Raw genomic sequence first — 44,844 nt, 5'->3', positions numbered from 1 at the left:
CCCCAAAAGTAACCAAAAGGGCTCTTGCCCCACCACTCGGCACCTCGCTCGGGCTCGGTGTGCCCTCACTCCGGCTTTGGACCGTGGGCCGCCGCGATGGGCCATCCTTGGCCCAGCGCGGCTAACCCGGCGTCCTGCCGGGTTACCCACGCTCCAAAGCCTGCGTTCGGCCAGCGTGGTTTAACGGGGCGCCTAGGATCAAGATCAAAAGCAGATCAAGAACACAGCGGCCTACAGGCCGGCTTGAGTGGTGTGAAGCAAAGGCAACATCAAAATCTAAAGCGGGCACGGTCCAACTGTAGGAGCTGGCTTGCCTGCGATAGCATCGCCTCGGTGTACCTGAGAGACCGAGTTGTCTGCATCGCAGGCAAGCCAGCTCCCACAGAAAAGCAGGGCTGCATCAGTTTCAGATTTGGTTTTCCCTGTGTGCCTTGGCAGTCTCAGCTGCTCTGGCTTCTACCACTCAAGCCGGCCTGTAGGCCGCTGTGCTCTTGCTTTTGATCTTGATCTGACTGCCCCAATAAGCCCGAGGCCGAACGCAGGGATTGAGGAGCGGGTAAACCGGCAGGACGCCGGTTTAGCCGCGACGGGGCAGGGACGCCCCGTCGCGGCGGCCCGCGGAGCAATGCCGGAGTGAGGGAACACCGAGCCTTAGCGAGGTGCCGACAGGCGGGGCAGAGCCCTTTGCTTACTTTGGGGCTTTTCCAAAGTGAGTCGCTGTAAGAGCGAAACCCTAATCAGCCGTTACCGAAGAAATGGATATGTACCCAAAACAGAACAGCTGGCGCAGTAATTGCCTCCCCCCCCACCCCGAGCCCCAAAAAAAGGAACACCCCGCCATGCAACTACGCGCCTTGCGCTATTTCCACGAGGTCGCCCGCTGCGCTTCGTTGCGTAAAGCGGCGGAGCGTCTATACGTCACCCCAACCGCCGTCAGCCGCCAGATCGAACACCTCGAACACTTCTTCGGCGCCGCCCTGATTGAACGCGGCCCCCGCGGCATCCGCCTCACCGCCGAGGGCGAATGCCTCGCCGAACAAGTCACCTCAACCCTGCGCGGCCTCGACCAGGTGCGCGAAGTCATCGCCAGCCGCCAAAGCCAGGTGGCCGGTAACATCAGCATCCATGTGTCAGAAAGTATCGTTTCCACCGTACTCGCACCGGTACTCGCCACGTTCTACCGCGCCCACCCCAAGGTCACCTTCAACATCGTGATCGCCAGCGCCTCCGCCACCCTCGACGCATTGTGCAGCGGCGAAGCCGACCTGGGCCTGGCGTTCTACCTGCAAGAGCGCGCCGACGTCGAAGTCACCGCCCACTGCCAGTTATGGCACCGGGTGCTGGTCAGCGCCGAACACCCCTTCGCCCAGCGCGACAGCATCGAATTGAGCGAACTGGAAGGCCAGCCCCTGGCGATTCCCGACTCGGCTTACGGCGTGCGCCAGGCCCTGGAAGTGGCCGCGAAAAAACGCGGTGTGACCCTCGAACCGGTGTTCACCACCAGCTCCCTGGAAGTGCAGAAGAGCCTGGCCCGGCAACGGGCAGCCGTGTTGATTTTGCCCCAGGTAGAGGCAGACGTGCGTGACCTGGGTGACGGCCTGGTAGCCGTGCCGATCGCCGATGAAGACCTCGGGCGCATCCGCATCGACCTGTGTGTGTACCGCAACCGCCCCCGCTCGGTGGCGGTGCTCAAGTGCCAGGAGATGCTGGCGGGGGCGATGCAGCGCTGTTCGTTGAACTGAGCCTCAGAAGATATTGATCGGTACATTGGCGACGAGGCGGAACTCGTCGTAGCTGCCGTCAATCTGCCCGCCGCTGGCGCGGTGGTTGTAGACGATGGTGCGCAGTACGCTGTTCTTGAGCGGCCCCGACTGGATCACGTAGGCCAGCATCAAGCCGTTTTCGTTGTGCTTGGCGCCGTCCAGGCTGCGCACGTTGTAGCCGGTGTTGTGGCCGTTGCGGTCGCCGTCGTAGTGGGTGCCGTCGATGTCCCAGCCCTTGGCGTGCCACAGGCTGGCGGTGAGGCCGGGCACGCCGTAGGCGGCGAAGTCCAGGTCGTAGCGCAGTTGCCAGGACTTTTCGTTGGGGCCGTTGTAGTCCGAGTACAGCGAGTTGGCCATGTAGTTGCCGGTGGACTCCCACACGTAGTCGAAGTATTCGTTGCCGAACACCTGCTGCCAGGCCAGGGTCAGGCTGTGGGCCAGGTGCGTGGCGGTGAAGGCCAGGCTGGCGGCGTTGTTGTCGATGTAGCCGAGGTTTTTGTCCCCCGAGTCGCTGGTGTGGTAGTAGTTGAAGGCGGTCTTCAAGGCGATGTCGCTTTTGTCGCCGATGCGGTGGGTCAGGCCGACGTAGGTCTGGTCCCACATGTCTTCGAAGCGCGACGCGTAGACGCTGGCTTCCAGTCCGTAACCCGGCTTGACCGTGGCCCCCAGGTAGCTGATGCGTGAGCCGGTGTAGGCGCGGTTGCCGAAGGTGGTGGTGAGTTTTTCGGCGCCGGTGCCGGTGCGTGGGATCGCCCGTTCGAAGCTGCCGCCCTGCACCGACAGCCAGTCGAATTCGTTGCTGAAAAGGCCCACACCCTGGAAGCTGGAGGGCAGGGCGCGGTTGTCTTTGTAGCGCAGGATCGGGTTGTCGGTCATCAGCCGGCCGGCCTTGATCTCGGTGCTCGACAGGCGAAAACGCACGTCGCCCACCCCCAGGCGGCTCCAGGTGGGAATCGCGTCGCCGTCGCCATCCACCAGCACCCGGTCGCCGCCATTGGCCACCTTGCCGTGGCCGCGCTCCAGGTTGACCGCGCTGAAGATTCCCGCGTCCACGCCCACGCCAATCAGGCCCTGGGTGTAGCCGGAGCTGTACTTGAGCATGCTGGTCTGGACCCAGGTTTCCCGCACGCGGGTAGGTTCGATACCGCCGGCTTTCTTGATGCTCAGGTGAGTGGTGCGCTTAGTGTGCTGGTTGGAGTAGTAGTGACGCAGGTTCAGGTCCAGGGTGCTGCCTTCGAGGAAGCCCGGTGCGCTGGCTTGAGCGTTGTCCTGAGCGAAAACCTGGGTGCTGGACGCCAGAGTGACGGCCAGCAAAAGACGTGGATACATGGTAAATCCCCATACAAATCAGACGTAAGGCGACCGTCCCGGCAGGCCCTTGGGCGCTGCCGGTCGGTGGCGAAAAGACGCGGGACAGTGGGAAAAAGGTGTTCAGCGAACCGGGGCTTCTGTGAGCCGGGTTTCGCGGGCCGGGCTGCCGGGCAGCGGCGGGCGGGTTTCCTTGGCGAACCAGGCGGCGGTGAGGCACACCAGGTTGGCGACCAGCAGGTACCAGACCGGCGACATCGGGTCACCGGTGGTGCCGATCAGCCAGGTGATGATGATCTGCGCGGTGCCGCCAAACGCCGCCACACCGAAGGCGTAGACGATGGAGAAGCCGGTGGAGCGCACGGATTTCGGGAAGCTTTCCACCAGCAGCACGATCAGTGCCGCGCCACTCATGCCGTGCAGGCCCGAGAGTACGGCCAGGGTCAGCAGGAAGGTCGCAGGGCTTGGGTGCTCGGTCATCAGTTGCAGGGCCGGGAACAGGATTAACAGCAACACCACCCGGGGTGTCATCAGGATCGTCCGGCGCCCGAAGCGGTCGCAGAGCATGCCGCCAGCCACTGCGCACACGGCCATGGCAGCGCCCGCCACCAGGGTCGAGAGCATGGAGATGCTGGTGGGCAGCTTCAGCTCGGTGAGGGCGAAGGTGGTCATGTAGTTGAGGAAGTATTGGGTGATGGTGCTGCCGGAAAGAATCAGCAACCCCAGCACCAGTGCGCGCCGGTGTTTGCCGCAGACTTCCCGCACCAGGTCGCCGGTGCTGGTCTGCTCGCCATGGCCGTGGAAGGTTTCGGCAAGGTTGCGGCGGATGTATATGCCGATCGGCAACACCAGCAGGCCGAACACGAACGGTACGCGCCAGCCCCAGCTGTTGAGGTCTTCCGGGGACATGACTTTGGTCAGGGTGAAGCCCACCAGCCCGGCCACCATGGCGGCCACGCCCTGGGCAACCACTTGCCAGCAGGCATAGGTGCCGCGTTTGTGCGGTGGCGCAGCTTCGAGGATGTAGGTGGTAGCGGGGCCGGCCTCACCGCCCCAGGCCAGGCCCTGAATCATGCGGGTGACCACCAGCAGGATCGGCGCGGCGATGCCGATGGTCTCGTAGCCGGGCAATATCGCGATGCTGCCGGTGCCCACGGCCATCATCACCAGGGTCAACAGCATCGCCGGTTTGCGCCCGACGCGGTCGGCGTAGGCGCCGATCAGTACTGCGCCCAGGGGCCGGACGATAAAGCCGATACCGAAGGCCGTGACCGACAGCATCAAGCTGACGAAGGCGCTGTCGGACGGGAAGAACGTGTGGCCGATCATCACCGCAAAGGTTGCGTACACACCAAAGTCGAAAAACTCCACGGCGTTGCCCAGGACCACGGCGAAGATGCTCTTTTTGCCGGCGTCCGGAGACGGTGTTTCGGGTGCGTGATCAGGATCGGTTCGTGTCAATTGCTCAGTGTGCATACCAGCCCCTCGATTTTAGTTATAGGTCGTCCGAGCTCCCGGCCGGTGAGGCCCGGAGCTGGCGTGTGGGTGGGCAGTTCTTACAGCGTCAAAGTCAGGAAGGATTCGGCCAGTGGTGGATTGCGCCACGCCAGCTCTCGTAGGTTTTAGCGATTTGCAGCAGCCATTGATCAGCGAAGCGCGGGGCGATCATCTGCAGGCCGATGGGCATGCCATCGGCGGCGAAACCGCAGTTGATCGACAGCGCCGGTTGTTCGCCCATGTTCCAGGGCACGGTGAACACGATGTGCTCGAACGGCAATTGCGGGTCGTTGCTCGGTGACGGCCACTCGGCCGGGAAGGCGTTGACCTGGTTGGTGGGGGAGAGCACCAGGTCGAGTTCGTTGAACACCTGCGCGGCGCGGCGGCGCATTTCGAAGGTCTGGTTGAAGCCCTTCACGGCCTGTACGCCACTGATCTCGGCACCCGGCGCGGCCCAGTCGCGGATGTAGGGCAAGACCTTGTCGAACTGCTCGCTGCTCAGGGCCGATAAGTCGCCCCACTGGCGAGCGCGCCAGAAGTGGTCGAGGCCGTCGAGTTGGTTGCGGTCCATGATCGGCGGGATCAGCGTGACCTTCGCGCCATGGGCTTCGAACAATCGCGCTGCCTGCTCCACGGCTTCACATACGAAGCCTTCCGGCTGCATGCCCACTCCGGGCTCAAGCATCAGGCCGACGCGCAGGCCTTTGACAGACAGCGGCTGGTTGCTCCACGCAGTGGTGAGCGGGGGCAGGCTGGTGGCGTCGCGGGCATCGGGGCGGGCCAGGTGTTGCATCAGCAGCACGCAGTCGTCGACGGTACGGGTCATGGGGCCGGCGGCGCGGCCGGTGTAGTACGGGTCGATGGGGATGCGCCCCAGGGTCGGCTTGAACCCCACCAGGCCACACCAGGCGGCGGGCAGGCGCACCGAGCCGCCGATGTCGGTGCCCACGTGCAGCGGGCCATAGCCGGCGGCGGCCGCAGCGGCCGCACCGGAGCTGGAGCCGCCGGTGTTGTTGGCGGTATTCCACGGGTTGCGGGTGATGCCATGGAAGCTCGACAGACCGGAAGACAGCATGCCGAAATCCGGGTTGGTGGTCTTGGCCAGAATGATCGCGCCCGCTTCACGCATGCGGGCGGCGGGCGGTGCGTCCTTGAGGGCCGGGGTCAGGCGGGTGGCGGCGCTGCCAAGGGGAATGGGCACGCCTTCGGTGGCGATCAATTCCTTGAGGGTCACCGGCACGCCGTCGAGGGCGCCGTTGGGTTGGCCCTTGTTCCAGCGTTCGGTGGAGGCCTGGGCCTGCTGGCGCACCTGCTGCGGGTCGAAGGCGTAGAGCGCGTTGATCTGCGGCTCCCAGCGGTCGATATGGGCCAGGAGCTGGTCGTAATAGTCGATGGGCGCGAGTTGCCGGCTGGCGAATTGCGCCAGCAGTTCGGCGGCCGTAAGGGTGTGCAGGTCAGTCATCGAACGCTTCCTTGGGATGGGCCGGGTGGCTCATGGCGGGTTGCAGTAGGCATGACTATATAAACCCGGGTGTGGCGCGGCCATCACAATCGATGCAGTTCAGTGTTGCGTTTTTGTGTGCACTGACAGCGTGCCGCTAGTGGTCGTAAAGCGCCAACAGCACGGTGACGTTGTCCCGCCCGGAGTACTCCACGCTCAGGTCCAGCAGGCGTTCGCAGGCGGTTTGCAGGGTGTGGCGGGTGGCAGCGGCAAGGACCTGGGCGATTTCCTGATGGGGCACGCAGCCGTGCAGGCCGTCACTGCAGAGCATCAGCAGGTCGCCTGGCAGCACCGGCTGTACGCGTATCTGCGGTTCGACCCGTGCCGCCGGCCCGATGGCCTGCAACAGCAAGTTGCGCGCCGGCAGGCGGTCGACCTTGCCGGCCTCCAGCGCCTGCTGGTACCAGGTCTGGTCCCGGGTCAACAGCGCCAACTCGCCGTCGCGGTAACGGTACAGTCGGCTGTCGCCGACATGGAAGACCAGCAGCGGGCCTGGGTGGTGCGGGCGCCACAGGCCGGTCAGGGTGGTGCCCATGCCGTTGCCTTCGCTCATCTGCCGGGCGACGTTGCGGGCGTACACCTGGGCATTGACCTGGTCGATGGCGTCGTGCAGCACGCTCACGGCGTGCATTGCCGGGTCGGACCAAGTGGCATCGGGGTCGCTGGAGTAGGCCGGTGCGTCGGTTCCGTGGGCGTTGAGATGCTCCCGCAGGCAGGTCAGGGCCATTGCACTGGCCAGGGCGCCGGCTTCGTGGCCGCCCATGCCGTCGGCCACCGCCAGCAGTTGCAGGTCGGTATCCAGCAGAAAGTTGTCTTCGTTGCTCTCGCGTACCGGGCCGACGTCGCTCAGGCCGCAGGCAATCGCCGTGGCGAGGCGGTGCGGGCCAGCGGGGCTGAGGCTGGAGTCGGTCATGGGGTGGGCTCAAAGCTGTGGAGGAAGGCGAGGCGGTGGGCCTCGTTCTCGATGTGTTCGGCCAGGCGTTGCAGGAACGCCTGGCGCAGGGACGTGGTGCGTGCGGCACGGCTGACGACGATGCGTGCGATGGGGCCGATCAGCACGGCCAGGCGCCGTTCGGCCATTTCGCTGAAGGCCGGATCGATCCCGGGTTCGAGGGCGTGGGTGGGGTCGCGGATCAGCGTCACCACCGTCGGTTCGCTGACCGGTGCCGGGGCCGCTGTGGGTGGGTTCAAGCGCTGGAACAGCGACTGGCTGGCGCTGGCAAACTGTTCACGGCCGCGTTCCGAGGGAATGTGCGGCAACAGCGCGGCGCATACCGCTTCGAAATCTTGCGAGGCGTTCAGGCTCTTGCGCACCAGAAAGCGCGCCAGTGGGCCGATCTGGTGGGACAGCAGCGACTCCAATTCCGGCATCACCGCGAGTTTCCACGGGGTGAGGGTTTCCAAAGGCTCGGTGGCCGCCGTCGCCGTGGTCGGCGGGGTGTGCACGCCGAGGCTCTGGTTGGGGCGCATGAGCACGGTGCGATCGTCGTCGATCTCGGCGTTGATCCAGGTGCCGGTGGTGGTGCTGCCGATCAAGGCTTGCAGGTCATCGAGAAAGGCCTGGGCCGAGGGGTAGCGTTCACTCGGGCGCTTGGCCAGGGCGCGTGCGATCACGCTGTCCAGCGCCGGGTCGAGGGCCAGGTTGAGGCTCGACGGTGCCACCGGTGTCTGGTTGAGGATCTGCTGCATGACCATGGTGGCCGAGCCGGAAAACGGTCGCTCGCCGGTCAACAGTTGATAGAGCACGATGCCGGCGGAGAAGACGTCCGAGCGCCCGTCGATCAGTTCGCCGCAGAATTGCTCCGGCGACATGTAGCTGGGAGTGCCGATCATCGAGCCGGTCTGGGTCAGGGTCGATGAGTCCAGGCGGGCCACGCCGAAGTCGGTGACCTTGACCTGATCGTCGGCGGTAATCAGCAGGTTGGCCGGCTTGATGTCGCGGTGCACCACGCCCTTGGAGTGCGCGTATTCCAGGGCCAGCAGCAATTGGCGCATCCAGCCCAGGCTGTGGCTCAGCTCGCGCGGTGTTTGTGCGGCCAGCACGGTGTTGAGCGGTGTGCCTTCGACAAATTCCATGGCGATGTAGGCCGAGCCCTCGTCTTCGCCGTAGTCGTAGACCGCGACGATATTGGGGTGCATCAGCCGGCCCGCTGCCTGCGCTTCGTTCTTGAAACGGCTGACCAGCTCGGCGTGGTGGCTGTCGCCGAACAGCTCTTTGCGGATGGTCTTGAGCGCTACGGTGCGGGCGATGTGCGGGTCGAATGCCTTGTACACCGTGCCCATGGCCCCTTTGCCGAGCACGCTGTCGATGCGGTATTTGCCGAGTTGTTCAAGCATGGCGGTGCACCTACTCCTCAAGCATTTTCATGGCGCTGGCCAGGCTGGTGCGCATGCGCCCGAAGGATTGGCCCAGGCGTGCCAGTTCATCGTTGCCGCTTACGTCTATCGGCGGCACGTCGGTTTCACCCAGGCTGACCCGATCGGCCAGGGCCGACATCTGCCGCAGGCGCCGGGTGACAAACAGGTGCACCGCCACGTTCAAGGCCACCAGCAGCACCGCGAAAATCCCCAGCATCGACAGCATGTAGCTGTGGAGCATGCTGTTGGCCCGCTGCAACGGCAGGGCCAGCGGCACCGAGACCAGTTGTGCGCCGATGGTGTCGTTGAGTTTCCAGCCAAAGCCGTTCACCGCACCGTAGATGTCGACCATGGTTTTGGGCGCCGCGTCCGGGGTGCTGTGGCAGGCCAGGCAGGCACCGTCCTTGATCTGGATCGGTCGCGCGATGTACAGCGACGGGCCGTCCTTGTCGGTGCGCTCGCCCACCAGTTCATCGGTGGTGGGCTGGTTGCGCAGGTTGTTGATCAGGCTTTTTTCCCAGTCGTCGGCCAGGTCCCGGGGGTTGGTGGGGTTGAGGGTGGCTTCCTTGTAGGCGTAGTCCGGGTAGGACTTGAGCAATTCCTGCAGGTGCGAGATGGCGGCGAAGTCGGGCACCGACTGGGGCAGGAATTGGAATTTCAGGCGGTTTTCCAGCAGCGGCACGATTTGCTCGGCGGTGTAGGTGCTCGCAGCGGTGGCCGAGCGCATCAGCAGGCGCGCGGTTTCCAGGGTTTCCCGGCGTGCGCTTTGTTGCAGCATGTAGTGGGTGGCGACGCTGGTGGCAATGAAACCGACCACGAAGACGGCGAGGAACACCACGTTGAATTTTACCGCGAGCGACAATTTCATAAGGCCCCTTGGGTGCAGGCAAGGTTGAACGACGGGCAGGCCGTTAATGAGGGTTTTTCCGGCGCTCCAGGCGCAGCAGTTCGATCTCCCACTCCAGCACGCCGCCGCGGTTGGTCTTCACGGCCTGGCGAAAGGCCGGGTCTGTGAGGCGCGGGGCGAAACGGCTGGCGAGCATTTGCTGGCTGAGGTTCAGCGGGCTGACGACCCAGGGCGCGATGTCTTCGTAGGTGACGTCGCGTTCCTTTTTCAGCGCGGGGGCGGCAGGGATTTTTTTACCCAGCGCCACCAACGGATCAAGGAAGGGCCGGGGCAGGGCGTCGACAAACGCCTGTTCCGGGCGGGCGGTGGTTTTCAGGGGGGCGTCACCGGCGCGTTGGGCAAAGTCTTCGTGGTTCAGGGTGAGGGTGCGGCCGGCCTTGCCGTGGTTGTCCAGTTCGGTGACAGGCTGGCGGCCGTCTTCGACGAACATTTCGCTCTGGCGTGGCCCGACATGAATCACACTGGCGCTGTTGGTCACGTTGAACGCCAGACCACCGGCGTTGACTGCGAGGCTGGCATGGGCGCTTGCAGCCACTGGTTGCAGCTTCAACCAGCCGCTGAGCAGATTGATTTGTGCGGCCTTGCTGTTGGTGGCGATCAGGATTCGTGTGTCGGGCCCCAGGGCGACGATGGCCGGTGCCAGCCCTTCGATCTGGATGCCGGTGCCGCCGGTTTGCAGAATGTCGCCGCCTTGCAGGCGCGTGCCGGCGCCGATGGTGTAAAGGGTGGTGGCACGGATCAGGTGCAGGGGTTTTTCCGCAAAGGAAATCACCGCGATAGTGGCCGGGGCCGCAAGCACGTGCGGCAGCTGAAACAGCCCGGCGAGCAATAGGAGTATCGAAAGTTTCTTCACGTGGGCGCCAGTCATCGAGCGAGTCGGGGTTGCGTGCGCAAGGCATCGCAGGGCCGCAGGCTACCCGTTGCGGGGCCTGGGCAATAAGGCAATTTTGCGTATGGATCCGGCGCAATCCGATTGAGCAAAATCATGGAATAAAGCGCCGAGGGAGGGTGTTCTTCTCATGGTTTCGCGTGATTCAGGCAGCCGCTTTTTGCTGGCGCGAGACCGATGACTTTCCTCTCGTCAGGAGCACCTATGACCACCCAGTGCATGAACGCCTTTTCCTCCACCAAGCTCTTCCTGCAACAGAACTTCATGACCGCCAAGCGCATTCCTTCGGGATTGATCGCGGGCATCAACGTGTTCGACGTGAACGACCACAAAGCCGGCGGCTACCGCCTGGCCACCCTGGATAAACCCGGTGAGTACGGCAAGATCGAACGGCCGCTGATGGGCCATTGGGTGCCCCAGGGCAGTTTTTGCGATATCCCCGCCAACCCGGGCGCCACGGGCTACGTGTTCACTCCGGATTTCAGTGGCTGTTCGATCCTGATCGACCATATCGACGACACCACCTACCGGGTGTTCCACGTGCAGGGCGGCAGCGATTACCTGAACAAGGAATACCTCAGCCGCTTCGACGGCCACGGGCTGGGCTTCGCCACGGCGATGACCTTTGATGACTATGGCGAGGACGCCTATCCCCGGGGCTTTGCGTTCATGAAGTTCGAAGAAGGCCGCTGGTGGATTTATTTCCAGCGCCAGAACGGCGTGGGGCTGAATTTTGCCTATGGCAAATTCCAAATGAACGGCGCGCAAACCGTACGCGGTGGCGGGCGCATCCCGGTGCCTAACCTCAAGCGCGAGTCGCCGCGCCATGGCGTGGTGCACAGCGGCAAGGCCCTGCCGATGCCGGCCAGCCGGCTGACCGAACTCAAGGTTGAAGTCTGGTAGTGCCCCGGTTGAAAAATAATCGGGAATAAAAACTGATGGCTGATTGTTCATCCTGCAGACGCTGACAATTGACCCTCGACGGACTTCAAGATGATTGCACTGACGTTTCTTAAAACTCTCCCTGGCAGGCGCGTGATGAGCAGCACCGACCCTGATGTTGTGGCACGCCGTAATCGCCTGGCGCTGCTGGCGTTGCAAGTGATCGGCATGGTCGTGTTGATCGCCTGTGCCATCGATGCCCAAAGGGCGCAGGCGCAGGACCTGCCCGACCCGTTGAGCGGTGACGCGAAGACGATCCTGATGACCGTGCGGGCCGAAGGTGTGCAGATCTACAACTGCGCTAAGGACGGCAACGGCCAGTTGACCTGGCAGTTTCGCGAGCCGCTGGCGACGCTGATGATCAATGGCAAGACGGTGGGCCGGCACTTTGCGGGGCCGACCTGGCAGCTGGATGATCGCAGCGCCGTGGTCGGCAAAGTGGCTGCCCAGGCGCCGGGGGCAACGGGGCGGGATATTTCGCTGTTGCGCCTGGATGTGGTGAGCCATCAAGGCGTTGGCGGGCTGTCACCGGTGGTGGCGGTGCAACGGCTGCACACCGAAGGTGGCGTATTCAGCGGCCGTTGTGAGCACGACGGCGATTTGCACGTAGAGCCTTACCGCGCCGACTACCGTTTTCTCGGCCAGTAATCATTACTGCGTCACCCCGGGCCGCTCGGCTCGGTCGTAACACCCTCTGAACGTTTTCTTGCCTCGCGCCGGTAGCCATCGGTGTGCGGCGAAGCTGTGCCTGCAATTCAACCAATAATGATAGGAGCTTTACATGATCACTCGTTTACTCGCTGTCGCGGCGGTTTCCCTTGTTGCCTCGACGTGTGCCCAGGCGGCTGAAAGCGGTGCCACTGACTGGACCGGTTTCTACGGTGGCTTGAACGCCGGTGTTGGCTTCGGGGGTGACGGCGACGTCAATACCCAAGGCCAGGCGGCACCGAATATTGCCAATATCAACGGTGGCGCGCGTCCGGGTCGGGTGAACCTGGACCGTAACGGCTTCGTCGGTGGTGCGCAGATTGGCTACAACTACCAGTTCGGCCAATGGGTGGCGGGCGTCGAGGCCGATATCTCCCACACCGACCTGCAAGACAGCCGCAACATCGGCACCTCGCAACTGAATACGCACCTGGCGCTGAACAACAAGTTTGAGTCGAAGATCAAATACCTCGGCACCCTGCGCGGTCGCCTGGGTTACGCCTTTGACCATACGTTGATCTACGGCACCGCGGGCCTGGCGTATGGCGAAACCAGCCAGAGCGTGGATATGTTTGGCCCTACCGGCAATACCCAGTTCAGCGGTGATCAAAGTCACTTCAAGATGGGCTACACAGTGGGCGCAGGTATCGAACAGGCGATCACGCAAAACCTGTCGATCAAGACCGAATACCTGTACTACGACCTGGGCGAAGACAAGCTGAACGTGGCAGTGATTCCGGGCAGCGGTGGGGCGGGCACGGGTTATGACTCGAAATTCAAGAATGACGGGCAGATGCTGCGGGTGGGGTTGAACTGGAAGTTTGATTGATCGGTAGCAAGGCCTCAGGCGCAGGCGCCTGAGGCTGTTTTCGGGCGTGGCGAATGCCTGTGATAGACGCGGCTTGGCCGGGGTTTTGGTTTTTTGCGGGATTGGAAAGACACCCATGTTGCTGGGTCAAAGCGGGAAGCTGACACCACCGCTTCCTGAAGCAGCATGATGGAAACAGCGTCAGACTCATCCGGGTATTCGGTATCGAGGATGATCTCCAGAGTGTCTTTGTCTCGGTAGCCGCTGCAGGTCGGAATCAGGCTGAAGGCGTGATCTATACCTTCGGACTCATTTGGTTCGCAAATAGATGAAACAACACCCACATAAACGTTCCGATCGTTCAGCGTGAACATGCATTGAGAACCGCGCGCTATGGATTCTCTGAGCAGTGTTCTGAGGGGGCGGCCAGTTAGAAGCTCCAGCATCAATTGCTGGTTCAGCTCTTCCTCTGAAGCAAGTTGCAGCCGTTGACGACGCCAACGAACAAATAGTCGAGCCCAGAAGTACGGAATAATCATGGCTGTCAGACCGACCTGGAGCAAAAAGACCCAGAGGCCATGATTTCTATCGGTGGCGATGTCCAGCTCTACCAGCAGATTGCCCAGATAGGCGCTGTAATCAATGGGGATGGTGTGGCCTGCCAGTTGCAGTGGCTGTTTGGACAGGCAAAGAATCAATGTGGTCAGTACGAACGACAGTATCAGGCAGGTCCAGCCCAATCGCGCGACCTGTAAATAGAGTAACTGGCCCTCAAAGCGGTGAAGGCGGCAGTAATGGCCAGGGTGTTTCAGGCACACCAAATAGCCACTCACCAGTAACGGCAGTATCAGCAGTAGTCCCATGGGTTATTTAAATATCAGTTCACGTACCTTGCGCTTGTGTTCCTTGAACTCGGGCGAGTTGGTGATTTCCGAAGGGTCGACCGAAATACCCCACTCACCCACAATCCTCATGGTTTTGTATCGCTTGATAGCCCGGATATTTTCCAGATCTTCTTCAGTGGGTTTCTTGAACCACGCAAATGACTCAAACATGACCGGTGCCCTCGAAAAGTAGTAACCGGTTTTATAGCAAGAGTCGTTTTAGCAGACTACTGATGGCTCCCATCCAGAAGTCTCCATGTATCGTAGGAAACGTCCTCAGTTGCTCCAGCGGCCTAAAACGTCGGCGGCGTAATCACCCAAATCACCACCGCATCCACCTTCCCGGGGTTGCCATACCGATGGGGCTCACTGCTGGGGAAGCTGAAACTGTCCCCTTCATCCAGCTGAAAATGCCGCTCACCCACCCATAGCTCGAATTTCCCGCTCAACACATAACCCGCTTCTTCGCCCTCATGGCTATAACTCTGCTGGCTATAGGTCCCCGGCGGAAAGCGCGAATGGAGCATTTCCAGCTGGTGATTGGGCAGGGGTGTCAGCAACTGGTCGACGATGCCATCTTCATAGTGAATGCTCTGGCGATTGTTTTTGCGCACCACAAAGCCTTCGTCCTCCGCGGCCGGCGTGGTCTCGCTGGCAAAAAACCACTGGATCGTCACGCCCAGGCTGCGGGCGATATTGAACAGCGCCGGGATCGACGGGTAGGCGAGGTTGCGTTCCAGCTGGCTGATGTAGCCGGCGGTCAATTCGCTCCTCTGTGCCAATTCGGTGAGCGTCATGCCCCGGGCCTTGCGCAAGCCCCGGATGCGGGTGCCGAGAAACAGCTGTGGCGGTTGGTCGTTCAAATGTCCCACGCTACCTTCAATCCTTCATAAATCGCCTCTTCGGCGGTACGCGGCGCCAGGCAGTCGCCGATACGCGTGAACGCCACCTGGCCTTGCAGTTCTGCGCCCAGAGTGTCCACTGGCTGATGGCCCTGGCACAACACCAGGGTGTCGATATTTTCCAGCAACATCGGCTCGCCGCTGGCGGTGTGTTGCAGGTAGACGGTGGTGTCGTCGCAGCCGTACAAACGGGCGTAAGGGATGATCGGAATGCCCAGCCGATGCAGTTCACCGGCCAGTTGATCACGTACGTACAACGGGAGGTTTTCCCCGCAATGGGTGCCGTTCACTGCCAGTTGCACCTGATGGCCGGCGCGGGTCAGGCGTTCGGCGATGCCCGGGCCAATCCAGTCGCAACGCCAATCCACCACCACCACCGAACGGCCAAGCGGAACCTCATCGCGTAGCACTTGCCAGGCGTCCACCATCTGTAATTCGCCGCCGCGTTCGAAGGCCGGCCAGTAGGGCTCGGCGCCAGTGGCGATGATTACCTGGTCGGGCTGTTCGCGCGCCACCAACGCGCGGTCGACGCGGGTATTGCGCACCACGCGGACCCCGGCCAGTTCCATCTCGCGCTGCAAGTTGGTACTGGCGCCGCCGAACTCGCTGCGACGTGGCAGCAATTGCGCGAGCAGTACCTGGCCGCCCAGCTGGGCGCTGGCTTCATACAAGGTCACCGCATGCCCGCGTTGCGCCGCCACCGCGGCTGCCTTCATTCCCGCCGGGCCGCCACCGACCACCATGATCCGCTTGCGTCGCAGTGCCGGTTGCAACTGGCCAAACTGCAATTCGCGGCCGGTCTCGGGGTGCTGGATGCAGGAGATCGGCAAACCCTTGTGGAAGTGGCCGATACACGCCTGATTGCAGGCGATGCACGCCCGTACATCTTCGGCATGGCCGCTTGAGGTCTTGGCTGGCATTCGGGGGTCGCAGATCAGCGCGCGGGTCATGCCGCACACGTCGGCCTGGCCCCGTTGCAGCATCAGTTCAGCCTCCTGGGGCTGGTTGATGCGCCCGGTGACGAACAGCGGAATCGACAGGCTGGCCTTGAACGTCGCCGCCTCTGTCGCCAGGTACGCAGGGGCAATGGCCATGGGCGGCACGATGTGGATCGCGCCGCCAAGGGAGGCCGAGGTGCCGGCGACGATGTGCACGTAATCCAGCGCTGACTGAAGGCGTTGCACGGCCGCCAGGGAGTCCTCTTCGGTCAGGCCTTCGGGGTCGCGCTCATCAGCGGAAATGCGCAGGCCGATGATGAAATGCTCGTCGGTTGCGGACCGTACTGCGGCGATGATTTCCCGCAGGAAGCGCAGGCGTTGTTCCAGCTCGCCGTTGTAGCCGTCGGTGCGACGGTTCACTCGCGGGTTGAGAAACTGCGCCGGCAGATAACCATGGCTGGCGACCACCTCCACACCATCAATCCCGGCCTGATACAGGCGCTTCGCCGCCGCGCCGTAGCCCGCGACGATCTCGTCGATCATCGCCTGGTCAAGGGCCCGGGGCATCACCCGAAACCGCTCGTTTGGCACTCCGGAAGCCGAGTAGGCCACCGCCAGCAAGCCGTCAGCCGACTCCATGATTTCCCGCCCCGGATGGAAAATCTGCGACAGCACCACGGTGCCGTGGGCATGGCAGGTCTCGGCCAGTTGGCGGTAGCCGTCGATGCAGCTGTCATCGGTGGCCATCAGCACATGGGAGGTGTAGCGGGCGCTGTCGTGCACCCCGGCGACCTGCAACACAATCAGCCCCACGCCGCCCTCGGCGCGGGCCCGGTGGTAGGCGATCAGCTGTTCGTTGACCCGGTTGTCGGTGGGCATCGAGGTGTCGTGCCCGCTGGACATGATGCGGTTTTTCAGGCGTTTGCCGCGCAGTACCAACGGTTCAAAAAGATGCGGAAAGGCATGGGGCGACATGGTGCGGATACTCCAGGCACTGTTGTTATTATTTTTCTATAGGAGGTCAGCCTCAGTAAAAAATCAACTTGTTTTTTTACTGATGACTGGATTAGCGTCAGCCCCATCACCCACCCGCCTGGAGAATAAAAATGACTGGCGCCACCGAACAACACCTGCGTGAAGAGCTTGCCGCCTGCTACCGGCTGATCGCGCACTTTCGCATGAGCGATTTGATCTTCACCCATATCTCGGTGCGCATTCCGGGGCCCGAACACCACTTTTTGATCAACCCCTATGGGCTGATGTTCGAGGAGATCACCGCCTCCAGCCTGGTAAAAATCGGCCTGGACGGGCGCGCGGTCGAGGCGTCGGCCCATGGCGTCAACCCGGCGGGGTTTGTGATCCACAGCGCCATTCACGGGGCTCGCGAAGACGCCCAGTGCGTGCTGCACACCCACACCCGCGCCGGCTGTGCAGTGGCGGCACTGGAATGCGGGCTGTTGCCGGTGAACCAGATTTCCATGGAGTTCTACGGCAAGGTCGCCTATCACGACTACGAAGGCGTGGCGCTGGACATGGACGAGCAACAACGCCTGGTTCGCGACCTCGGTGACAAGCCGGTGTTGATGCTGCGCAACCACGGCCTGTTGACGGTGGGGGAGACGGTCAGCCAGGCGTTCCTGCGCATGTATTACCTGGAAAAGGCCTGCGATATCCAGATCGCCGCCCAGGCCTGCGGCAAGCTGATCCTGCCGCCTGCGGCTGTGTGCGAACACACCGAGCGCCAGTTCAATGACCCGGGCCGGCCACTGGAAGAGGGTGAGCTGGCGGACCTGGATGCCATGCAGCTGGCATGGGCGGCATTGCTGCGGTTGCTGGATCGGGTGTCGCCGGGGTTCCGGGAGTGAGGTAGAGTCGTCCAGCCGACTCAACCCAAGGACACCGCCTCATGACCCAGGAATCCCGTTTCTCCCGCATGGAACCGGAGTTGCGCAAGGCCAATCTGGTCCAGGCGACATTGGCCTGCCTCAAGCGCGACGGCTTCCAGGGCGCGTCGATCCGCAAGATCAGCGCCGAAGCCGGGGTGTCGGTGGGGCTGATCAGCCATCACTACTCGGGCAAGGATGAGCTGGTGGCCGAGGCCTATCGGTCGATTACCCGGCAGGTGATGGATCTGCTGCGTGATGCCATGGCCAAGGCACCGCCCAGCCCGCGGGAGCGGCTCTCGGCGTTCTTTCGCGGCTCGTTTTCCCCTGAATTGCTGGACCCGCAACTGCTGGATGCCTGGCTGGTGTTCTGGGGCGCGGTCAAGACCGCCCCGGCGATCAATCAGGCCCACGAACACTCCTATGGCGAGTACCGCACCATCATGCGTTCGGCCCTGGTGGACATGGCTGCTGAAGAAGCCTGGGAGCGTTTCGACGCGGATTTGGCAGCGATTGCCTTGAGCGCCTTGCTCGATGGTTTGTGGCTGGAATCGGGGCTCAACCCCGGTACGTTCACCCCGGAGCAGGGCATCCAGATCTGCGAAGCGTGGGTCGATGGCTTGCAGGCTGGCGGCCGCCAGCGCTTCCGGATCAAACCCTGAACTGACGAATTCTCGCCGGCTGGACGCAATGTTCAGGCCGGCATTCCCCCTCGAAAAATATTTGCAGTTACCCGATTGCCTCCTTGCTGAACACTCGTTTAGTATCGCCCCATGTCGCACCCCTCAAGCCAATTAAAATAATTCGAGGATTCCATGACTACCGATCCGTCCGTGCTCACTCAAGTGCAAGCAGGCGTTGCCTGGATCACCCTCAATCGCGGCGCCCAGCGCAATGCCCTGGACATCCCGACCCTCAAGCACCTGCAGGCGTTGCTGGACGGTTTCAACAGCGACCCGGCCGTGCGCGTGGTGGTGCTGACCGCCAGCGGTCGCAGCTTCTGCGCCGGTGCCGACCTCGCTGAGTGGGCCGACGCCGAAGCCCGTGGCGCCCTCGAAACCTACGGCTGGACCGAAACCGCCCACGCCCTGATGACCCGCCTGCACACCCTCGATAAACCCACCATCGCCGCCATCAACGGCACGGCGGTCGGCGCCGGCATGGACCTGACCCTGTGCTGCGACCTGCGTGTGGCCGCGCAATCGGCGCGCTTCAAGGCCGGCTACACCAGCATGGCCTACTCGCCGGACGCCGGTGCCAGCTGGCACCTGCCACGCTTGATCGGCAGCGAACAGGCCAAGCGCTTGCTGTTCCTCGACGAACTGTGGAGCGCCGACCGTGCCCTGGCCGCCGGCCTGGTGGGTGAAGTCGTCGCCGATGAGCAATTGCACGCCCACGTCACCGACCTGGCCACGCGCCTCGCCAACGGCCCGACGTTCGCCTTTGCCCAAACCAAAACCCTTATCCGCGAAGGCGCCGGGCGCAGCCTGGCCGAGCAGCTCCAGGCTGAACTCGCCGCCGGTTTGCTCTGCGGGCGCAGTGCCGACGGCGCTGAAGCCCTGCGTGCCTCGATGGAGAAGCGCCCAGCGAATTTCTCCGGCAAATAGTCCCTCCTCAAAACACCCTCGAACGATCGACAGGTAGCGCCATGAATTTCCAGCCCAGCCAAGAACAAGACATGTTGGTGGACGCGGTACGCAGTTTTGTTGCCAAGGAGTTGTTGCCCCACGAGGAGGCGGTGGACCGTGCCGATGAAGTCTCGCCGGAACTTGCCGCGCAGATTCGTGACAAGGCCATCGCGGCCGGTTTCTATGCGTTTAACATGCCGGAAGAGGTCGGCGGTGGCGGCCTGGATTACCTGTCCCAGGCGTTGATCGAGCGGGAGTTGTCGAAGGTCTCCTGGGCACTGCATGTGTTTGTTGCCCGGCCGTCGAAAATCCTCATGGCCTGCACCGGTGCGCAGATTGGCGAGTACCTGTTGCCGTGTGTGCAGGGCAAGAAGATCGACTGTTTTGCCCTGACCGAACCGGGCGCCGGTTCCGACGCCAACGCGATCAAGACCCGCGCCGTGCGCAGCGGCGATGACTTTGTGCTGAACGGCAGCAAACACTTCATCAGCCACGCCGGCCACGCGGATTTCGCCATCGTGTTTGCCGTCACCGACACCTACGAACACAACGGCCGCCCGCGCAACGCCGTGACCTCCTTCCTGGTGGACCGCGGCACGCCGGGCATGACCATTCGCCGGGGCCCGAAGTGCGTCAGCAACCGTGGCTACCACACCTATGAAATGTTCTTCGACGACTGCCGCGTACCGGCCTCCAAAGTCCTCGGCGAAGTCGGCAAGGGCTGGGAAGTGGCCAACGCCTGGCTGACCGCAGGCCGGGTGATGGTGGCTGCCAACTGCGTCGGCCAGGCCCAGCGTGCGCTGGACGTTTCCCTGCAATGGGCGGCAGACCGCAAACAGTTCGGCCAGCCCATCGGCACCTATCAAGGCATCTCGTTCAAGCTCGCCGACATGGCCACGCAAATCCGCGCGGCCGAGCTGCTGACCCTGAACACCGCCTGGAAGATGGATCAGGGCACCATGACCGATGGCGAAGCCGGCATGGCCAAGCTGTTTGCCAGTGAGGTACTGGGCAAGGTCGCCGACGAGGCCGTGCAGATTTACGGTGGCATGGGCTTGATGGACGAAGGCCCGGTGGAGCGCATTTGGCGCAACGCGCGGATCGAGCGGATCTGGGAAGGCACTTCGGAAATCCAGCGCCACATTATTGCCCGCGAGCTGTTGCGGCCGCTGTTGCGCTGATCGGGTGGGAGAACGCTTATGTCCCAGGCTATTCGCGACAATCTCAAGCGCCTGCTGGCGCCCCGTCACCTGGCGTTCGTGGGTGGGCGCAGCATGGCCCGCGCCCTCAAGCGCTGCGCCGAAGGTGGTTTTGACGGCCAGATGTGGCTGGTCAACCCGCAACATGACAGCCTCGATGGCATTCCCTGCGTGCGCCGTGTGGCCGATTTGCCGTGTGGCCCGGACGCGGTGTTCATCGCCACCAATCGCGAGCTGACGTTGACCTGTGTCGCCGAACTGGCGGCCATCGGCACCGGTGGCGCCATCTGCTACGCCTCCGGGTTTGCCGAAACCGGCGCCGAGGGCCAGGCCTTGCAGCAACAACTGCTCAAGGCGGCGGGCGAGATGGCACTGCTCGGCCCCAATTGCTACGGCTTGCTGGATTACCTGCACAGCTCCGCACTGTGGCCGGTGGCCCATGGCGGCAAACCGGTAGAGAAGGGCGTTGCGGTGCTGACCCAGAGCGGCAACTTTGCCTACAACCTCTCCATGAGCGACCGTTCGCTGCCCGTGGCCTATATGGCGTCGGTGGGCAACCAGGCGCAATTGGGTGTCGCCGAGTTAATGGATGTGCTGCTGGATGAGCCGCGTGTGACGGCCATCGGCTTGCACCTGGAAGGCTTGAAGAATGTGCCTGGCTTCGCCCGCGCAGCTCACAAGGCGCTGGAAAAAGGCATTCCGATCATCGCCCTGAAAACCGGCGTGTCGCAGATCGGCGCGGAGCTGGCCCTGAGTCATACCAGTTCGTTGTCGGGCTCCGATGCGCTCTACGACAGCCTGTTTGCGCGCCTGGGTGTGATCCGGGTGAGCGGGCCGGTAAGTTTTGTCGAAACCCTGAAAGCGGCGGCCTGCGGCAATTTGCCGGCGGGCAACAGCCTGATCGCCCTGGCCTGCTCCGGTGGCGATGCCGGGTTGATTGCCGACTACGCCGAACGCAACGACCTGAGCCTGCCGAAACTCGATGAAGGCCAGCGTTCGGAGCTGGCGCAGGTACTGCCCAGTTACGCCAACCTGGTCAACCCGCTGGATTTCACCACGGCCATCTGGGGCAACCGCGACGCCCTCAACAGCATGCTCGACACGGCACTGCGCACCGACGCGGATGCGGCGATGCTGGTGCTCGACTATCCGGCGGAATATACCGGTGAACGCAAGGAATGCGACCTGTTGCTGGAGCTGTTTTGCAGCGCGCTGGCCCGTCACGGCAAGACCGGGTTTGTCACCTCGGCATTCCCCGAATTGCTGCCGGCCCACGCTCGCGAGCGCCTGCATGCCCAGGGTGTTGCGGCGTTGCAAGGCGTGGAAGACGCGCTGGCGGCCTGGGGCCGGATTGCCGACTACCAGAACAATCGTCGGGCGCTCCTGGCGCGGGGTGAGTCGATACTGGTCCCTCTGTGTCCTCAGGCGCTTGAAGCACACGGGCAGTCGCTTAACGAGTGGGATTCGAAACAGGCTTTACGTGCGTTCGGGCTGAGCACGCCGGCAGGTATCTTGAGTACACCGGAGCGAGCTATTGCCGATGCCGGCGTGCTGGGTTACCCCTTGGTGCTCAAGGCAGTCAGCGCCGACCTGCCGCATAAAACCGAAGCCGGCGCGGTGGCGCTCAACCTGCGCGACGGCCTCGCCTTGAGCGCCGCGCTAATCCAGATGCGCGAGCAAATCGCGGCCTATGCGCCGGACGTACCCTTCGATCACCTGCTGCTGGAATCCATGGCCACGCCACCATTGGCCGAACTGATTGTGGGTATCAAGCGCGAGAACGACTTCGGCCTGGCGCTGGTGATCGGCGCGGGTGGCATTCTCGTGGAATTGCTCAAGGACAGCCGCAGCCTGTTGCTGCCGACCACCGACGATGCGATCCGCAATGCCTTGCTCAGCCTGCGCAGCGCTGCATTGCTGCAAGGCTTTCGCGGGCGCGAAGTGGCCGACATGGAGGCGCTGGTGGCGGCGATTCGTGCCGTGGCCGACTACGCCTGCGCCAACGCCGGGCAGTTGCTGGAACTGGATGTAAACCCATTGCTGGTCAATGCCCGGGGCGCCACGGCGGTCGATGCATTGATCCGTCTCGCCCAGGCGTGAAGGAGATGACGATGCAAAGCAAAACCTTGACGGGCGGCCAGGCCCTGGTGCGATTGCTGGCCAACTATGGCGTCGACACCGTGTTCGGGATTCCGGGCGTGCATACGCTGGAGTTGTATCGCGGTTTGCCCGGCAGCGGCATCCGTCACGTTCTGACGCGCCATGAGCAGGGCGCCGGCTTCATGGCTGACGGTTATGCGCGGGTCAGCGGCAAGCCGGGGGTGTGTTTCATCATCACCGGGCCGGGGGTGACCAATGCGGCGACGGCCATCGGCCAGGCGTATGCCGACTCGATTCCGCTGCTGGTGATTTCCAGCGTCAACCACACCGCCAGCCTCGGCAAGGGCTGGGGTTGCCTGCATGAAACCCAGGACCAGCGGGCGATGACCGCGCCCATCACCGCGTTTTCGGCGGTGGCGTTGAGTGCCGAGGATTTGCCGGAGTTGATCGCGCGCGCCTATGCCGTGTTCGACAGTGAACGGCCACGGCCGGTGCATATTTCGGTGCCGCTGGATGTTCTGTCGGCGCCGATCAAACGGGACTGGAGCAATGAAGTGGTGCGCCGTCCCGGGCGCGGTTTGCCATCGGCTGAAAGCCTCGATCAGGCCGTGGCGAAACTGGCGGCGGCCAAGCGCCCGATGATCATCGGCGGTGGTGGTGCGTTGTTGGCCGCGCAAGCCTTGCAGCGTTTGAGCACGCAATTGGCCGCGCCGTTTTTCAGCAGTGTGGCCGGCAAGGGGTTGCTGCCGGTGGAGCATCCGCTGAATGCCGGTTCTACCCTGTGTGTGGAGCTCGGCTGGCAGTTGATCGCCGAGGCGGATGTGGTGTTGGCCATCGGTACCGAAATGGCCGATACCGACTTCTGGCGCGAACGCCTGCCGCTGAATGGCGAGTTGCTGCGAGTGGATATCGACCCGCGCAAGTTCAACGATTTCTATCCCTGCGCCGTGGCCTTGCACGGTGACGCCCAATACACCGCGCAGGCCTTGCTGGAACGCCTGCCAGCCGCGCCGCGCAACGCCGATTCAGCCACCAAAGCGGTCGCGGCATTACGCCAGGCGGTCAGCAGCGGGCATGGCCCGTTGCAGCGCATTCACCAGGCCATTCTCGACCGCGTGGCCGCCGAGTTGCCGGCCAATGCCTTCATCAGCAGTGACATGACCCAACTGGCCTACACCGGCAATTACGCCTTCCCCAGCAACGCCACCCGTAGCTGGTTGCACCCCACTGGCTACGGCACCCTGGGCTATGGCCTGCCGGCCGGTATCGGCGCCAAGTTCGGCGCGCCTGAACGGCCTGGCCTGGTGCTGGTGGGCGATGGCGGTTTTCTCTACACCGCCCAGGAACTCGCCACGGCCGTGGAAGAACTGGACAGCCCGCTGGTGGTGTTGCTGTGGAACAACGACGCCCTGGGGCAAATTCGCGACGACATGCTGAACCTGGACATCGAACCCATCGGCGTACTGCCGCGCAACCCGGACTTTGCCGCCCTGGCGCGGGCGTTCGGTTGCACGGTCAGCGAGCCACAGAACCTGGATGAGCTGCAGACGGATTTGCGTAACGGTTTCAAGCGCAACGGCGTGACCTTGATCGAGTTGAAGCATGCCTGTGTGAACCTTTAGAGGAGCAACACCATGAGCGAAAACAACAACAAAATGACTCAAGCGATGCACCGACGGGATTTCCTCAAACACAGCGCCGTCGCCGGTGCCGTGGCCGCCGCGTTTTCCATGGGCCTGCCGCTGCCGGCCTTTGCCGAAGAGGCCGTGCCCAAGCCGGGTGGCGTGCTGCGCATGGGGCTGGCCGGCGGCAGCACCACCGACTCCCGCGACCCCGGGTCCTGGGTCGACACCTTCACCTTCGTCGGCTTTTCGGCGGTGTACAACACCCTCACTGAAATTGCCGTGGACGGCAGCGCCATCCCCGAACTGGCCGAAAGTTTCGAGTCGACGCCCGACGCGCGCATCTGGACCTTCAAACTGCGCCAGGGCGTGACCTTCCACAACGGCAAAAGCCTGACCGCCGAGGACGTGGTGGCCTCGATCAACCACCACCTGGCAGCCAATTCCACCTCGGCCGCCAAAACGGTGATCGGCGATGTGGCCAGTGTCAGCGCCAAGGGCACCGATGCAGTGGTGTTCGAACTGCACTCGGGCAACGCCGATTTCGCCTACGTGGTTGCCGATTATCACCTGGTGATCATGCCCGCCAAGGACGGCGTCGCCGACTGGCAGGCCGGGGTCGGCACCAGCGGTTATCGCCTGAAAAGCTTCGAACCCGGCGTGCGCATGGATCTGGAGCGCAACCCCGATTACTGGAAACAGGGCCGCGCACATTTCGCCAGCGCCGAGTTGATCGCTATTGCCGACGGCGCGGCGCGGGTCAATGCGCTGGTCACCGGTCAAGTGGATGTGATCAACAAGGTCGACCTGAAAACCGTGGCCCTGCTCAAGCGCAACCCCACGCTGGTCATTGAAGAAACCAAGGGCGCCCAGCACTACACCTTCCCGATGTTGTGCGACAGCAACGAGTTCAAGAACAACGACATTCGCATGGCGATGAAGCACGCGATCAACCGCGAAACCCTGCTGGCCTCGGTGCTGCATGGCTATGGCCTGGTGGGCAATGACCATCCGATCCAGCCCGGCAGCCGTTTTATCAACGCCGCGCTGGAGCAGCGCACCTACGACCCGGACAAGTCGCGCTTCTACCTGCGCAAGGCCGGTGTGGAGTCGCTCAAGGTGCGCCTGCAAGCCTCGGACGCCGCCTACACCGGCGCGGTGGACGCCTCGGTGCTGTTCAAGGAACAGGCACGCCAGGCCGGGATTGATATCGACGTGGTGCGCGAGCCCGCGGACGGGTTCTTCTCCAACGTCTGGATGAAGCAGCCGTTCACCACCTCGTTCTGGTACAGCAGCCTGACCGCCGACCGTATGTTCAGCATCGGCTACGCCAAGGGCGCGGCGTGGAACGAAACCCATTGGGATAACGCCCGCTTCAACCAGTTGCTCAATGCCGCACGGGGCGAGATGAACGCGCCGGTGCGCCAGGAGATGTACAACGAAATGCAGAGCCTGTGCCGCGACGATGGCGGGGCGATTGTGCCGCTGTTTGCCAGCTCGGTGGCGGCACGCTCGAACCGCGTCAGCCATGGACCGCTGACGGCACCATATGGGGAACTGGATGGGTTGCGGCTGATCGAGCGGTGGTGGCAGGCGTGATTCTTGTGCCGGGCGCTATGGCTCAGGCAATGAAGATCAACAGTAGGAGCTGGCTTGCCAGCGATGCAGGCACCTCGGTGTCTCGGGAATATCCAGGCGACGCCATCGCCGGCAAGCCAGCTCCTACACAAGCGTGCCCGATTCAAGGAACTGCACGATGAACAGCCTATTCAAACTGGTGCTCCAACGCCTGGCCCTCGGCCTCCTGTCTTTGTTCGCCGTGTCGGTGATCATCTTCCTGGCCGTGGGCATGCTTCCCGGTGATATCGCCCAGGCCATGCTCGGCCAGTCCGCCACGCCGGAAACCGTGGCGGCCTTTCGCGCCCAACTGGGCCTGGACCTGCCGCCCCTGAGCCGGTTCGTGCAATGGCTGTTGCGCCTGCTGCACGGTGACCTCGGCGCCTCCCTGGCCAACCAGCGGCCCATCGCCGAGCTGATCGGCGCACGGTTGGGCAACACCTTGCGCCTGGCGGCACTGGCCGCGCTGGTCTCGGTGCCTTTGGCGCTGGTGCTGGGGATGCTGGCTGCGCTGTACCGCAACAGCTGGTTCGACCGACTGCTCAACACCTCGGCCCTGAGTGCGGTGTCGTTCCCCGAGTTCTTTGTCGCCTATCTGCTGATCCTGGTGTTTTCGGTCAAGCTCGGCTGGTTTCCCAGCCTGTCCAACCTGGCGCCGGACGCGTCATTTGGCACCATTCTCGAACGCTCGGTGCTGCCGGTTGCCACCCTGAGCCTGGTGGTGATCGCGCAGATGATGCGCATGACCCGCGCCTCGCTGATCAACCTGCTGGCCAGCCCGTATATCGAAATGGCCCGGCTCAAGGGCATCAGCCAGTCGCGGATTATCTGGCGCCACGCGCTGCCCAATGCGCTGGCGCCGATTGTCAACGTGATTGCCCTCAACCTGGCGTATCTGGTGGTGGGCGTGGTGGTGGTCGAAGTGGTGTTTGTGTATCCGGGGCTCGGGCAGTTGCTGGTGGACTCGGTGTCCAAGCGCGATATCCCGGTGGTGCAGGCGTGCAGCCTGATCTTCGCCGCCACCTACATCCTGCTCAACACCGGCGCCGATGTGCTGTCCATCGCCACCAACCCACGCCTGATGCATCCCAAGGGGTAGACCATGAGCCTTCTCACACAACTGGCCCGGGCGCCATTGAGCGCGAAGTTCGGCCTGCTGATCATTGTGCTGTACGTGCTGGTGGCGCTGTTTGCACCGGTGCTCGCACCCTATGGCGAAACCCAGGTGGTGGGCGAAGGGTTTGCGCCCTGGAGCGGCCAGTTTTTGCTGGGCACCGATAACCTCGGGCGGGATATGTTCAGCCGCCTGGTGTATGGCGCGCGCAACACCCTGGGCATCGCCTTCCTGACGACGGTGCTGGCGTTTTTGCTGGGTGGCTTGAGCGGCCTGGTGGCGGCAATCAAGGGTGGCTGGGTCGACCAGGGATTGTCGCGGGTGGTGGACATCCTGATGGCGATCCCGCAACTGATTTTCGCCTTGCTGATTCTCAGCGTGGTCGGCACCAACGCCACCTCCCTGGTGTTGGTAATTGCACTGCTGGACTCGACCCGGGTGTTTCGCCTGTCCCGGGCCGTGGCGATGACCGTGGTGGTGCAGGACTTCGTCGAAGCCGCGCGTTTGCGCGGGGAAGGGCTGTGGTGGCTGGTCACCCGCGAAGTGCTGCCCAACGCCGCCGCGCCATTGATTGCCGAGTTCGGCCTGCGCTTTTGCTTCGTGTTTTTGTTTATCAGCGCGTTGTCGTTTCTCGGCCTGGGGATTCAACCGCCTACCGCTGACTGGGGCAGCATGGTCCGCGACAACGCGGTGCTGATTACCTTCGGCGACATCAGCCCGTTGCTGCCGGCGCTGGCGGTGGCGTTGATCACCGTCAGCGTGAATTTTGTCGTCGACTGGATGCTGCACAAATCCAGCGGCCTGAAGGAGTGTTGAGGATGGACAAGCCATTGCTGGAAATCCGCAACCTGCAGATCGAAGGGCATTATGAAGAGGCCTGGCATCCGCTGATCAAGGGCATCGACCTGACCTTGCAGCGGGGCGAGGTGCTGGGATTGATTGGTGAATCCGGCGCGGGTAAATCAACCTTGGGCCTGGCGGCCATGGGCTTTGCCCGGGATGGTTGCCGCATCACCGGCGGCTCGGTGTGCTTTGACGGCATTCAACTGTTGCAGGCTAAGCCTGAAGCCTTGCGCAAGTTGCGGGGGCTGCGCATTGCCTACGTTGCGCAAAGTGCTGCCGCGTCGTTCAACCCGGCCCACCGGCTGATCGACCAGCATGTGGAAACCGCCGTGATCAACGGTGGCATCAGTCGTGCCGAGGCCGAGCGTGAGGCGGTGGAGTTGTACCGCGTGCTGCGCCTGCCCAATCCGGAAACCATCGGCCAGCGGTATCCCCATCAGGTGTCCGGTGGGCAACTGCAACGGGTGATGACCGCCATGGCGATGGCCTGTCACCCCGACCTGATCATCTTCGACGAACCCACCACGGCCCTCGACGTCACTACCCAGATCGAAGTGCTGGCGGCGATCCGCGATGCGGTGAAAACCTTCGGCAGCGCCGCGTTGTATATCAGCCATGACCTGGCGGTGGTTGCGCAGATGGCCGACCGCATCATGGTGCTGCGCCACGGCAAGCTGGTGGAGGAGGCCGAGACCCGCACCATGCTCAGCGCGCCGCAGCAGGACTACACCAAATCCCTTTGGGCGGTGCGCAGCTTTCGCACCGAGCCCAAGGCCTGCCCCGAGCAGCAGGTGCCTTTGCTGGAGGTGCGCGAAGTATGCGCCAGCTACGGGCATCAGCCGGTGCTGCACGACGTGTCGATGAGCCTGTATCGCGGTCAGACGCTGGCGGTGATCGGTGAGTCCGGCAGCGGCAAAAGCTCCACGGCCCGGCTGATCACCGGGCTGCTGCCAGCCACCGCCGGGCAGGTGTTGTATGACGGTGAAGCGTTGCCAGCGGACTTTCGCCGGCGCAGCAAGGAGCAGTTACGGCGGATCCAGATGATCTACCAGATCCCGGACACCGCGCTGAACCCGCGCCAACGCATCGTCGACATCATCGGCCGGCCACTGACCTTCTACCTTGGCCTCAAGGGCAAGGCCATGCGCGCCCGGGTCGCTGAATTGCTGGAGATGATCGAGCTGGACCCGGCCACGTTCATGGAGCGTCAGCCACGTGAATTGTCCGGGGGCCAGAAGCAGCGGATTTGCATTGCCCGCGCCCTGGCGGCCGACCCGCAACTGATCATCTGCGATGAAGTGACCTCCGCCCTTGATCAACTGGTGGCCGAAGGTGTGCTGAAGTTGCTCAACCGGATCCAGCAGCAGTTGGGCGTGGCCTACCTGTTTATCACCCATGACGTGGCGACCGTGCGCGCCATCGCCGACGAAGTGGTGGTGATGCAGCGGGGAAGGGTGGTGGACCAGGGCAGCCGCAGCGCGATCTTCACCCCACCGTATCAGGACTACACCGGCCTGCTGTTTTCATCGGAGCCGGAAATGGACCCCGACTGGCTCGACCATTTGCTGGCCGAACGGGCCGCGCTTACTTCTTGAGGAGTTTTTATGAAGGTGTTGATTGTGCATGCCCATCCCGAGCCGCAGTCGTTTACCGCGGCCTTGCGTGACCAGGCGATTTCCACCCTGCAGGCGCAGGGGCATGAGGTGCAGGTCAGCGATTTGTACGCGATGAACTGGAACCCGGTGGCCAGTGCCTCGGACTTCACCTCGCGGGAGAATCCCGAGTACCTGGTGTATGCGCTGGAGCAGCGACTGGGGGTGAAAAGCCAGTCCATCGCGGCGGATATTCAGCAAGAGTTGGACAAGCTGCTGTGGGCCGATCTGCTGATCCTCAACTTCCCGATCTTCTGGTTCTCGGCGCCGGCCATGCTCAAGGGCTGGATTGACCGGGTGCTGGTGTCGGGCGTGTGCTACGGCGGCAAGCGGTTTTATGACCAGGGTGGGCTCGCCGGCAAGAAAGCGCTGGTCACGGTCACCCTCGGCGGGCGCGAGCATATGTTTGGCGAGGGTGCGATTCATGGGCCTTTGGAGGACATGCTTCGACCGATTCTGCGTGGCACGCTGGCGTACGTCGGGTTTGAGGTGCTGGAGCCGTTTGTGGCGTGGCATGTGCCGTATATCAGCGCCGAGGCCCGGCAGGAATTCCTGCACAGCTACCAGCGGCGACTGGAAGGGCTGGCGGATGACCAGCCGTTGGTGTTTCCCAAATTGGAGCAGTTTGATGAGGCGCTGTATCCACTGCCCTCAACTCAGTGAATATCCAGTGTGGGAGCGGGCTTGCCCGCGATAGCGGTGCATCAGTCAGCCTATTAGGTAACTGATACACCGCTATCGCAGGCAAGCCAGCTCCCACATTTGATCTTCATTGTCCGCCGGGATTGTGTGCCCGCAACCGCTCGGCAGCACTGCGCAGCAACTGCTCGGTGCCGTCCCAGCCCAGGCAGCCGTCGGTGATCGACACGCCGTATTTCATTGACGGGCTCAACGGTTGGCAGCCTTCGAACAGGTGGCTTTCGATCATCATGCCGATCAGCGAGGTGTCGCCCTGCAAGCGTTGCTCCAGCACGTCGTTGAACACCGCCGGTTGGCGCAGCGGATCTTTGCCGCTGTTGGCGTGGCTGCAGTCGACCATGATCCGTGGTGCGACTTTGCTCTTGGCCAGGTCGGCGTGAACCTGGGCCACGCTCTGGCGATCGTAGTTCGGCCCACGGTGGCCGCCGCGCAACACCAGGTGAGTGTCGGGGTTGCCCGGGGTCTGAATGATCGCCGGATGGCCCTGGCTGTCGACACCGAAGTGGCGGTGCGGGTGAGCGGCGGAGCGCATGGCGTCACAGGCGATGGCGACGCCGCCGTCGGTGCCGTTCTTGAAGCCCACCGGCATGCCCAGGCCGCTGGCCATTTCGCGGTGGATCTGCGATTCGGTGGTGCGTGCGCCAATGGCGACCCAGCTCAGCAGGTCATCGAAGTAGCCGGCAGCCATCGGTTGCAGCAACTCGGTGGCGACCGGCAAGCCCAGGCGCAGCATTTCACGCATCAGTTCCCGGGACAGGGTCAGGCCGGCGGCCATGTCGTCGCTGCCATCCAGGCGCGGGTCGTAGGCCAGGCCTTTCCAACCGATGGTGGTGCGGGGTTTTTCGACGTAGGCGCGGATCACCAGCAGCATCTGGTCACTGACTTCATGGGCCAGTTTTTTCAGGTTGCGGGCGTATTCCATGGCCGATTCCGGGTCGTGGATCGAGCACGGGCCGACGATCACCAGCAGGCGTGAATCTTCGCCCTTAAGGATGGCGCGCACGGCTTGGCGATGGGCGTGGATTTGTTCGTTAAGGAACGGGCTCAGGGGCAGTTGGTGCTTGAGCTCCAGAGAACTGGGCAAACGCTGGGTCAGCGTTTCATTGGCGCAGGACAGGGTAGAAACAGGCAGAGCGGCGATCGAAGAGTTCATATTCTGGCTTCCTGGGCAAGCGGCGGGCTGTTCCCGCACGCTCGGCCCTACTGGGGTGTTCGACAATTGGCCGTATTGGCTACGTGTGTTGGCTTGCCACCAATAGGTGACCGATCGGAGGCGGCAGGCTGTCCCGAACGGAGCTTGCTAAATCGCCAGGCGGTGGAGGTGTCGTAGCGGTAATAAGTGGCGTAGTTCATGTCGTGAGTCCTTTAAGTGTTCGGTGTGTGGCAAAAATAATAAGGGCTGAAAAAACAAAACCCCCGGTCGGGGAGCCGACCGGGGGTTTAGATTTCTCTGGTAGGCGACCCCTTGAGTAGTGGGCGCCGATTTCAGGTATCAGGCGCGCCAGTGGCTAAACCAATACCCAAAATAAAAGCTGACCAGTGCGCTCAAACCGCTCACACGGGCAGCCACGACCGAGCGCTGGGCGCTGGCAGCAGGGCAAACCTGAGTGTGGGTGAGTTGCAACATGGTGTGTCTCCAAATGATGGGTGGAGCTTAACTGAGGCGAGTGGGCGGATTCAATCAGTAATTTCTATCGAGGTTGGGTACTTACGGCTATGACCCAAGTGTCGATATGCTGCACGGACTTCACGATGATTGCCTGGATGCGACCATGACTGCCTTGACGATTGCTGCTGCCCAAACCGTTTCCATTGCGGGCGACTTGCCCGCCAACATCGCGCATCACCTGGCATTCATGCGCATCGCAGCGGCGCACGGTGTGCAATTGCTGGTGTTTCCGGAGCTGTCCCTGACCGGCTATGAACCTACGTTGGCCGCCGGGCTGGCGATTGCGCCGCACGATGAAGTGCTGGCGCCGCTGCGGGAGATGGCGCGTGAGCTGCGCATCACCGCCGTGGTGGGCATGCCGATTCGCCAAGGGGCGGTGAGTGAGGTGTTGATCGGCGCGCTGGTGCTGGGCCAGGACGGCTCGCTGGCGGTGTACACCAAGCAGCATCTGCACCCTGGCGAAGAAGTAGCGTTTACCGCGGGGCAGGGCGGTGCGGCGCTTGAATGGGGTGGCGACCGGATCGCCCTGGCGGTATGCGCAGATTTCTCCCACGCCAGCCATCCCCGGCAGGCTGCCGAGGCGGGGGCGAATATCTACGCCGCCGGTGTGCTGATCAGCGAAGGCGGCTACGCTCCGGATACTGCCTTGCTTCAGGGCTACGCGGCCGAGCACGGGATGGTGGTACTGATGGCCAATCACGGCGGCCCATCCGGTGGCTGGACGTGCGCCGGGCGCAGCGCAATCTGGGGCGCAGATGGCGGTTTGATCGCAGCCAGCCCGGGTGTAGGCGATGTGTTGGTGATCGCACGTCGCAACACCGCCGGCCAGTGGCACGGGGAACAGGTGGTGATTTAGGGAGCGCAGGCCCATGGCGTTTCAACTGCAGGCAGCGACCAGCCAACACCTGGCCTTCGCCCGAACCCTGACCCATCAGGCCATGGGCAACTATTATCGCCAATACGATTTGTCGTGGTCTGATGCCGGGTTTGATACCGCCTGGGCCGGTCGGGAGAATTGGCTGATCTGTCGCGATAACGAGGTGCTGGGTTTTATCAGTGTCAGTCGTGACCCAAAGGCGCTGTATATCCGCGAATTGCACGTCCTTGAGGCGTTTCGTCATCAAGGGGCGGGCGGCTGGGTCATCGAGCAGATGGTGTATAAGGCGCGCGCCGAGGGGCTGGGTCTTTTACGGTTGACCGTTTTCAAGACCAATCCGGCGCGAAAGCTCTATCAGCGCAAGGGCCTGGAAATCGTGGGTGCAGAGGATTGCTTCTGGCGCATGGAGCGCGATTGCCGCCCGTGATCAGGTGCGGATTTGTCCGATTTCAGGAAAACAGGCACTTGGTTTTAATAAGCGCATACTGACTTCAGGACGTGACTTCCTGCGCCTGCCTCACGATTTCATCATCACCTGGAATAATGATGCCGTCCTTCATGCCCAACAGGACCGCCACCTTGTGGGCTTCTCCACGCCGTCCCTTTTTGCGCCCAGCGAGCACTTGATAAGTGGTTGCCGGGTCTACGCCATGTTCCCGGGCGAACGCTTGAACAGACTTACCTTGATGTTCCAGCCAGGCCTTGGCTTGTGCAGCAGTGCGAATACCGGGCATAGTTCAAAACCGTTCAAGTTTGTGTAAAACGAGATGAGTGTGTCACCTCTTGGGGTGTGCCAAATAGGATCATACATCCAAATGAGTGGAATCGGTTCCCGGTTAAGGCAAGAAAGAGAGCGACTCGGCCTGTCGCAGAAAAGTTTTGGTGAAATAGGAGGTGTAGAGGCGAACGCACAGGGTAAATATGAAAATGGCGGCCGCGCGCCCAAGGCAGATTACCTGTCTCGCGTGGCAGAAAAAGGTGTCGATATCCTGTACGTGTTAACCGGCACGCCGACGCCAACCCAACTTGAAAACCTCAGCCAGGTTGAAGAGAAAGTGCTGGGTAACTACCGGGCGATGTTCAAGGAAGACCAGGACGCAATCCATCGCTTGACCTCTACGTTGGCCGAGCATTCAGCCTTGAGCAACGGAAAAAACAGGTCCTCGGCCCAGGATTCCTGACCTTTTACCCAGGAAATCAAGCCGCGAGCCGTTCGGCGACGGTCTGTTGTGCATTGAAACTCTATATATATGACGCTTGCAGCTAGGTCTGCGCCTTGGTTTTTTGCTAAGGTGTTCAGCAACCTATAAGACCATATCGCGAGGTGTCTGCTTGATTAGGGTGCTAGTAGTCGATGACCATGATCTCGTTCGTACAGGCATTACACGAATGCTGGCTGACATCGATGGCCTGCAAGTAGTCGGCCAGGCCGAGTCAGGGGAGGAATCCCTGATCAAGGCTCGGGAGTTGAAGCCCGATGTGGTTTTGATGGACGTCAAGATGCCCGGGATCGGCGGTCTTGGCGCCACTACGAAGTTGTTGCGCAGCCATCCGGATATCAAAGTCGTGGTAGTCACCGTGTGTGAAGAAGATCCGTTTCCTACACGGCTTCTACAAGCGGGCGCTGCCGGCTATCTGACAAAAGGTGCGGGCCTGGCGGAAATGGTCCAGGCCATTCGCCTGGTGTTTGCCGGCCAACGCTACATCAGCCCGCAGATTGCCCAGCAGTTGGCGATCAAGTCGTTCCAGCCCACCAGCGACTCGCCGTTCGATGCGCTGTCGGAGCGGGAAATCCAGATCGCCTTGATGATTGTCGGCTGCCAAAAAGTCCAGTCGATCTCCGACAAGCTGTGCCTGTCGCCGAAAACCGTGAACACCTACCGTTACCGGATTTTCGAAAAGCTTTCCATCAGCAGTGATGTTGAACTGACCCTGCTGGCGGTACGCCACGGCATGGTTGACGCCAGCGCCTGAAATGACAGCCCCTGAAATAAAATTCCTGTTCGATCCGAGTGCGTTTCTTGCAACCTGCAGTGGCCGCCCCGGCGTGTATCGCATGTTCGACAGCGAAGCGCGCCTGCTCTACGTCGGTAAAGCCAAGAACCTGAAGAGCCGCCTGGCGAGTTACTTCCGCAAGACGGGCCTGGCGCCGAAGACTGCGGCGCTGGTGGCGCGTATCGCCCAGGTCGAAACCACCATCACCGCCAATGAAACCGAGGCGCTGTTGCTTGAGCAGACGCTGATCAAGGAATGGCGGCCGCCCTACAACATCCTGCTGCGTGACGATAAGTCCTACCCGTACGTGTTTCTCTCGGACGGCGACTTTCCGCGCCTGAGCATCCATCGCGGTGCCAAGAAGCAGAAGGGCAAATATTTCGGGCCGTACCCCAGCGCCGGCGCCATCCGCGAGAGCCTGAGCCTGCTGCAAAAGGCATTTTTCGTGCGCCAGTGCGAAGACAGTTTCTACAAGAACCGCAACCGCCCGTGCCTGCAATACCAGATCAAACGCTGCAAGGCGCCGTGCGTGGGCCTGGTTGAGCCGGCGGAATACGCCGAGGACGTGCGTCACTCGGTGATGTTTCTTGAAGGCCGCAGCAATGCCCTGGCCGATGAATTGTCCGGCGCCATGGAGCAAGCGGCCAGCACCCTGGATTTCGAGCGTGCCGCAGAACTGCGTGACCAGATTTCCCTGCTGCGCCGCGTCCAGGACCAGCAGAGCATGGAAGGCGGCACCGGCGACGTCGATGTCATCGCCGCCTTCGTCAACCCGGGCGGCGCCTGTGTGCACCTGATCAGCGTGCGGGGCGGGCGGGTGCTGGGCAGCAAGAACTTCTTCCCCCAGACCGGTATAGAAGAGGAGGTCGCCGAAGTCATGGCGGCGTTCCTGGGCCAGTATTACGTCAGCAGCCCCGAGCGCGACCTGCCGAGCGAGTTGATCGTCAACGTGGTGCACGAGGACTTCCCCGCGCTGATCGAGGCGATTCACGAACTGCGAGGCCGCGAGCTGGACATCAGCCACCGCGTGCGCGGCACCCGTGCCCGCTGGCAGCAACTGGCCGTGACCAACGCCGAACAGGCCCTGGGCGCACGCCTGGCCAACCGCCAGCACGTCGCTGCACGGTTTGATGCCTTGGCCGAAGTGCTCAAGCTCGACGAACCGCCCCAACGCCTGGAGTGCTACGACATCAGCCACTCCAGCGGCGAGGCCACTGTGGCCTCCTGCGTGGTGTTCGGGCCGGAAGGGCCGATCAAGTCCGATTATCGCCGTTACAACATCGAAGGCGTCACCCCGGGCGATGACTATGCTGCGATGCACCAGGCCCTGACCCGCCGCTTCAGCAAACTGAAGGACGGCGAGGGCAAGCTGCCGGACATCCTGCTGGTGGACGGCGGCAAGGGCCAGCTGTCCATGGCCCGCGACGTGCTCAACGAACTGGCCGTCCCCGACCTGATCCTGCTCGGCGTGGCCAAAGGTGCGACCCGCAAGGCTGGTTTCGAAACCTTGTACTTGAATGATGCGGCCCATGAGTTCACCTTGAAGGGCGACTCTCCGGCACTGCACCTGATCCAGCAGATCCGCGACGAAGCCCACCGTTTCGCCATCACCGGCCACCGTGCCCGACGTGGCAAAACCCGGCGCACCTCAACCCTGGAAGGGGTCGCAGGGGTCGGGCCGACACGGCGGCGTGACCTGTTAAAACATTTTGGTGGCTTGCAGGAGCTGTCCCGTGCCAGCATCGAAGAAATAGCCAAAGCTCCCGGTATCAGTAAAAAGCTCGCAGAGTTGATTTATGCAAATCTGCACAGCGAGTAGAATGCCTTCTCACCTCGTAGCCAGTTGTGCCGATGAATATCCCTAATCTGATCACCGTACTACGCGTCCTGCTCATTCCGATTTTCATTTTGCTGTTTTACCTGCCGTACGAATGGAGCTACATGGCATCCAGTTCGGTCTTCGCCTTCGCGGCTGCCACCGACTGGCTGGACGGCTACCTGGCCCGCCGCCTGGAACAGAGCACGCCGTTTGGCGCGTTCCTCGACCCGGTGGCCGACAAACTGATGGTAGCGGTAGCCCTGGTGCTGCTGGTGCAGGAACACGGCAACCTCTGGCTGACCTTGCCGGCGGCCGTGATCATCGGTCGTGAGATCGTCGTCTCGGCCCTGCGGGAATGGATGGCCGAAATCGGCGCCCGTGCCCATGTGGCCGTGTCCAACATGGGCAAATGGAAAACCGCGGCGCAGATGCTCGCCCTGGTGATCCTGCTGGCGAATCCGTCGGACTTCTCCTTCTGGGTATTGCTGGGCTACGCCTTGCTGCTGATTGCCGCGGGCCTGACCTTGTGGTCCATGCTGCAATATTTGCGCGCCGCCTGGCCGCATCTGCGCACCGAGGTTGAAAAGAAATAAAACTTTTTTGAATCAAGGGGTTGACGGGTGATGAGGATTCTATAGAATGCGCATCACCAAGACGCGGGAATAGCTCAGTTGGTAGAGCACGACCTTGCCAAGGTCGGGGTCGCGAGTTCGAGTCTCGTTTCCCGCTCCAAATATTAAAAAGCGCCACTCATTGAGTGGCGCTTTTTTTTGCCTTTTTTTATTCCAGTGGCCCGGTCTCTAGCTGACCCGAGGCACCGCCTTGATGGCCATGTACGCTTCCTTGATCTGCTCAAAACCATATTTATCTTCAAGCCGTTTGACGATGAAGTGCCCCCGCGCCATGTCCTGATAGAAATGGGTGAACAGGGCATTGATCGTCGCCCCGGTAAAGGCGCCCATCACGGGAACGGCCTGCGCCGCGAACTTGCTGGAGATGGTAAAGCCGAAACGTGTCGCGACTTTGTCGATCAGGATCGCCAGCCATTTTCCGGCTTGCCCAGGCGACAGGCTGCCGATGGCCTTTGAGCCCTGCTTGGCGGCGATCCCCGCGAGTTCCTTCGACAGCTGTTGCATGGCCTGGGTGGTGAAACTGCGGGTGATGTAGTAGCCCGTCTCGGTGGCATCGTCGGCCTGGCTGGCGCCGCCCATGGCAAACACTTCGATACACGCCTGCTTGGTGGCAAAGTCTGCCAGGTCAAATCCCTCGCTGCGCGCTACGTCGGCCACCGAGCGCATCATGATGGTGGTGGAGATCGGCAGCTCGATAAACAACGCCGCAACACCGAAGGCTCCGCCAATGGCACCCGAGGTTGCCGCATAAACCTTGTGCCAGCGGGTCGAGGCGGACTTTTTCGGGTTGTTCTCCAGGCTCCACAGCGCTGCGTCAGCGGAGGATTGCAGTGCCGCTGCCACAGCGCCGTTGATCCTTTTTGAAACCACGGCGGGCAATGCCTTTACCGCACTTTCGATGGGGGAGCCGATCATGCCGGACAGCCTGGCCGTCAGGGAGGGGGACTCCAGCAAGCCGACGGCCCGCTTGAGATCCTGGTAGTCCTCGGGGTGGTCTTTGATGCTCACGGGCGTCTCCTTGAAGTTTTTCTGGCTCTCATAAAAACAAAGACCCGCGAGGAGGGCCATCGTGCCGTCACGCTTTACCCATTCTTTACCTGAGCGAGTGCTTTCTTCGCCAGCGGCTCGGTTAGGCTGCCAGTCATCTTGATCTGAACGACGGTGTGCATCGAATGAACCTTCAACCTCGGTACTGGCTGGCTGTGGGCGCCCTGGTGGGTAGCCTGGGATTGATCGCGGGTTGCGCGGGCGACCCGCCAAACCCGCGAGCCGCATTCAGCGAGCGGGTCAACAAAGAGCTGAGCACCGCGTATCAACCGTCCCGCTACGAAACCGCTGGCTGGGGCGCAACCTGGCAGTTCGACCAGCAAGCGGTGGAGGTTGCGTGGCTGGCGCCGGTGACCCATGAGCGCTTGCCGCTGATTATTTACTTGCCCGGTTTGGGTGAGTCGGCCTCGGGCGGGGTGGCGTGGCGCAAGGCGTGGGCACAGGCCGGCTATGGGGTGCTGTCGGTTCAGGGGCACGCCCATGACCCGTCGGTGTTCGCCTCGCAGCAGGCGTTGTATGGTGATTTTCGCGGGATGGCGAGCGGTCATTACTCCGCCGCCTCCTTGCGGGACAGGCTGTCTACGTTGCAGAAAGTCCTGGCCGAGGTTCGGGCACGGGCCGCCAAAGGTGACCCGCAGCTGGCTGCCATCGACTGGAACCAGGTGGTGGTGGCCGGCTTTGATTTAGGCACGCAGACCGCTGAAGCACTCGCCGGCGCGCTGGAGCCTGGCGCTACGTCGGGCGTCGCGATTCAGCCCAAGGCGCTGTTGCTGCTCAGCCCTTATGTGGACGCCGATGCCCGGCCGGACCGGTTCGCCCGGATATCGGCGCCCGTGCTGTCGATGACCGGGCAGCAGGATGAAGACCCGTTCAACTGGGTCAGTTCTTATCGTCAGCGAGAAGTGTTGGGGGAGTCGGTGACGGCGGCCGGCAGTGTCCAGTTGGAGTTGAACAGTGCGACCCACAAGACCTTGTCGGGTAGCGAGCTGTTCAGCCGGCCGGCAAAAAAGGCTGACAAGGGCGCTGATGCCTCCGGTGATGCCCCCAAAGGCCGAGGGCACAAGCATGGTTCCAGGCCCGGCGGCGGTAGCCCGATGGCAGGCGAGCCGGCGCCAGACCCCAAGCAAGTGGCTGCGATCCAGGCCATTGGCGTGGCGTTTCTGGACAGCCGCATCAAACACAATCCCGCGGCCACAGAGTGGTTGCACAACGGCGCGCCAGGCTGGCTGGGTGAGGCGGGGCGGTTGAAGTAGCACAGGTCATGCGTTTTGCGGCGACTGCTTTTTCTGCCAGGCTCGCGCGGGCTGCAGTGGATTCGCTACTATGTGGTTCACCCGAACCCTACCCGCCGTATCCGTTGGAGCCTTGAATGCCAAGCCAGAAGGACATCACCGCCGAGAGCGGCGCACCGATGATTCCTGATCAGCGCCGTGAGCTGATACTGCGTCAGTTACGCAAGCATCAAGTGATGAGTGTTCATCAGTTGATGGAGATGTTCGACTGCTCGCACATGACGGTGCGGCGCGATATTGCGTTGCTGGAACAGGAAGGCCGGGCGTATTCGGTCACCGGCGGGGTGCGCATTGCCAGTCAACTTCACAGCGAGCCGAGCCATCAGCTCAAGGCCGTGGTCGAGTTGCCGCAAAAGCAAGCCATGGCCAGGCTTGCCGCGCGTTTGCTGCGTGCGGACATGACGGTTTACCTGGACGCCGGCACCAGTACGCTGGAGATCGTGCCTTACATCAAGGCACTCGCCGGCATGACGGTGGTGACCAACGACTTCGGCGTGGTGCAGGCGCTGATGGACGCCCCGCAAGTCACGGTGATTCACACGGGCGGGCAGTTGGATCACTCCAACCATTCGTGTGTCGGCGGGCTGGCGGTGGCCACCCTGCGCCAGGTGGTCACCGACATCGCCTTCATCTCTACCAGCTCCTGGGACCTGCGGCGTGGAATCACCACCCCTTCGGCGCTGAAGGTGGAGGTCAAGCAGGTTGCCATGCAGTCGGCGTCGCAAGTGGTGCTGGTGGCCAGCAGTTCCAAGTACGGCACCTTCAGCATGTACAAGATCGCCGGGCTTGAGCAGTTCGATATCGTCATCAGTGATGCAGCGTTGGCGCCCGCCGCGGCAGACGGCATCCGCAAGCAAGGAGTCGAACTGATGTTGCCGTCCGACCCCGAACAGGCCTAGCGCGCTTTTTCGGTCTGCTGCATGAACTGCCCCAACGCCTTCGCATAGAATTTCGCCATGCCGGTGGTGCCATGGCCGCGGGTTTCGGCGCTGGCCGGAATCAGCAGCAACCGCGCATCCTTGAGTTCCCGCAGCGAGGCTTCCAGGTGACCGGTTTCCGGTGGGTTGCGTTCGTCGTCCGCCGAGTTGATGACCAGCACCGGAGCCTGGATTTTGTCCAGGCCTGGTGTTGCGTCGTAGTCGGCCGATGATTGCCACTGGTAGATAAAGTCATTGGCGTCGCCGGTTTGCGGCGCGTCGAGGCGCTCATCCACCAGCTTGTCGGCCAGGGCCCGGGTAGGCGCCGCCGCCTGATAGGCCAGGGTGCCACCGCTGGTGCCGACACTGAACAGTGCATTCGCCAGGCGCAAGGACGGTGGTTGCACGCTGTAGTTGCCGTTGTTCCAGGCCGGGTCCTGTTTGATCGACTCCACCAGCAGCCGGCGCATCATCCAGTTGCGTGACGACATCTCGGTGGGTTGTGAGGCCATAGGCACCAGGGCGTCCATCATCTGTGGCCAGGTCTGCCCCCACATCCAGGTCTGCATGCCGCCCATGGAGTTGCCGATGATCAGCCGCAGGTGCTTGACCCCCAGGCCCTCGGTGACCAGCCGGTACTGGGCCTGGACCATGTCCGTGTAGTTGTACTCGGGGAATTTGGCGCGCAGGCCGTCCGAGGGTTTGCTCGATTGGCCGACACCAATCCCGTCGGTGGAAATGATGTAGTACTTGCTGGCGTCCAACGGCTGCCCGGGGCCGAACAGTTCGCCACCGAAATCCTTGCTCAACACATCACTGCCGGGCCGATAGGTGCCGTGCAGGTAGAGGATGGCCGGGTGCTTCGGGTTGCCAAGGGTGATGTAGTGCAGTTTCAGGTTGGCGAGCTTTTCACCGGTATGGAAGGTGAACTCGGGGGCTACCCAGTCACCTTCGGTCGCGGCCGGCAACGGCGCGGCGCTCACAGTGGAACCGGTAACGATCAGCGAAAACAGCAGCCCGATAGCGGGCCGGGAAGCGAAGCGCTGCATGGGAAGTGTCCTGTTGTTTTTGTTCTGGGAGCCCCTGCGCGAGCGGCGCGCAGGGGAGGGTCGCATTGGCTTAACGTGCCTTCCAGTCCCGCAGCCATTGCAGGCCGGCCGAGGTGTCGCCGCGCGGTCGGTATTCGCAGCCAATCCAGCCGTCATACCCCAGTTCGTCGATCAGCTCGAACAGGTAAGGGTAATTCAGCTCCCCAAGGTTCGGCTCATGCCGGTCAGGCACGCCGGCGATCTGGATATGGCCGATGCCACCCATGTCGCGACGCAGCTTGACGGCCAGGTCGCCCTCGACGATCTGGCAGTGATAGCAGTCGAACTGCACTTTCAGGTTGCTGGCGCCGACCTCCTTGCAGATGGCCTGTGCCTGGTCCTGGCGGTTGAGGAAAAACCCCGGCATGTCCCGGGTGTTGATCGGTTCCAGCAGTACCGTGACACCGGCCTGCTGCGCCTGGGCGGCAGCGTAGGCGAGGTTCTCCAGGTACACGCCATGGTGACGCGCACGGTCGCTTTCCGACGGTAGCAAACCGGCCATCACGTGGACGCGGGTATTGCCCAGTACGGCCGCGTATTCCAGCGCCCGGTCGAAGCCGGCGCGAAACTCGTCCTCGCGACCCGGCAAGGTCACGATGCCGCGCTCGCCCGCCGCCCAGTCACCGGGCGGCGCGTTGAACAGGGCTTGTACCAGGCCGTTGTCGGTCAGGCGTTGTTGCAGTTCCTGTGGGCTGTATTCATAGGGAAAGAGGTATTCCACCGCTTCAAAACCATCGGCCGCGGCCGCGGCGAAGCGCTCCAGAAACGGATGTTCGGGGTAGAGCATGCTCAGGTTGGCAGCAAAGCGAGGCATGTGAACTCCTGGTAAAAGCGATCAGACAAAAGGCCAGATCAACAGGGTGATAAGGAAGCCCAGGGTGCCCAGGAGGGTGGTGATCACCGTCCAGGTGCGCAGGCCGTCAGCCACGTTGAGCCCGGCCAGTTTAGTAAAAATCCAATAACCGGCGTCGTTGATGTGCGACATCGCCAGCCCGCCACCGCCCATGGCCAGGCACAGCAGCGCCATATGGTTGGGCGTGAGGTTGAGCGTGGCGATCAACGGGCTGATGATACCCGCAGTCGTCACCAGCGCCACGGTGGTCGAACCCTGCACCGCGCGCAGCAGCATGGTCAGCAAAAAGCCCAGCGCCAGCACCGGCAGCCCGGTGGTGCGCAGCAGGTCGGAGACCACCGCGCCGATCCCGGTGTCCACCAGCACCTTGCCGAACACACCGCCGGCGCCCGCGATCAGGATCACCATGGCCACGCCGGGCAACGCCGAGCCGATCACATCGGACACCTGGGTACGGCTCCAGCCGCGACGGGAGCCGAGTAACCAGGCACACAGCAAGGTGTCGAGCAGAAGCGCCACCAGCGGTGCGCCGAGCACGGTCATGATCGCCCGCAGGGTCGATTCGATGGGCAGCAATGACGTCGCCAGCGTGCCCAGCAGAATCAGAATGATGGGCAACAGGATCAGGCTGACGATCAGCCCGAAACCCGGCGCCGGGGCGGGTGGCAGCTTGGCCACGATGCTGCTGGTGGATTCTTCCAGGCCCATGTGCGCGACGGCACCGGCAGCCTGTTCGACGTTCTGGGCATTACCCTCGTGCCAGGCGCGCAGGTCATCGTTGGTCACGTGCGGCCCGTACACTTCTGCACGGATATCATCGGACATCGGGTAGAAACGCCGCGTCATGCGCCCCGCCACGCAGTAGCCGACGTAGCACAGGAATGCCGTGAGCGGCAGCCCGAACATCAGTACCCGGCCGAGGTCGGCGCCCAATTGGCTGGCGGCCGCCACGGCACCCGGATGGGGTGGCAGGAACGCATGCACCGTGAGCAATGCCGCGCACATCGGCAAGGCAAACATCAGCAGCGGTTTGCGCGCGCGGCGGGCGACACCGTACGCCAGCGGCATCAGGATGATCACCCCCACTTCGAAGAACACCGGCACGCCGATGATGAAGCCGGCAATGGTCAGCGCCAGCGGTGTGCGCCGGTTGCCGAAGCGTTCGATCAGGGTTTTCGCCAGCGCCTCGGCGCCGCCTGAGAGTTCGATGATGCGCCCGATCATGGCGCCCAGGGCGATGATGATTGCAATGTGGCCGAGGGTCTTGCCCATCCCGCCTTCGATGGTGGCGACCAGGTCGGCCGGTTTTACCCCGGCGACCAGCGCCACCAGGATGCTCACCAGCATCAGCGCCACAAACGGCTGGAACTTGTATTTGAGGACCAGGAACAGCAGGAGCGCGATCCCGAGACCGGCGGTTGCCATCAGAATAAGCGGGCTCATCGCATCCACCCGTCGCGTCGAACGTGTGAAGGGTGAGCGACACGGTAAGCGTCAACACTGCAGTAGGGCTGGGTCATGCTGGAATGTCCTGTTGTTTTTATTGTTCAGGCACGTTGTCGCGACAGCGTGGCAACCTTGTCGCGAAGGCGTGCATCAAGGGGTTGCGGGTAAATCCCGGCGCCTACCACTGGGCGCCGAACGTCTCCCGCAGTTCGTCCAGTGCGGCCTGGTCCAGTGGCGCCGGTCGCGGGTTGCTCATCAGCCAGAGTCGTGCGGTTTCTTCGAGTTCTTCCAGGGCATAACTGGCCTTGGACACGGAGCTTTCCCAGACCACCGGGCCCAGTCGTTCTAGCATCACGCCGCGCACACGGTTGGCCAGTTGGGCCACCTGTTCGGCGACATTTGGGGCGCCGGGGCGTTGATAGTTGATCAGCGGGATATGGCCGACTTTCATCACCTGGTACGGCGTCAGCGGCGGCAGGATGTCGTCCTGGCTCCACACGCCGGCCAGCGTCAGGGCCACCAGGTGCGTGGAATGGGTATGCACCACGCCACCGACCCCGGGGTTGCGGTCGTAGACCTGACGATGCAGGGCCAGGGTCTTCGACGGCTTGTCCCCCGAGACCCATTTGCCCGCCAGGTCGACCTTGGCAATGGTCGTTGGGTCCAGGCGCCCCAGGCAGGCGTCGGTGGGGGTGATCAGCCAGCCGTCATCGAGCCGGGCGCTGATATTGCCGGCGCTGCCCACGGTAAACCCGCGCTGGTAGAGGCTGTGCCCGACCGTACAAATTTCCTCGCGCAGAGCGTTTTCGCGACTCATTGCGCACCTCCGGCCAGTTGTTTCAGGGCCTTGTCGAAAAAGTCCCGGCCGCCGAAGTTGCCGGACTTGAGGGCCAGCGCCAGCGGCTCGGCAGTGTTGCTCACCGTGGCCGGCACGCCGGGGTCGATCTGTGCGCCAATCTGCAACAGGTGCACGCCGAGGGCTTTCACAACGGCGCCGGAGGTTTCACCGCCGGCTACCACAAAGCGCCGCACACCGCTGTCGCGCAGAGCTTGGGCGATGGCGCCCAGAGCGTTCTCCACCAGCTCGCCGGCATGCTCGACGCCCAGTTGCTGCTGGACCGCCTTGACCTCGTCCGGCGTACTGGTGGCGTAGATCAATACGGTGTGTGGTTGGTTGCGTGCAAAGGCCACGGCGTTTGCCACCACTGGCTCACCGGCTGCCAGGGCCAGTGGATCGATGCGCAGCGCGGGCCGCCCGGCTTCGATCCAGGCCGCTACCTGACCGTTGGTGGCGATCGACGCACTGCCAGCCAGCACTACTTCGCCGCCTTCAACCGTTGGCAGCGAGGCCGGGTCGAAGTCGCGCAGCTTGCCGGCACGGCGGAAGTTTTCCGGAAGCCCCAGGGCCAGGCCCGAGCCGCCGGTCAGTAGCGGCAAGTCGGCGCAG

The 44,844-nt window shown here is 62.7% G+C and carries 41 protein-coding genes and 1 tRNA gene (1 of these 42 cut by a window edge); 24 read left to right on the top strand and 18 right to left on the bottom strand.

Features of this window, described 5'->3' with window-relative positions; all coding sequences use genetic code 11:
• Window positions 1–839: 839 nt before the first annotated feature.
• Window positions 840–1,742 carry a LysR family transcriptional regulator gene (locus MUM_RS0121095; RefSeq protein ID WP_010173740.1) on the top strand — a complete coding sequence of 301 codons (903 nt, stop codon included), beginning with the start codon at window positions 840–842 and terminating at the stop codon, window positions 1,740–1,742.
• A gap of 3 nt (window positions 1,743–1,745) precedes the next feature.
• On the opposite strand, the gene MUM_RS0121090 is transcribed toward MUM_RS0121095, so the two are convergent.
• The 7 genes from MUM_RS0121090 to MUM_RS0121060 all read right to left on the bottom strand — a co-directional run bounded on the left by MUM_RS0121090 (window position 1,746) and on the right by MUM_RS0121060 (window position 10,202).
• Window positions 1,746–3,092 carry an OprD family outer membrane porin gene (locus MUM_RS0121090; RefSeq protein WP_010173738.1) on the bottom strand — a complete coding sequence of 449 codons (1,347 nt, stop codon included), beginning with the start codon at window positions 3,090–3,092 and terminating at the stop codon, window positions 1,746–1,748.
• Between the two features lie 102 nt (window positions 3,093–3,194).
• A complete protein-coding gene (locus MUM_RS0121085; protein ID WP_010173737.1) occupies window positions 3,195–4,547 on the bottom strand; it encodes a citrate-proton symporter in 1,353 nt (450 codons plus the stop codon).
• Between the two features lie 94 nt (window positions 4,548–4,641).
• Window positions 4,642–6,030, bottom strand: a complete 1,389-nt coding sequence (locus MUM_RS0121080; RefSeq protein WP_010173735.1) for an amidase — start codon at window positions 6,028–6,030, stop codon at window positions 4,642–4,644.
• A 136-nt stretch (window positions 6,031–6,166) separates the two neighbouring features.
• Window positions 6,167–6,982 (bottom strand): PP2C family protein-serine/threonine phosphatase, encoded by an 816-nt coding sequence (locus MUM_RS0121075; RefSeq protein WP_010173733.1) that lies wholly within the window; start codon window positions 6,980–6,982, stop codon window positions 6,167–6,169.
• A complete protein-coding gene (locus MUM_RS0121070; RefSeq protein ID WP_010173731.1) occupies window positions 6,979–8,406 on the bottom strand; it encodes a serine/threonine-protein kinase in 1,428 nt (475 codons plus the stop codon). The genes MUM_RS0121075 and MUM_RS0121070 overlap by 4 nt, the downstream gene beginning before the upstream one ends.
• Before the next feature lie 10 nt (window positions 8,407–8,416).
• Entirely contained in the window at window positions 8,417–9,295 is an 879-nt protein-coding gene (locus tag MUM_RS0121065; protein ID WP_010173729.1) for a c-type heme family protein, read from the bottom strand.
• Window positions 9,296–9,338: 43 nt separating this feature from the next.
• The gene (locus MUM_RS0121060; RefSeq protein ID WP_238535548.1) at window positions 9,339–10,202 is read right to left on the bottom strand and encodes a hypothetical protein; all 864 of its coding nucleotides are present in this window, start codon (window positions 10,200–10,202) and stop codon (window positions 9,339–9,341) included.
• Between the two features lie 225 nt (window positions 10,203–10,427).
• Between MUM_RS0121060 and MUM_RS0121055 the strand changes: the two genes are divergently transcribed.
• The 3 genes from MUM_RS0121055 (at window position 10,428) to MUM_RS0121045 (ending at window position 12,702) form a co-directional block, all read left to right on the top strand.
• Window positions 10,428–11,126, top strand: a complete 699-nt coding sequence (locus MUM_RS0121055; RefSeq protein WP_010173726.1) for a hypothetical protein — start codon at window positions 10,428–10,430, stop codon at window positions 11,124–11,126.
• A 135-nt stretch (window positions 11,127–11,261) separates the two neighbouring features.
• Entirely contained in the window at window positions 11,262–11,813 is a 552-nt protein-coding gene (locus MUM_RS0121050) for a DUF3455 domain-containing protein (RefSeq protein WP_010173725.1), read from the top strand.
• Between the two features lie 133 nt (window positions 11,814–11,946).
• Entirely contained in the window at window positions 11,947–12,702 is a 756-nt protein-coding gene (locus tag MUM_RS0121045; protein WP_010173724.1) for an outer membrane protein, read from the top strand.
• Between the two features lie 14 nt (window positions 12,703–12,716).
• Here the strand turns inward: MUM_RS0121045 and MUM_RS0121040 are convergent, their stop codons facing one another.
• The 3 genes from MUM_RS0121040 to MUM_RS0121025 all read right to left on the bottom strand — a co-directional run bounded on the left by MUM_RS0121040 (window position 12,717) and on the right by MUM_RS0121025 (window position 16,380).
• Window positions 12,717–13,544, bottom strand: a complete 828-nt coding sequence (locus tag MUM_RS0121040; RefSeq protein ID WP_010173723.1) for a hypothetical protein — start codon at window positions 13,542–13,544, stop codon at window positions 12,717–12,719.
• A 314-nt stretch (window positions 13,545–13,858) separates the two neighbouring features.
• A complete protein-coding gene (locus tag MUM_RS0121030) occupies window positions 13,859–14,449 on the bottom strand; it encodes a helix-turn-helix domain-containing protein (protein WP_177325008.1) in 591 nt (196 codons plus the stop codon).
• Window positions 14,425–16,380, bottom strand: coding sequence for an oxidoreductase (locus tag MUM_RS0121025; RefSeq protein WP_010173720.1), 1,956 nt, complete (start codon window positions 16,378–16,380; stop codon window positions 14,425–14,427). Before MUM_RS0121025 ends, MUM_RS0121030 begins: the two co-directional genes overlap by 25 nt.
• Before the next feature lie 131 nt (window positions 16,381–16,511).
• On the opposite strand from MUM_RS0121025, the gene MUM_RS0121020 reads away from it, so the two are divergent.
• The 11 genes from MUM_RS0121020 to MUM_RS0120970 all read left to right on the top strand — a co-directional run bounded on the left by MUM_RS0121020 (window position 16,512) and on the right by MUM_RS0120970 (window position 29,726).
• On the top strand, window positions 16,512–17,270 hold the full coding sequence (locus tag MUM_RS0121020) for a class II aldolase/adducin family protein (protein WP_010173719.1): 759 nt from the start codon (window positions 16,512–16,514) through the stop codon (window positions 17,268–17,270).
• 41 nt (window positions 17,271–17,311) lie between these two features.
• Window positions 17,312–17,950: a TetR family transcriptional regulator C-terminal domain-containing protein gene (locus tag MUM_RS0121015; RefSeq protein WP_010173716.1), complete on the top strand. Its 639-nt coding sequence runs from the start codon at window positions 17,312–17,314 to the stop codon at window positions 17,948–17,950.
• A 153-nt stretch (window positions 17,951–18,103) separates the two neighbouring features.
• A complete protein-coding gene (locus MUM_RS0121010; protein WP_010173714.1) occupies window positions 18,104–18,895 on the top strand; it encodes an enoyl-CoA hydratase/isomerase family protein in 792 nt (263 codons plus the stop codon).
• A gap of 41 nt (window positions 18,896–18,936) precedes the next feature.
• Complete coding sequence (locus tag MUM_RS0121005) at window positions 18,937–20,097, top strand: acyl-CoA dehydrogenase family protein (protein WP_010173712.1); 1,161 nt, start codon at window positions 18,937–18,939, stop codon at window positions 20,095–20,097.
• Between the two features lie 18 nt (window positions 20,098–20,115).
• Window positions 20,116–22,215: an acetate--CoA ligase family protein gene (locus MUM_RS0121000; protein ID WP_010173710.1), complete on the top strand. Its 2,100-nt coding sequence runs from the start codon at window positions 20,116–20,118 to the stop codon at window positions 22,213–22,215.
• A gap of 11 nt (window positions 22,216–22,226) precedes the next feature.
• Window positions 22,227–23,837: a 5-guanidino-2-oxopentanoate decarboxylase gene (locus MUM_RS0120995; protein ID WP_010173709.1), complete on the top strand. Its 1,611-nt coding sequence runs from the start codon at window positions 22,227–22,229 to the stop codon at window positions 23,835–23,837.
• Between the two features lie 12 nt (window positions 23,838–23,849).
• Window positions 23,850–25,436, top strand: a complete 1,587-nt coding sequence (locus MUM_RS0120990) for an ABC transporter substrate-binding protein (RefSeq protein ID WP_010173707.1) — start codon at window positions 23,850–23,852, stop codon at window positions 25,434–25,436.
• Window positions 25,437–25,593: 157 nt separating this feature from the next.
• Entirely contained in the window at window positions 25,594–26,553 is a 960-nt protein-coding gene (locus MUM_RS1000000133845; RefSeq protein WP_010173705.1) for an ABC transporter permease, read from the top strand.
• A gap of 3 nt (window positions 26,554–26,556) precedes the next feature.
• A complete protein-coding gene (locus tag MUM_RS1000000133840; protein ID WP_010173703.1) occupies window positions 26,557–27,384 on the top strand; it encodes an ABC transporter permease in 828 nt (275 codons plus the stop codon).
• 2 nt (window positions 27,385–27,386) lie between these two features.
• The gene (locus MUM_RS0120975; protein ID WP_010173701.1) at window positions 27,387–29,006 is read left to right on the top strand and encodes an ABC transporter ATP-binding protein; all 1,620 of its coding nucleotides are present in this window, start codon (window positions 27,387–27,389) and stop codon (window positions 29,004–29,006) included.
• A 9-nt stretch (window positions 29,007–29,015) separates the two neighbouring features.
• Complete coding sequence (locus tag MUM_RS0120970) at window positions 29,016–29,726, top strand: NAD(P)H-dependent oxidoreductase (RefSeq protein ID WP_010173699.1); 711 nt, start codon at window positions 29,016–29,018, stop codon at window positions 29,724–29,726.
• 106 nt (window positions 29,727–29,832) lie between these two features.
• On the opposite strand, the gene MUM_RS0120965 is transcribed toward MUM_RS0120970, so the two are convergent.
• Window positions 29,833–30,915: a 3-deoxy-7-phosphoheptulonate synthase gene (locus tag MUM_RS0120965; protein WP_010173697.1), complete on the bottom strand. Its 1,083-nt coding sequence runs from the start codon at window positions 30,913–30,915 to the stop codon at window positions 29,833–29,835.
• 619 nt (window positions 30,916–31,534) lie between these two features.
• Between MUM_RS0120965 and MUM_RS0120960 the strand changes: the two genes are divergently transcribed.
• Together MUM_RS0120960 and MUM_RS0120955 are read left to right on the top strand one after the other, a co-directional pair.
• On the top strand, window positions 31,535–32,287 hold the full coding sequence (locus MUM_RS0120960; RefSeq protein WP_010173695.1) for a carbon-nitrogen hydrolase family protein: 753 nt from the start codon (window positions 31,535–31,537) through the stop codon (window positions 32,285–32,287).
• 13 nt (window positions 32,288–32,300) lie between these two features.
• A complete protein-coding gene (locus MUM_RS0120955; RefSeq protein ID WP_010173693.1) occupies window positions 32,301–32,735 on the top strand; it encodes a GNAT family N-acetyltransferase in 435 nt (144 codons plus the stop codon).
• A 64-nt stretch (window positions 32,736–32,799) separates the two neighbouring features.
• Here the strand turns inward: MUM_RS0120955 and MUM_RS0120950 are convergent, their stop codons facing one another.
• Window positions 32,800–33,042: a DNA-binding protein gene (locus tag MUM_RS0120950; protein WP_010173691.1), complete on the bottom strand. Its 243-nt coding sequence runs from the start codon at window positions 33,040–33,042 to the stop codon at window positions 32,800–32,802.
• A gap of 81 nt (window positions 33,043–33,123) precedes the next feature.
• Here MUM_RS0120950 and MUM_RS0120945 point away from each other — a divergent pair, with 81 nt between their 5' ends.
• From MUM_RS0120945 to MUM_RS0120925, 5 genes are all read left to right on the top strand, one after another.
• Window positions 33,124–33,489: a helix-turn-helix domain-containing protein gene (locus MUM_RS0120945; protein ID WP_010173689.1), complete on the top strand. Its 366-nt coding sequence runs from the start codon at window positions 33,124–33,126 to the stop codon at window positions 33,487–33,489.
• A 151-nt stretch (window positions 33,490–33,640) separates the two neighbouring features.
• Complete coding sequence (gene gacA, locus MUM_RS0120940) at window positions 33,641–34,282, top strand: response regulator transcription factor GacA (RefSeq protein ID WP_008436066.1); 642 nt, start codon at window positions 33,641–33,643, stop codon at window positions 34,280–34,282.
• Between the two features lies 1 nt (window position 34,283).
• Window positions 34,284–36,122 (top strand): excinuclease ABC subunit UvrC, encoded by a 1,839-nt coding sequence (uvrC, locus tag MUM_RS0120935; RefSeq protein WP_029616035.1) that lies wholly within the window; start codon window positions 34,284–34,286, stop codon window positions 36,120–36,122.
• Between the two features lie 32 nt (window positions 36,123–36,154).
• Complete coding sequence (pgsA, locus tag MUM_RS0120930) at window positions 36,155–36,715, top strand: CDP-diacylglycerol--glycerol-3-phosphate 3-phosphatidyltransferase (protein ID WP_003208929.1); 561 nt, start codon at window positions 36,155–36,157, stop codon at window positions 36,713–36,715.
• Window positions 36,716–36,778: 63 nt separating this feature from the next.
• Window positions 36,779–36,854: transfer RNA gene (locus tag MUM_RS0120925), tRNA-Gly, on the top strand.
• Between the two features lie 68 nt (window positions 36,855–36,922).
• On the opposite strand, the gene MUM_RS0120920 is transcribed toward MUM_RS0120925, so the two are convergent.
• Window positions 36,923–37,762, bottom strand: coding sequence for an EcsC family protein (locus MUM_RS0120920; RefSeq protein WP_010173685.1), 840 nt, complete (start codon window positions 37,760–37,762; stop codon window positions 36,923–36,925).
• Window positions 37,763–37,926: 164 nt separating this feature from the next.
• On the opposite strand from MUM_RS0120920, the gene MUM_RS0120910 reads away from it, so the two are divergent.
• Together MUM_RS0120910 and MUM_RS0120905 are read left to right on the top strand one after the other, a co-directional pair.
• The gene (locus tag MUM_RS0120910; protein ID WP_010173683.1) at window positions 37,927–39,054 is read left to right on the top strand and encodes an alpha/beta hydrolase; all 1,128 of its coding nucleotides are present in this window, start codon (window positions 37,927–37,929) and stop codon (window positions 39,052–39,054) included.
• Window positions 39,055–39,170: 116 nt separating this feature from the next.
• Window positions 39,171–39,992, top strand: coding sequence for a DeoR/GlpR family DNA-binding transcription regulator (locus tag MUM_RS0120905; protein ID WP_010173681.1), 822 nt, complete (start codon window positions 39,171–39,173; stop codon window positions 39,990–39,992).
• On the opposite strand, the gene MUM_RS0120900 is transcribed toward MUM_RS0120905, so the two are convergent.
• The 5 genes from MUM_RS0120900 to otnK form a co-directional block, all read right to left on the bottom strand.
• Window positions 39,989–41,059: an alpha/beta fold hydrolase gene (locus MUM_RS0120900; RefSeq protein ID WP_010173679.1), complete on the bottom strand. Its 1,071-nt coding sequence runs from the start codon at window positions 41,057–41,059 to the stop codon at window positions 39,989–39,991. The two genes, MUM_RS0120905 and MUM_RS0120900, sit on opposite strands and share 4 nt — an antisense overlap.
• A gap of 70 nt (window positions 41,060–41,129) precedes the next feature.
• Window positions 41,130–41,912: a 2-oxo-tetronate isomerase gene (otnI, locus tag MUM_RS0120895; protein ID WP_010173677.1), complete on the bottom strand. Its 783-nt coding sequence runs from the start codon at window positions 41,910–41,912 to the stop codon at window positions 41,130–41,132.
• Window positions 41,913–41,933: 21 nt separating this feature from the next.
• Window positions 41,934–43,394 (bottom strand): GntT/GntP/DsdX family permease, encoded by a 1,461-nt coding sequence (locus tag MUM_RS0120890; protein WP_010173675.1) that lies wholly within the window; start codon window positions 43,392–43,394, stop codon window positions 41,934–41,936.
• Between the two features lie 181 nt (window positions 43,395–43,575).
• Window positions 43,576–44,214, bottom strand: a complete 639-nt coding sequence (gene otnC, locus MUM_RS0120885) for a 3-oxo-tetronate 4-phosphate decarboxylase (protein ID WP_010173673.1) — start codon at window positions 44,212–44,214, stop codon at window positions 43,576–43,578.
• Window positions 44,211–44,844, bottom strand: the end of a protein-coding gene (otnK, locus tag MUM_RS0120880) for a 3-oxo-tetronate kinase (protein ID WP_010173671.1). It continues 659 nt past the right edge of the window; only the last 634 of its 1,293 coding nucleotides appear in the window; the start codon falls outside the window, past its right edge; it ends in the stop codon at window positions 44,211–44,213. Before otnK ends, otnC begins: the two co-directional genes overlap by 4 nt.

This window comes from Pseudomonas sp. PAMC 25886 (genome assembly GCF_000242655.1).
Taxonomy (GTDB): Bacteria; Pseudomonadota; Gammaproteobacteria; order Pseudomonadales; family Pseudomonadaceae; genus Aquipseudomonas.
Note: the sequence above shows the minus strand (reverse complement) of the source record. Positions and strands in the feature narration are given on the sequence as shown.

Coding starts and splice junctions, on each gene's coding strand:
- MUM_RS0121095 (WP_010173740.1), top strand. CDS start 840: ATGCAACTACGCGCCTTGCGCTATTTCCACGAGGTCGCCCGCTGCGCT.
- MUM_RS0121090 (WP_010173738.1), bottom strand. CDS start 3,092: ATGTATCCACGTCTTTTGCTGGCCGTCACTCTGGCGTCCAGCACCCAG.
- MUM_RS0121085 (WP_010173737.1), bottom strand. CDS start 4,547: ATGCACACTGAGCAATTGACACGAACCGATCCTGATCACGCACCCGAA.
- MUM_RS0121080 (WP_010173735.1), bottom strand. CDS start 6,030: ATGACTGACCTGCACACCCTTACGGCCGCCGAACTGCTGGCGCAATTC.
- MUM_RS0121075 (WP_010173733.1), bottom strand. CDS start 6,982: ATGACCGACTCCAGCCTCAGCCCCGCTGGCCCGCACCGCCTCGCCACG.
- MUM_RS0121070 (WP_010173731.1), bottom strand. CDS start 8,406: ATGCTTGAACAACTCGGCAAATACCGCATCGACAGCGTGCTCGGCAAA.
- MUM_RS0121065 (WP_010173729.1), bottom strand. CDS start 9,295: ATGAAATTGTCGCTCGCGGTAAAATTCAACGTGGTGTTCCTCGCCGTC.
- MUM_RS0121060 (WP_238535548.1), bottom strand. CDS start 10,202: ATGACTGGCGCCCACGTGAAGAAACTTTCGATACTCCTATTGCTCGCC.
- MUM_RS0121055 (WP_010173726.1), top strand. CDS start 10,428: ATGACCACCCAGTGCATGAACGCCTTTTCCTCCACCAAGCTCTTCCTG.
- MUM_RS0121050 (WP_010173725.1), top strand. CDS start 11,262: ATGAGCAGCACCGACCCTGATGTTGTGGCACGCCGTAATCGCCTGGCG.
- MUM_RS0121045 (WP_010173724.1), top strand. CDS start 11,947: ATGATCACTCGTTTACTCGCTGTCGCGGCGGTTTCCCTTGTTGCCTCG.
- MUM_RS0121040 (WP_010173723.1), bottom strand. CDS start 13,544: ATGGGACTACTGCTGATACTGCCGTTACTGGTGAGTGGCTATTTGGTG.
- MUM_RS0121025 (WP_010173720.1), bottom strand. CDS start 16,380: ATGTCGCCCCATGCCTTTCCGCATCTTTTTGAACCGTTGGTACTGCGC.
- MUM_RS0121020 (WP_010173719.1), top strand. CDS start 16,512: ATGACTGGCGCCACCGAACAACACCTGCGTGAAGAGCTTGCCGCCTGC.
- MUM_RS0121015 (WP_010173716.1), top strand. CDS start 17,312: ATGACCCAGGAATCCCGTTTCTCCCGCATGGAACCGGAGTTGCGCAAG.
- MUM_RS0121010 (WP_010173714.1), top strand. CDS start 18,104: ATGACTACCGATCCGTCCGTGCTCACTCAAGTGCAAGCAGGCGTTGCC.
- MUM_RS0121005 (WP_010173712.1), top strand. CDS start 18,937: ATGAATTTCCAGCCCAGCCAAGAACAAGACATGTTGGTGGACGCGGTA.
- MUM_RS0121000 (WP_010173710.1), top strand. CDS start 20,116: ATGTCCCAGGCTATTCGCGACAATCTCAAGCGCCTGCTGGCGCCCCGT.
- MUM_RS0120995 (WP_010173709.1), top strand. CDS start 22,227: ATGCAAAGCAAAACCTTGACGGGCGGCCAGGCCCTGGTGCGATTGCTG.
- MUM_RS0120990 (WP_010173707.1), top strand. CDS start 23,850: ATGAGCGAAAACAACAACAAAATGACTCAAGCGATGCACCGACGGGAT.
- MUM_RS1000000133845 (WP_010173705.1), top strand. CDS start 25,594: ATGAACAGCCTATTCAAACTGGTGCTCCAACGCCTGGCCCTCGGCCTC.
- MUM_RS1000000133840 (WP_010173703.1), top strand. CDS start 26,557: ATGAGCCTTCTCACACAACTGGCCCGGGCGCCATTGAGCGCGAAGTTC.
- MUM_RS0120975 (WP_010173701.1), top strand. CDS start 27,387: ATGGACAAGCCATTGCTGGAAATCCGCAACCTGCAGATCGAAGGGCAT.
- MUM_RS0120970 (WP_010173699.1), top strand. CDS start 29,016: ATGAAGGTGTTGATTGTGCATGCCCATCCCGAGCCGCAGTCGTTTACC.
- MUM_RS0120965 (WP_010173697.1), bottom strand. CDS start 30,915: ATGAACTCTTCGATCGCCGCTCTGCCTGTTTCTACCCTGTCCTGCGCC.
- MUM_RS0120960 (WP_010173695.1), top strand. CDS start 31,535: ATGACTGCCTTGACGATTGCTGCTGCCCAAACCGTTTCCATTGCGGGC.
- MUM_RS0120955 (WP_010173693.1), top strand. CDS start 32,301: ATGGCGTTTCAACTGCAGGCAGCGACCAGCCAACACCTGGCCTTCGCC.
- MUM_RS0120950 (WP_010173691.1), bottom strand. CDS start 33,042: ATGCCCGGTATTCGCACTGCTGCACAAGCCAAGGCCTGGCTGGAACAT.
- MUM_RS0120945 (WP_010173689.1), top strand. CDS start 33,124: ATGAGTGGAATCGGTTCCCGGTTAAGGCAAGAAAGAGAGCGACTCGGC.
- uvrC (WP_029616035.1), top strand. CDS start 34,284: ATGACAGCCCCTGAAATAAAATTCCTGTTCGATCCGAGTGCGTTTCTT.
- pgsA (WP_003208929.1), top strand. CDS start 36,155: ATGAATATCCCTAATCTGATCACCGTACTACGCGTCCTGCTCATTCCG.
- MUM_RS0120910 (WP_010173683.1), top strand. CDS start 37,927: ATGAACCTTCAACCTCGGTACTGGCTGGCTGTGGGCGCCCTGGTGGGT.
- MUM_RS0120905 (WP_010173681.1), top strand. CDS start 39,171: ATGCCAAGCCAGAAGGACATCACCGCCGAGAGCGGCGCACCGATGATT.
- MUM_RS0120900 (WP_010173679.1), bottom strand. CDS start 41,059: ATGCAGCGCTTCGCTTCCCGGCCCGCTATCGGGCTGCTGTTTTCGCTG.
- otnI (WP_010173677.1), bottom strand. CDS start 41,912: ATGCCTCGCTTTGCTGCCAACCTGAGCATGCTCTACCCCGAACATCCG.
- MUM_RS0120890 (WP_010173675.1), bottom strand. CDS start 43,394: ATGAGCCCGCTTATTCTGATGGCAACCGCCGGTCTCGGGATCGCGCTC.
- otnC (WP_010173673.1), bottom strand. CDS start 44,214: ATGAGTCGCGAAAACGCTCTGCGCGAGGAAATTTGTACGGTCGGGCAC.